Raw genomic sequence first — 56,874 nt, forward strand, 5'->3', positions numbered from 1 at the left:
ATGTGGGGCGTTATGCGGGGCGGGGCGGCCGCCGTAGCGGGGGGCCCGCCCCGCGCCCACCCCCCACTCCCGTGCACCCCCTGAATCCGTGAACCCGTGACCCGGACGAAAGGCATTCGCACGCCATGGCACTCTCCCGCAGACACGCGGCGGCGTCGCTCGCCGCCGTCCCGCTCGCCCTCGCCGCGACCGGCACCGCCCAGGCCCGCACCGCCCAGGACCGCTCCGGTGGGCGCGGCAGACCCCGCGCCGAGGTGACCGTCTACCTCGCGGGCGACTCCACCGCCGCCACGAAGGCCGCCTCGGCGGCCCCGGAGACCGGCTGGGGGATGGCCCTGCCCTTCTTCCTCGCCGACCGGCTGCGGGTCGCCAACCACGCCGTCAACGGCCGCAGTTCGAAGAGCTACTACGACGAGGGGCGGCTCGCGGCGATCCTGACCGCCATCCGGCCCGGCGACTTCCTGTTCATCCAGTTCGGCCACAACGACGAGAAGACCGACGACCCGGCCCGGGGCACCGATCCGGCCACCACCTATCCGCAGTATCTGCGGCTGTACGTGGGCGGGGCGCGCGACCGGGGCGCCCGCCCGGTGCTGCTGACCTCCGTCGAGCGCCGTAAGTTCGACGCGGCGGGCACCGCCCAGCGCACGCACGGCGCCTACCCCGACGCGGTGCGCTCCCTGGCCCGGGCCGAAGGGGTGCCGCTGATCGACGTACAGGCGTCGAGCATCGCCCTGTGGCAGCGGCTCGGGCCCGAGGGCACCAAGGGCTGCTTCAACTGGCTCGACCCGGGGGAGTCGCCCAACTACCCGGACGGCAAGCAGGACAACACCCACTTCCAGCCGCACGGCGCGATCGAGGTGGCCCGCCTCGTGGCGCGCGAGCTCAGGGCCAAGGGCGTGCTGGCCCCGTCCGACGTACGCCGCTTGGACGAGGCGATCCCGGACAGCTGGATCACCTGGTAGCGCCCCGGGCCCCGCGCCCCCGCCACCGTCCCTTCCCCGTATGCCCGTATGCCCCGCACGCCTCCACACGTTCGCAAGGAGCCGGACCATGCGCACTCCCAAATGTCATGCCCGCGTCGCCTCGCTCGCCTCGGTGCTCTGCTGCGCCGCCCTCGTACTCGCCGCCGCCCCCGCCACGGCAGTCCCCTCCGTGCCCGTACGCGGCACCCTCCCGGCGGGCGACGGCTGGGCCTCCGCCGACGGCGGTACGACCGGCGGCGCCAAGGCCGACAAGGCCCACACCTTCACCGTCACCAACCGGGCCCAGCTCGCCAAGGCACTCGACGGCTCCGACGGCAGCCCGCGCACCATCTACGTCAAGGGCACCATCGACGCCAACACCGACGCCGCGGGCAAGCCGCTGAGCTGCGCCGACTACGCCACCGACGGCTACGGCCTGGACGCCTACCTCGCCGCGTACGACCCGGCCACCTGGGGCGACGCCCAGCCGTCAGGACCCCAGGAGGACGCCCGGGCCGCCTCCGCCGCGCTCCAGGCGAAGCGCGTCAAGCTGGCCGTCCCCTCCCACACCACCATCGTCGGCGTCGGCCGCGACGCCCGGCTGCTGGGCGCCAGCCTCCAGGTCACCGGCGCGGACAACGTCATCGTCCGCAACCTCACCTTCGAGGACGCCTTCGACTGCTTCCCCGCCTGGGACCCGACCGACGGCGCGGACGGCGCCTGGAACTCCGAGTACGACAACCTCGTCGTCTACGGCTCCACCCATGTCTGGGTCGACCACAACACCTTCACCGACGGCCGCCGCCCCGACAGCGCCCAGCCCCGCTACTACGGCCAGCTCTACCAGCAGCACGACGGCGAACTGGACGTGGTGCGCGGCGCCGACCTCGTCACCGCCTCCTGGAACCTCTTCGCCGACCACGACAAGACGCTGATGATCGGCAACAGCGACAGCGCGGGCGCCACCGACCGCGGCAAGCTCCGCGTCACCCTCCACCACAACGTCTTCAAGAACATCGTCGAGCGCGCCCCGCGGGTCCGCTTCGGCAAGGTCGACGTCTACAACAACCACTACATCGCGCCCGCCGACGGCTACTCCTACAGCTGGGGTGTCGGGGTCGAGTCCCAGCTGTACGCCGAGGCCAACGCCTTCACCCTGCCCGGTGCGGTCGACCCCGCCAAGGTCATCAAGAAGTGGAAGGGCACGGCGCTCACCGAGAAGAACAACTACGTGGGCGGCAAGCCCGCCGGTCTCCTCGCCGCCCACAACGCGGGCGTCCCCGACGAACAGTTGGGCGATGACGCGGGCTGGACGCCGACGCTGCGCACCCGCGTCGACGCGCCGGGCGCGGTGCCCGGCATCGTCGACGGACGCGCTGGCGCGGGCCGCCTCTGACAGCCGCCACCCCCCAAGCGGGGAGGCCGGGCGATACCTGGCCCCGCCCGGCCTCCCCTCGGCCGCCGGCGTGCCGGCGGCCCCTGCCCGAGCGATCGGCCACGCGGCCAGGGGCTCTTCCGGCCACCGCGGGAGGTGTCCGGCGGCAGCCGGGGCGGGCCGGCCCGGCGTCGGGGGCCCGGGAAGAGTGCTCGGACAGGTCCTAACCGGTGGTCGCGACGCGGAGGACGTGTGCCGTCGAGCGGCGTTCGCCCTCGGCCGGGGCTCGGCCGGCGCTCCCGTTGGCGCGCTCGCCGGCGTAACGGGCCAGGAGCCGGATCGCGTCCAGGTCCTCCACCGCCGCGAAGCCCGCCTCCCGCAGGTCCGCCGCCAGTTGCTCGGGCGCGAAGTAGCTCAGGAAGGGCTCGCCGAGCGCGGCCACGCGCTCCGCGCGGGCGCGGTGGGCGGCGCGGACGCGCGGTGTCATGGCGCTCGGCGGCTCGCTGTAGTCGAAGACGGCCTCCGCGCCGCCGGGCAGGCCCGCGAGGTGGCCGAGCGTGCCGAACACCGCCTCGCGGGTCAGATACGGCACCACGCCCAGCCAGCTGAAGAACGCCGGTCGCGCCGGGTCGAATCCGGCCGCCGCCAGGCCGTCGCCCAGGCTCTCCCGTTCGAAGTCGACCGGTGCGAAGGTCAGCGACGGCGGCAGCGGGATGCCGGCGCCGGACAGGCGCTCGCGCTTCCACTCCTGGGTGGCCGGGTGGTCCACCTCGAAGACCGCGAGACCGGCGGCCTCGTGCGGATTGCGGTAGGCGAAGGTGTCCAGACCGGCGCCCAGGACCACGAGTTGGCGTACGCCGCGCGCGACGGCGGCGGCCAGATGGTCCTCGGCGAAGCGCGAGCGCGCGGCGATGAACAGCCGGAAGCGCCGGCGTCCGGGCGCGGTGCGGGCCGCGTCGAACTTGCCGAGCAGGTCGTCGGCATCCGCTCCGAGCATGCGGACGGCCAGCGGATCGTGGAACAGGCGGCCGTGGTCCAGCGTCTGGTGGGCCGCGCGGAGCACGGCGACCCGCTCGGCGGTGCGGCTGGGGCTGCGCGGCTGCATCTCGGGCCTCCTGGGCCTCGATCGGACAGGTGGTTGCCTGAAGCTACTATAGCTGGGGTTCTGTATGCAGCCTGACCGCCTTTGATCAGCGAGGAGGCTTCTCCGGCCACGAAATGATCAAGGTTTGCCCCAGCCTCTCGTGCGACCATCCCGATTTCGTAATCTAAGAATTCGCGAGTGCGCGGCAACCTAAGCTGGGGTTGGCGGCAACTACAGCTTGGAATGGGCCGGACCAGGATCCCCCGGCCCGTTCCCTCGACGCAGAACAGGAGTTGCCATGGGGCTGAGGCGCAAGCGCGGTCGCCACCGCCGCCGGAAGGACCGTACGCTGCCGCTGGGCAGCGCCGTCATCGTGGCATCGGCCGTGGCGGGCGTCTATCTGACGGCGGCGCCCGAAGGCGCGAGCGCGGTGGCGTCGACCGTGTATGTGTCCCCGCAGGGTGACGACGGCGCCTCGGGTTCGCTCGAATCCCCGTACCGCACGCTGGAGAAGGCATTCTCGGTCGCGAAGGCGGGCACCGTCATCGAGGTGCGCGGCGGCACCTACTACCCCGCCCGGACGCTCAGCAGCTCCGTCGACGGCACCGCCCGGGACCGCGTCGAGTTGCGGCCGTACCGCGCCGAGCAGGTTCGGGTCGACGGCTCGCGGCTCTCCACCGGCTCCTCACTGCTCTCGCTCCGCGCCGATTTCTGGACCGTCTCGGGCATGGAATTCCGCAACGCCCCCGGCGGCGGCCTGGTCTGCACCTCCTGTGCGCGCACCGTCTTCGACAACCTCTCCACCCACGGCAACGGCGACACCGGGCTCACGCTGCGCGGCAAGGGCAGCGACAACAACGTCATCCGCAATCTGGACTCGTACGACAACCACGACGACGCCACCGGCGGTAAGCAGGCGGACGGCATAGCCGTCACCCACGGCTCCGGCAGCGGCAATGTGATCACCGGAGTCCGGGCGTTCAACAACAGCGACGACGGCGTGGACCTGTGGAGATGGGCCAGCCCGGTCACCATCGAGCACACCTGGGCCTTCGGAAACGGCGAGAACCGCTGGCGCATCCGCGACTTCCGGGGCGACGGCAGCGGCTTCCAACTCGGCGGCGACGCCCCGGCCCCCTCGCCCGCCCACGTCGTACGGAACTCCGCCGCCTGGGACAACACCCAGTTCGGCTTCTCGGCCAACGGCAACACCGGCGCGATCCGCCTCCGGCGCACCACGGCGTACGGCAACCAGGCCGCCGGCTACTCCTTCGCCGGCTCCCGCGCCCGGCTCGAGCGCAACCTCTCCGTCTCCAACGGCGACACCAACGCCGACGCCGGCCCGGAGGCCGTCTCCCAGGGCAACAACTGGAGCCCCGGGCGGGGCAGCGGCTGGAGCGCCGGAGGCGCGGCCACCCCGCCCTTCGTCACCACCGACCCCGTCACGGCCCTCGGCGCCCGGCGGCAGGACGGCTCGCTGCCCGTCACCAGCTTCCTGGTCGTGGCCGACGGCTCGGAGATCGGCTCGACGATGGAGTGACGCCCGTCGCGGCGCCCACCGCACCGCGCCGCGCGGCCAGTTGATCTCGGAGCACGGCTTGATCTCGTAACACGGCGAAAACCTGAGCGGTCCGCGTAGTGGGCACAATCCAGTCACCCCGCACGCGTTTGATTCACGCTTAAAGGAGCGCCACGACATGGCAAGACAGGTGACCGACAAGGCACCGGCCCCAACCGCCCCATCCGGCAGCCCACTTGACCGGTTCTTCCGGATATCCGAGCGGGGTTCGACCCTCGGCCGGGAGGTCCGGGGCGGGTTCGCCACCTTCTTCACGATGGCCTACATCCTCGTGCTGAACCCGATCATCCTGGGGAAGGCGGAGGACAAGTTCCACGCTCATCTCGATGGCGCGCAGCTGGTCACCGCGACCGCCCTGGTCGCCTGTGTGATGACGATCCTCATGGGCGTCGGCGGCAATCTGCCGCTGGCGCTCGCCGCCGGCCTCGGGCTCAACGCGGTCGTCGCGTACCAGATCGCCCCGCAGATGAGCTGGCCCGACGCCATGGGTCTGGTGGTCCTGGAGGGCCTGATCATCTGTGTGCTGGTGGGCACCGGGCTGCGCGAGGCGGTGATGAACGCGATCCCGCAGCCGCTGAAGCAGGCGATCAGCGTGGGCATCGGCCTGTTCATCGCCTTCATCGGCTTTATCGACGCGGGCTTCGCCACCCGCATCCCGGGCATGGAGGGTTCGGTTCCGGTCCAGCTCGGCGCGACCGGGCGGCTGACCGGCTGGCCGGTGCTGGTCTTCTGCCTCGGGGTGCTGCTGACCATCGCCCTGATGGTGCGCAAGGTCAAGGGCGCGATCCTGATCAGCATCGTCGCCTCGACCGTGGTCGCGGTGATCATCAATGAGATCGCCGACATCAAGCCGCAGGCGTGGGGGCTGACCGTGCCCTCCCTCCCGGACAAGGTCGTCGACACCCCGGACTTCGGCCTGATCGGCTCCTTCAGCCTGTTCGGGGCGTTCGAGCAGGTCGGCGTGGTCACCATCGTCCTGCTGATCTTCACCCTGATCCTGTCCGACTTCTTCGACACCATGGGCACGGTCGTCGGCGTGAGCAACGAGGCCGGGCTGCTGGACAAGGACGGCAACGTGCCCAACCTGGGCCGGGTGCTGCTGATCGACGGGGTGGCGGCGGCCGCGGGCGGCGCGGCGTCCGCCTCGTCCAACACCAGCTATATCGAGTCGGCGGCCGGGGTCGGCGAGGGGGCGCGCACCGGCTTCGCCAGCGTGGTCACCGGCGCGCTGTTCGGGCTCGCCCTCTTCCTGACCCCGCTGGCGACCATGGTGCCCGCCCAGGCCGCCACCCCGGCGCTGATCGCGGTGGGATTCCTGCTGATGAGCCAGGTGCGGCATATCGAGTGGGAGCGCTACGACATCGCCATCCCGGCGTTCCTCACCATCGTCGTCATGCCGTTCACCTACTCCATCACCAACGGGATCGGCGCCGGGTTCATCGCCTATGTGCTGATCAAGGCGGTCCTGGGCAAGGCGCGCGAGGTGCACTGGCTGCTGTGGGGGACGGCGGCGCTGTTCGTCCTCTACTTCGGGATCGACCCGATCGAGCAGCTGCTCACCTGAGCCCGCGACCGGACCGCTCGCGTCCCATCAGCCGTCCCGTCAGCTGTGACCCATGATGGGGCGCGGGCGGTACGGCGCCTCCAGACGGGCCACTTCCTGCTCGTCGAGCCGCAACTCGACCGCGGCGACCGCGTCCTCCAGATGACCGACCTTGGTGGCCCCCACGATCGGCGCGGTCACCGCGGCCCTGCCGAGCAGCCAGGCGAGCGCGATCTGCGCCGGGCTCACCCCGCGCTCCTCGGCCACGGCACGGGTGGCGTCCACGATGTCGAACTCGGCGTCCGCGTACCACCGCTCGACCAGCGTGTCGTCGCCCGCCCGGACCGAGGTCCCGGCGCCGTCCCGGCCGCGGGTCCCCGTGAGCAGGCCGCGTGCCAGCGGGCTCCACGGGATCACCCCGACGCCCTGGTCCAGGCAGAACGGGTTCATCTCCCGCTCCTCCTCCCGGTACAGCAGGTTGTAGTGGTTCTGCATCGAGATGAACCGGGTCCAGCCCGCCGCGGCTGCCGTGTACTGGGCCTTGGCGAACTGCCAGGCGAACATGGACGACGCGCCGATATAGCGCGCCTTGCCAGCCCGTACGACGTCGTGCAGCGCCTCCATGGTCTCCTCGATGGGCGTCTCGGGGTCCCACCGGTGGATCTGGTAGAGGTCGACATGGTCGGTGCCAAGACGCCGCAGCGAGGCGTCGATGCTCGCCATGATGTGCTTCCGGGACAGCCCGCGGTCGTTGGGGCCCGGGCCCATCGGCATATAGACCTTGGTGGCCAGCACGTAGTCGTCCCGGCTGGCGAAGAGCTCACGCAGCAGCTCGCCCGTGACCTCCTCGCTTCTGCCGTTGGAGTACATATCGGCGGTGTCGAAGAACGTCACGCCGCTCTCGACCGCCCGCCGCACGATCGGCCGTGACGCGTCGATGTCCAACTGCCACGGGCGGTGCTCGGGGTCGCCGAAGCTCATCATCCCCAGGCAGATCCGCGACACCTTGATCCCGGACTGTCCCAGGCGGGCGTACTCCATGCGTCTCACCTTCCACTTCCGCTTGATCCGTCACAGCAGATCACTTGGGCGCCCGCGTGTCAGCCCGGTTTGACGAAACCGCACTCGTATGCCGCGATGACCGCCTGGGTGCGGTCCCGTACGCCGAGCTTGGCGAGCACCGTGGCCACATGGGTCTTGACCGTGGCCGGGGCGACGGTCAGCCGGTCGGCGATCTCGGCGTTGGACAGCCCGGCGGTCATCAGCCGCAGCACTTCGGCCTCCCGCTCGGAGAGCCGGTCGCGCAGCGCCCGCGCCCGGCCGTCGCGCCCGGTGGCATACGCGGCGGCCAGCGCCCGCACCGCGGCGGGGAACAGGAGTGAGTCGCTGCGCGCCACGAGCCGTACCGCCTGCACCAACTCGTCCGCGCGGGCCCGTTTGAGCAGGAAGCCGCTGGCTCCCGCGCGCAGCGCGTCGTACACATAGCTGTCGTTCTCGAAGGTCGTCACGACGATCACGCGCGGCGGTTCGGGCACGGTCGCAAGGATCCGCTCGGTGGCGCGGATGCCGTCGATCTCGGGCATCCGGACGTCCATCAGCACGATGTCCGGGCGGAGTTCGTGGACCAGCGGGATGGCCTCGGCGCCGGTGCCCGCCTCGCCGACGACCTCCAGGTCCGGCTCGCTGGACAGGATCGCGCGCAGCGCGGTGCGCACCATTCGCTCGTCGTCGGCGAGCACGATACGCAGGGGAGGCAGCGCCGGGGTGGATGCTGCGGGGGCATCTGGTACGAGGGCGCTCACCGGGGCGTCCCCAGGGGGATCCGGACCGTCAGCCGCCAGCCGTCCTCGGAGTCGCCCTCAGAGCCGTCCCCGGTCGGGCCCCAGGCGCAGCTGCCGCGCAGCAGTTCCGTGCGCTCGGCGATCCCGCGCAGGCCACGGCCGCCGCCGGTGCGCTGCCGCCGGGCGGCCCCGCTCACCCGCTCCACCGGGTTCTCCATCGTGATCTCCAACTCCCCGTCTTTTGTGCTGCATTCGGCGATCCGCAGCCTGACCGGCACCCGGCCCGCATGGCGCAGCGCGTTGCTGAGCCCTTCCTGCACGATGCGGTACGCCTCGCGGGACACGGCGGGCGGCAGCCGGTCGAGCGGGCCGGGGGCGGACAGTACGACGGTGACGCCCGCCGCCCGGGTCCGGGCCAGCAGCCCGTCCAGGTCGGCGAGGGTGGGGGTGGGCGCCGTACGGTCGCCGCCGTTCCCGTTCTCGTTCTCCCGCAGCAGGCCCAGCACGCTGTCGAGTTCCCCCACCGCGTCGCGCGTGGTCTCCTCGATCGCCGCCAGCGCCTGCCGGGCGAACTCCGGGTCCGCGTCGAGGACTTTGCGCGCCGCGCTCGCCTGCAAGGTCACCGCGCTCAGGGCATGCCCGACGGAGTCGTGCAGCTCGCGGGCGAGGCGGTTGCGGGAGGCGAGGCGGGCGGCCCGCTCCTCGGCGGCGGCGAGCCGGTCGGCGGGCGTGGGCCCGAGCAGCGCGGGCGCACAGCGGGCCAGCAGCGCCCCCGCGCCGGCGGCCACCGCGGCCACGGCCGCCAGCAGCAGGATCCCGGCGGCGGGGGCGAGCGCGCGGGCGGAGTCGAAGGCGGTCGGCCAGACCAGGCTCCTGGCGTACGACTTGTCGGTGAACGGCAGCGCGACCAGCAGCGCCGCGGCGGGCGGCAGCGCGAGGGTGACCGCGCTGACCAGGCCGCCGACCGCCAGGTGCAGCCCGTACCACAGGGCGGCGCGGCTGCGCGCGTCCCAGGACGTGGCGGGCCCGGCCGCGAGTTCGGCGGGCTCGGTGAGCCCGCACAGCGAGCGCGCGGCCGTGGCCTCCAGGGGGCGTACGAGCGGGAAGAGCGCCGTCAGTACGGCCGGCGGCAGGGCCAGGGCGTACGAGGCGAGCTGCCACCCCAGCGAGTCGAGGGGCCGGGCGCCCGGGACGAGCGCCACCAGGACGACACCGGTCAGCAGGAAGTACGGCATCAACAGGGCCCCGCCGAGCACCAGATGCACCCAGCGCAGCCGGGCCCGCCGCCCCAGCGCGGCCCGGGCGCACCGCCGCCACCACACCACGGGCGTCATGCCTCCCGGCGCGCCGCGGCGCGCTCGCTGAAGAAGTAGGCGCCGGCCACCAGGACGAGGAACCCGACGATCATCTGCACAGAGTAGGTCACGTTCATCAGCCCAGTGGGCGCCCTGTCGTCGTCCTTCCCGGCGGTCAGCCCGGCCAGGGTGAGCCAGCCGCCCCAGCAGGCCAGCGCCCCCGACCCGACCCAGGCCAGGGCCAGCGGCAGGCTCAGCGGGACCCGGCGCCCGGCGCGGAAGGCGAGCATGAGCACGCCCGCGGCGGTGGCGAGCGCGAACAGCACGTAGACGGCCTCGACGAGGTAGAAGTCGCTGCCCCGCTCCGCGGCCCTGGCCTCGCTCAGCCCGGCGGCCGAGCCGCCGGCCCACAGCAGATGCACCACGGTGGGCGGCAGGACGAGCACGGTGGCGACCACGGCGGTCAGACGCTGCGCCGGGCCGGTGGGGCCGTCGGCGGGCAGATCGGCGAGGCGGCCGCGCCACAGCCCGCCCCAGCGGTCGCGGGCGTACAGCACGAACAGGGCGCCCAGGGCCAGCCCTTGGACGATGAAGCCGCCGTAGACGACGCCGAAGACCCAGTCGGCCAGGAACGCGCCGTGCTCATCGTCCTGTTGGGCTGCCTTCGTGAACCCGAGCGCCCCGGCCGCCAGTTGGGCCGGGAAGCCGGTCATGATCGGCGTGAGCAGGCCACAGGCGCACCAGACGGGCAGCGCCGGCAGCCAGGCCGGGACGCGTCTGCCCCAGGGGCGGGTGAGCAGCAGGGCGAGGACGACGACGGCGGCGTCCATGACGACCGACACGGCGTTGACGGCGATCATCGCGGTCCGCTCGCCCGGCTCGCGCAGCTCACTGCCCTCGGGGATGCCGAGGTGACTCCCCGCGATCCAGGCGGCCTTGAGGCCGATGTAGGGGAGGCAGGCGGCGATGGCAATGGCGCGCAGGGCTTTTCTCATGCCCATCAGCCTTCCGGCGGGCCGCCGGCCACGCTTCCTCCCGTGCGACGATCCGCCTCCGCCGCACGGGTGAGGCGTCTCGTCCCCGTACAGGGGGCTCAGAGGCGGCGGGTCGCGAGGGTGAGGCGGTCGCGGGCGTCGAAGAGCGCGTCCTTGATCATCTGCTCATGGGCCGGGGTGAGCCTGGCCACCGGCACCGAGCAACTGATCGCGTCCCGCGAGGGCGTGCGGTAGGGGATCGCGATGCCGAAGCAGCGCAGCCCCAGCGTGTTCTCCTCGCGGTCCACCGCGTACCCCTGCTCGCGGATGAGGTGCAGCTCCTCGATGAGCTTCTCGCGGTCGGTGATGGTGTGCTCGGTGAGCGCGCCAAGCGTCTCCGGCAGCATCTTGCGCACCTGCTCATCGGCGTAGGTGGCCAGCAGCGCCTTGCCCAGCGAGGTGGAGTGGGCGGGCAGCCGGCGGCCGACGCGGGTGAAGGGGCGCAGATAGTGCTGGGACTGGCGGGTGGCGAGGTAGACCACGTTGGTGCCGTCGAGCCGGGCGAGGTGGATGGTCTCGGTGGTGTCGTCCGAGAGCCGGTCCAGGGTCGGCCGGGCGGCGGCCACGACCTCGTCGCCGTCGATGTACGAGGTGCCGACCAGCAGGGCGCGTACGCCGATGCCGTAGCGGGTGCCGGTCGCGTCGGTCTCCACCCAGCCGAGCTCCACCAGTGTGCGCAGCAGCATGTAGAGGGAGGACTTGGGGTAGCCCACGGCTTCCTGGACGGCGGCCAGGCTGTGCATACCTGGTCGGCCGGCGAAGAATTCCAGCAGCTCGACCGTACGGACCGCCGACTTGACCTGGGCCCCACCCGTCTCGGCAGTTGACATCGCCTTGACCCCTTTGTTCGACCAGCCATAGAGTCCCGACAGAGTTCACTATCAGGGACAGCGTTCAGCATATCGAACAACAGCCGAGGTGCGGGACGCAAGCAGCGGCAACACAGCAGGAGGATTCCGCGGTGTCAGCACCAGTGTGGAGCGTCGACCCCCGAACCGGGAAGCAGCGGGAGCAGGTCGCGATCGAAGCCACCGCCGAGGAGATCGACCGCGTGGTGCGTGCGGCCCACGAGGCTCGCGGCTCCCTGGCCGACCGTACGGTGCGCGCCGCATTCCTGCGCACCGCCGCCGACCGCCTCGACGAGGCGAAGGACCAGATCGTCGAGGCGGCCGACGCCGAGACCGCGCTGGGCCCCGTCCGGCTCACGGGCGAGCTCGCCCGCACCACCTACCAGCTGCGGGCCTTCGCCGACATCGTGGACGAGGGCGGCTTCCTCGACGTACGCGTCGACCACGCCGACGCCACCCAGACCCCGCCCTGGCCCGATCTGCGCCGTTACAAGGTGCCGCTCGGCGTCGTCGCCGTCTACGCCGCCAGCAACTTCCCGCTCGCCTTCTCCGTGCCCGGCGGCGACACCGCCAGCGCGCTCGCCGCGGGCTGCCCGGTCGTCGTCAAGGCGCACCCCGACCACCCCGCCACCTCCGAGGTGACCGCGGCCGCGCTGCGCCGCGCCGCCGAGGAGTCCGGGCTGCCCGTGGACGTGGTCTCGGTGGTGCACGGCTTCCAGGCGGGCATCGAACTGGTCAAGCACCCGCTGATCGCCGCCGCCGGCTTCACCGGCTCGATCCGCGGCGGCCGAGCCCTGTTCGACGCCGCCGCGGCCCGGCCGGTGCCGATCCCCTTCCACGGCGAGCTGGGCAGCCTCAACCCCGTCGTGATCACCGAGGCCGCGGCAGCCGAGCGCGCCGAGCAGATCGGCGCGGGCCTGGGCGGATCGATGACGCTGGGCATGGGCCAGTTCTGCACCAAGCCCGGCTTTGTACTGGCCCCGGCGGGCGAGGCGGGCGACCGGCTGGTCAAGTCCCTCACCGACGCGGTCAGCAACAGCGAGGCCGGTGTGCTGCTGGACCACCGGATGCGCGACAACTTCGTCGCCGGGGTCAAGGAGCGGGCCGAGCTCCCCGAGGTGGACGCCCCGGTCACCCCCGGCTCCGGCGGTGAGCACACGGTCAGCGCCGGCTTCCTGACCGTCCCGGCGCGGCTGCTCGCCGAGGAGGGGCAGCACGATGTGCTGCTGGAGGAGTGCTTCGGCCCGGTGACCGTGCTCGCCCGCTACGAGAGCGACGCCGACATCGCGGCCGTGCTCGGACGGCTGCCGGGCAACCTCACCGCCACCGTCCACCTCTCCGAGGCCGAGGGCGAAGGCAGCGAGGGCCGGGCCTCCGAGCTGCTGGCCGAGCTCACCCCGCTCGCCGGCCGCGTCCTGGTCAACGGCTGGCCGACCGGCGTCGCCGTCGCCCCGGCCCAGCACCACGGCGGCCCGTACCCGGCCACCACCTCCACCTCCACCTCGGTCGGCGGCACCGCCATCGAGCGCTGGCTGCGGCCGGTCACCTACCAGGACACCCCGGCCGCGCTGCTGCCGCCGGAGCTGCGCGACGAGAACCCGCTGGGGCTGCCCCGCCGGGTGAACGGGCGCCGGGAGGCCTGACGACACCTGGGCGCGACACCGCGGGCGGGACCGGTCGGTCCCGCCCGCGGTGTTTGTGTTTACGGGAGCAGCGGGCTCAGCCGTCGGCCGTCCCGTTCCCCGCTCCGTCCGCTGTTCCATCCGCATCCGTACCTGCCTCCGCATCCGCCTCCGCCGCGCCCTCTGACGTCCAGGCGCGCAGGGCGCGGGCGATGTGCCGCAGCGGAACCCCCGGGCCCGCGATATCGCGCATCAGCGCCAGCACCTCGGAGCCCTTGACGTCCTGGGCGACGGACAGGCCGTTTATCGTCAGCACCGCCCGGGTCGCGGCCCATGCGGCGTCGGCCTGGGAGTGTTCGAGCCAGGGGTGGCGCAGCAGCGTGTCGAGGACGGCGGCCGCCTTGAGATGGGCGCCCCAGTACACGTCCTGATTCAGCATGTTCGCGCCGTGCCGGTGGATGGCCGCCAGCGGCACCCCGTAGTCGTCTATCGCGGGCGAACCGGGGATGTCCGCGGTCGCCTGGAGCAGGGCGGGGAAGTCGATGGCAAGCCCTGGAGAATGGGGCGACCGGGCCGACCGGGTCAACAGGCGTCCTTCAGGCGCGTGGCCGGGTCGAACCCCATCTCCCTGCTCGTGCTGCGCGGGCGCGCCGCAAGCTCCTCGTTGAGCTCCTTGAACTCGCCCCGCCAGCGCTGCAGCGAATCCCGGAACGCGGCCAGGAACGCCTCCCGCGTCTCGTCCCGGTCCAGCGCGAGCTGAGCCCGCCCGTACGCCTGGAGCGTCATGCCGACGGCCGCCGCACGGCGCCGGATCTCCTCGTGTTCTTCTTCGGTGAGCCGGAGGATGAGGTTGGCCATGCGGGGAGACAATCACCCCGAATCAGGTGATCGCAATCCCCGTGGGGAATGAACCGGGGCGCCTCGTGGTTGACTCCCTGACCCTGCGACTGATCGGAAAAAGCGAGCCCCATGCGTGTAGAGATCTGGTCCGACATCGTCTGTCCCTGGTGCTACATCGGAAAGGCCCGCTTCGAACAGGGCCTGGCCGCCTTCGACCACCGCGACCAGGTCGAGGTGGTGCACCGCTCCTTCGAGCTCGACCCCGACCACCCCAAGGGCGACACCGTGCCGGTGCTCGACATGCTCGCGACCAAGTACCGCGTCCCGCGCGAACAGGCCCAGGCCATGGAGGCCCGGGTCGCGGAGGCCGCCGCCGACGCCGGGCTCGGCTACCGCTCCGACCGCGACCACGGCAACACCTTCGACGTCCACCGGCTGCTGCACCTCGCCAAGGCCCGCGGGCGCCAGAGCGAACTGCTCGACCGGCTCTACGCCGCGAACTTCGCCGAAGAGCGGTCCCTCTTCGACCCCGAGACGCTGCTCTCCGCCGCCGCCGAGGCCGGGCTCGACCCCGCCGAGGCCCGTACGGTGCTCGACGACGAGACCGCGTACGCCGAGGACGTACGGGCCGACGAGAGCGAGGCCGCCGCGCTGGGCGCCAGCGCCGTGCCCTTCTTCGTCCTCGACCGCCGCTTCGGCGTCTCTGGCGGCCAACCGGCTGAGATCTTCACCCAGGCGCTGCGCCAGGCATGGGAAGCGTCGCAGGTCAGCGGGGGCAAGTAAGGACTGCATGGGGGTACGCGTCAGATGTTGGCGATGGACGCGGGGGTGGTCGCCTCTCATAGTGGGTGGACATGGAGCCCCTGGGAGGCGCGGAATTCGCGCCGCAGACGACGTATCTCAACACCTCCTCCACAGGTCTGATCCCCGCCCGGACCGTGGCCGCCATGAAGCAGGCCCTTGACGCCGCCGCGGGCGGAGGGCCCGACGCCGACCTGGCCTGGGAAGCGGTGGAGGAGGCGCGCGCCGCCTTCGCCCGGCTGACCGGGGTGCCGGCCCGGCGGGTCGCGGCGGGCGCCTCGGTCGCCGTGTACGCGGGGCTGGTGGCGGCCTCACTGCCGCCCGGCGCCGAAGTCCTCGTCGCCGAGGGCGACTTCAGCTCACTGGTGAACCCCTTCACCATGCGCCGCGACGTCAAGTCGCGTGCCGTCCCGCTGGAGGCCCTGGCGGACGCGGTACGCCCCGGCACCGCCCTGGTCGCCGTCAGCGCCGTGCAGTCGGCGGACGGCCGGATCGCCGACCTCGACGCCATCCGGGCGGCGGCCCGCGCGCACGGCGCCCGGCTCCTGGTCGACAGCAGCCAGAGCCTCGGCTGGCTGCCGCTGAACGCCGACGACGTGGACTACACCGTATGCGTCGGCTTCAAATGGCTCATGTGTCCGCGCGGCGTCACCTTCCTGACCGTGCCCGAGGACTTCGGCGGGCTGACCCCGGTCTTCGCCGGCTGGGCGGCCGGTGAGAAGCCCTGGGACAGCTGCTACGGACCGGTCGGGGAACTGGCGCACTCCGCCCGCCGCTTCGACCAGAGCCCCAGCCTCCTGTCGTACGTGGGCGCCGCGCGCTCCCTCGCGCTCGTCGAGGAACTGGGCACCGCGGCCATCGGCGCCCACGACCGCGCCCTCGCCGACCGCTTCCGGGCCGGGCTCACCGCGCTGGGGCACGGATGCGCTGCCGCGCCCGGGTCGGCGATCGTGTCCGTGCCGGGGCTCGGCCACGCTGCGGCTCGCCTTGCGGAGGCGGGTGTCTCGGTCGCGGCGCGCGCCGGAAATCTGCGTGCCTCGTTCCACCTCTACAACACCGAGGCCGATGTGGACCGGCTGCTGGAGGTGGTCGCGGACGTGGTGGCGGGGGCGTAGCGGCTCCGCCGCGGGGGCCCGGCGCAGGCGTCTCGGGCCCCCGCCCGGGGTCAGCGCACGGGCGTGAAGTCCCGCGCTCCGATGAACTCCGGCCGCCGGACCGGTGCTGCGAAGGGCTCGACCGCCGCGTTCTCCACGCTGTTGAAGACGATGAAGACATTGCTGCGCGGGTACGGGGTGATGTTGTCGCCCGACCCGTGCATGGCGTTGCAGTCGAACCAGGTCGCCGACCCGGCCTTGCCGGTGAACAGCCTGATCCCATGCGCGTCGGCGAGCTTCGTCAGTGACTCGTCCGACGGGGTGCCCGCGTCCTGCATCTGCAGCGACTTCTTGTAGTTGTCCTTCGGGGTCGCCCCCGCGCAGCCGAGGAAGGTGCGGTGCGAGCCCGGCATGATCATCAGGCCGCCGTTGGTGTCGTGGTTCTCGGTCAGCGCGATGGACACCGACACCGTGCGCATATTCGGCAGCCCGTCCTCGGCGTGCCAGGTCTCGAAGTCGGAGTGCCAGTAGAAGCCCGAGGCGCCGAAGCCCGGCTTGACGTTGATCCGGCTCTGGTGGACGTACACATCCGAACCGAGGATCTGGCGGGCCCGGCCCACGACACGCGGGTCGCGGACCAGGCTCGCGAAGACCTCGCTGATCCGGTGCACCTCGAACACCGACCGTACGTCCTGCGACGTGGGCTCGATGATCGAGCGCTCGTCGGCCCGCACCTTCGGGTCGGCGATCAGCCGGTCGAGTTCGGCGCGGTAGACCGCGACCTCGTCCGGGGCGATCAGCTTCTCGATCGCCAGGAAGCCGTCGCGTTCGAAGCCGCCCAGCTCGGCAGGGCGCAGCGGCCCTGGGGTCCCGGGATCGGACCACACCACCGGGTCCACGCGTGGGGTGACCGTCTCGGAGCTTCCGCGGGTCGGGTACAGGTCAGCGACCGTGGTCATCTGGATCAGGCCTCCTCCGGCTCGGTGATCAGGGGGTATACGCCGTTCTCGTCGTGGTCCTCCCGTCCGGTGATCGGCGGGTTGAAGACGCAGACACAGCGGAAATCGGTCTTGGGACGCAGGGTGTGCTTCTCATGCCCGTCCAGCAGATACATGGTGCCGGGGACGATCCAGTGCTTCTCGCCGGTTTCGTCGTTGGTGAGCTCGGCCTCGCCCTCGACGCACAGCACGGCCTCGATGTGGTGGGCGTACCACATCGATGTCTCCGTGCCGGCGTAGAGCGTGGTCTCGTGCAGTGAGAAGCCCACCCGCTCCCTCGCCAGGACGATGCGCTTGCTCTCCCAGGTACCCGAAGCGGACTTCACATGCCGTTCGGTGCCCTCGATGTCCTTGAAGGATCGGACGATCACGGTGGATTGCGCCTTTCTGTTGGTGATCTGACGTGTTCTGGTGTGGCGTCAGGCGGTTTCACGGACGGCTCGGGCCAGCGTCCGCAGGCCCTCGTCCAGCTCCTCGGGGGAGACGGTCAGCGGCGGCAGCAGCTTGACGACCTCGCTCTGCGGGCCCGACGTCTCCACCAGCAGGCCGAGCTCGAAGGCGCGAGCGCACACCGCCGAGGCACGCGAGGGGTCGGTGAACTCCAGGCCCCAGACCAGGCCCCGGCCGCGGTACTGGGCGCCCAGCCTGACGTGTTCCTCGCAGATCTCGCGCAGCGCCTGCTCGACCTGCTCGCCGCGGGCGAGGGTCTGCTTCTCCATCTGGCCGTCGGCCCAGTAGGTGTCCAGGGCCGCGGCGGCGGTGACGAAGGCCGGGTTGTTGCCGCGGAAGGTGCCGTTGTGCTCGCCCGGCTCCCAGATGTCCAGCTCGGGCCGGAAGAGCGCCAGCGACATGGGCAGGCCGTAGCCGCCGATGGACTTGGAGAGCGTGACGATGTCCGGGGTGATGCCCGCCTCCTCGAAGGAGAAGAACGGGCCGGTGCGGCCGCAGCCCATCTGGATGTCGTCGACGATCAGCAGCATGTCGCGGCGCTTGCACAGGTCGGCCAGGCCGCGCAGCCACTCGGCGCGCGCCACGTTGATACCGCCCTCGCCCTGCACCGTCTCGACGATGACCGCGGCGGGCTGGTTGAGCCCGGAGCCCTGGTCCTCCAGCAGCCGCTCGAACCACAGGAAGTCGGGCACCCGGCCGTCCAGGTAGTTGTCGAACGGCATCGGTGTGCCGTGGACCAGCGGGATACCGGCGCCGGCCCGCTTGAAGGCGTTGCCGGTGACGGCGAGCGCGCCGAGCGACATCCCGTGGAAGGCGTTGGTGAAGGACACGATGGCCTCGCGCCCCTTGACCTTGCGGGCCAGCTTGAGGGCGGCCTCGACGGCGTTGGTGCCGGTCGGGCCAGGGAACATGACCTTGTACGGCAGGTCGCGCGGGCGCAGCACGGTGTTCTGGAAGGTCTCCAGGAAGGCGCGCTTGGCGGTGGTGCCCATGTCCAGGCCGTGGGTGACGCCGTCGCGCTCGATGTAGTCCAGCAGGGCGCGTTTGAGGACCGGGTTGTTGTGACCGTAGTTGAGCGCTCCGGCCCCGGCGAAGAAGTCGAGGTAGGTGTGGCCGTCCTCGTCGTACATGTAGCTGCCCTGCGCGCGGTCGAAGACGGCGGGCCAGCCGCGGCAGTAGCTGCGTACCTCCGACTCCAGGGCCTCGAAGACGCTCAGCGCGGGCGGGGTGATGGTCACAGCATTCTCCTGGGAGATGAGTGTGAGGGGGGTGAGAGCTCGGTGCGGGGGTGCGGTGTGGGGGGTGTGCTGCTCAGGTGGCGCGTCAGGTGTGGAAGACGAGGGGGCCGATGCGGTACAGCACCTCGGGCTCATGGCCGCCGTCGGGGAACAGACCGCCGTCGAACAGCACCTCGCGCTCCACGGCCGCCCCGTGCCGCTCGGCGAAGGAGGTGAACAGCCTGTTGGAGGCGGTGTTGTCCGGCGTGATCGTGGTCTCGATGCCATGGATGTCCGACTGCTCGGCGACGCGTGCGGTCAGCCCGTCCAGCAGGGCGGCGGCCAGCCCTCTGCCGCGCCACGCCTGGTCCACGGCGACCTGCCAGATCACCAGGGTCCTGGGGCGCTTGGGGCGGATGTAACCCGTGACGAAGCCGACCGGCTCCCCCTGTGCGTCCCGGGCCACGACCGACGTGGCGGCGAAGTCGCGGCACCACAGCAGATAGCTGTAGGAGGAGTTCAGGTCCAAGGTCCCGGAGTCGCGGGCGATGCGCCAGATCGCGGCTCCGTCCTCGACGCGTGGGGCCTCGAGCGTCAGTCCTTTCGGAATTTCTCTTCGGGCACGTGCAAGGTCTGCTTGTGCGGCGGTCATGCGGCTTGAATTTACCGAGCACAATCTTAAATTGCATTGCGGTGAGGGGTTACCCGAAGGGGGGTCGGTGTGTTATCGCGCGGGGACGCGCGTGCGCAGGAGGTGATGGATGAAAAGTGCTGATTTGTCGGGGAGTTACTGGGACGAAACACCCTCCGTGTGGAGTGCGTCACATCTGTGTAACGGTCGGGTGATGCACTCGAATTACAGCGTTTCCGGGTTACGAAATTTTAGCGTTTAGGGGTCCGGAAAGCGGGCAGAAGACGATGGGAGCCTGTATTCATAAAGGTGCTCCCTTTATATCTCCACCGGCCACCCAGAATTCACCTGGATTCGCGGAATGCGCCTCTGACGGCGAACGCGCCCGAGGGCCCGTTGCCGGAGGCCGAGTAGCTGTCCTCGGCGATGTCGCGGTCGCCCTCGGCGTGGTTGTACTGCCCGGCGAAGACATGCCGGCCCGCGGGCACCGTGGCCCCGTCCTTCAGCGTCCAGCGGTACACCAGCGCGTTCTTCTCGCTGCGCACCGAGACCTTCATATCGTCGGTGGGCAGCGTGCTCCAGGAGCCGGTGGTGAGCACCCCACCGGTGTGCGCGACCCGCAGCTCGACGGTCAGCGAGGTCAGCGGCTTGCCGGTCTTGAGGATCACATCGCTCTGCGCCCAGTACGGGTTCGACCCCGGGTCGATCTCGCCGTTCGAGCGAACCACAGGGTCGGCGAGGTGGTTTGGACCGACCGCGGTGGGGGAGGCGGTCGGGGTGTGCCGCTGCGACCCGTCGTCCGTTCCCCCTCCGCTCCCGGTGTCCCGCCCCGCGTCGGCGGGCGGGACCGCGGGCTCGCTCGACGTCCGTACGGTCTGCGGCCGCTGGGTCGGCTCCGTGGCCAGCACCACGATCCCCGCGGCGGCGACCGCCGCCGCGAGCCCGGCGACCGGGCCCGCCACGCGGGTCCACGGCCGCCCGGCCCTGCCCCCGCGCTCGGTGTGGCGCCGCTCGTCCCCGGCCATGCCCGCGGTCACCCGGGCCAGCATCCGGGCCCGGTCCGGCCGGTGGGACTCGGCGGCCGTGTGCAGTTCGGCGGCGACATCGATCCGGCCGTGCCGCTCGCGGTGGTCGATCATCGACCGTTCCCTCCCGCATGACCAGGGTGGAGTTTCCGTACGGTCTCCTGCGTGCCCGGCACCGGCTGCTGCCCGCCGCCGTGCGCCGAGCCGAGCAGCCGCTCCAGCTCCGCGATGCCGCGCGAGGTCTGGCTCTTGACCGTGCCCACCGAGATGCCGAGCGTACGCGCCGTCTCCCGCTCCGACAGGTCGAAGGCGTGCCGCAACACCACACAGGCGCGCTTACGGAACGGCAGCCTCACCAGGGCGGCCTGGACGTCCACCACGGCGGAGATGTCCGGGTCGTCGACGTGGTCGGCGCGCTGGGACGAGAAGAGCGCCACCCGGCGGCGCTCGCGCACCAGACTGCGGATCCGGGAGCGCGCCAGATTGGCGACGACACCCCGGGCGTACGCGGCCGGGTGGTCGGCGACCCGTACCCGCTCCCACTGGTGCCAGACGGCGACCAGCGCGTCGGCGGCGAGGTCGTCCGCGCCGTCGGAGCTGCCGAGCAGCAGGTGGGCGAGGCGGGCCAGTTCGGTGTGGTGCCGCTCGAAGAAGTCCCGGAACTCCTCCTGGACATCCGGTGGCCCGGCGGGCGGGAGATCGGCTGGCGGAATGGACGCCGGAACGGGTGCCGGCGCGGACGCCGGGGCGGGTGGCGGGTCCGACAGAGTGGCCGCCGGTAAGTCCGGCAGGGGGCTTCTCCCAGCGGTAGCCGGGGGCGCGTTCTCCGGTGACTCCGGCAATGCCGCCGGTGCGGGGCGTACGGCGGCCGGATCATCGGTGGGAGCGCTCACGCGGGCCTCCTCACTTCCCCTCATCCGGTGGGTTGCGTGAGCGTAGCAGCGCTCCTCGTGTTGTACGAGTGGCGCCGTCCAGCCCCCTGGGAACTGGCCGGTCAGCGCGTCGGCGAAGTCTCGTACAGTGCGAGGCATGAGGGATAGCGCGGTGCTGCACATCAAGGGCAGGGTGCTCGTCGGGCCGGAGGCCGAGGGCTCCGCCTGGGACGTCAGGGACGAACTGTGGGTCGTCGACGGGAAGATCACTTACGACCGGCCGACCGCCGCCCGGGACGTGCGGACCATCGAGGGATGGGTGCTGCCCGGGCTCGTGGACGCGCACTGCCACGTGGGACTCGACACGCATGGCGCCGTCGACGAGTCGACCAGCGAGAAGCAGGCGCTGGCCGAGCGGGAGGTCGGGGCGCTGCTGCTGCGGGACGCCGGCTCGCCCGCCGACACCCGCTGGATCGACGAACGCGACGACCTGCCCCGCATCATTCGCGCGGGCCGCCACATCGCCCGGACCAAGCGCTACATCCGCAACTACGCCCATGAGATCGAGCCCGAGGAGCTGGTGGCGTATATCGCGCTGGAGGCGCGGCGCGGGGACGGCTGGGTCAAGCTGGTCGGCGACTGGATCGACCGGGAGGCCGGGGACCTGGCGGCCTGCTGGCCGCGCGCGGAGGTCGAGGCGGCCATCGCCGAGGCACACCGGCTGGGCGCGCGGGTCACCGCGCACTGCTTCGCGGAGGAGACCCTGGCCCCCCTGGTCGAGGCGGGGATCGACTGCGTCGAGCACGCCACGGGGCTGACCGAGGACACCATCCCGCTCTTCGCGGAGCGCGGTGTCGCGATCGTCCCGACCCTGGTCAACATTGCCACCTTCCCCAAGCTGGCGACGGCCGGGGAGGGGAAGTTCCCGCGCTGGGCGGACCATATGCGGCGGCTGCACGAGCGCCGCTACGACACCGTGCGCGCGGCCTACGACGCGGGCGTGCCCATCTACACCGGCACCGACGCGGGCGGTTCACTTCCGCACGGCCTGGTCGGCCAGGAGGTCGCCGAGCTGGTCAAGGCCGGCCTTCCGACGACCGCCGCGCTGTCGGCCGCCACCTGGGGCGCGCGGGCCTGGCTCGGCCGCCCCGGGCTCACCGAGGGCGCATCGGCGGACCTGGTGGTGTACGAATCGGATCCGCGGGCCGATGTGCGGGTGCTGACGGCGCCGCGGCGGGTGGTGCTGCGCGGGCGGGTGGTCGGCTGAGGGCGGTTTGGCCGGCGGGGCGGGCGCAGCGGACTCGGCGGCCTCAGGGCACCCGATACCCCCAGGGCACCCGATACCCCAGGGGTTCGAACGCGCCGTCGAGTCACACTCGTTGGGATGAACTGACCCCAGTTGGCTGCCGGTTGGCCTTGCGCGCCGCAAATATTGCGGGGTCGATGCCGTCGGCGCCCGTGGTGTCCCCCCGTGGCGAGTCGCCGACGGCTCCATGTCTCCTGTGGGGGTCAACTCACGTGTCCTGTTCCACCAACAACTACTCAGGCATGCCCGCCCGCCGGCTGGCAGCCGCCACGGCAGCTGCCGCCGTCTCCGTACTGGGCCTGCTGCCCGCGGGCGCGGCGCACGCCACCGATGGCGACAGCAAGGCGGGCGAGTCCGCGAAGACGAGCACGCACACGACGGGCGGAGCCGGCGCGGCCGTACTCCGCGCCGATCTGAACGTCGCGTTGCTCAACAAGACCGTCAAGGCGCCGCTGGCGCTCGCCCTGAACGAGGTGCGCGCGCCGGCTTCCGCCAACAAGACCGCGCTCAGCGCGACGCTGGACGGCGTCGAGGGGGGCAAGCCGTTCAACGTTCTGCGCGCGGACGTGGCCACCGCACGTGGCACCGTCGAGAAGTCGCGTGCCGAGGGGTACGCCAACCTCGCACACGCCACAGTGCACCTCCCGGGGCTGCCGGCGGTGCCGCTGATCGAGGTCCAGCAGGTCACCTCGAAGGCGGTGTGCGTGGCCGGAAAGCGGCCGACCGCCAAGTCCAATGTGCTGGGCAGCGTGGTCGTGCTCGGCAAGAAGGCCAACCTCACCACCAGCGGCACGACCACGGTCGATGTGCCCGGCGTCGGCACGGTGCGGCTCGACCTGTCGCGCACCTCGACCACCTCCCGCACCGCCGCGGCCACGGCGCTCGAACTGAAGGTCTCGGTCAACCCGCTCAAGCTGAACGTCTCCGAGGTCGAGGGGACGGTCACCCTGGCCGACGCGACCTGTGAGGCCCCGGCCGCCCCGGGCGCGGGCTCCGAAATCGGCTCCCAGGCCACCTCGGGCCCGAAGCCGGAACACCTCGCCGAGACAGGCGGCAGCTCCACCACGCCATACCTCGTGGCCGGCGGCGCCGCCCTCCTCGGCCTGGGCGCCGGTGCCGTTGTCCTGGCCCGCCGCCGCCGCGCCGCGGCACCAGGCGACGGGGTCTGACGGACCCCGGTCCGGGGCCGGCCAGGGCGCCGGGCGGCGGGCTTCCGCCCGCCCGGCGCCCTGCCGCGGCTGACCCCCGTCCGGTCGGCCCCGGGTCAGCCTTCGGCGAGTGCCTTCGCCAGGGCGGTGACGAAGCGGTCGGTCGTGGCCGGGTCGCGGACCGCGAGGCGCAGCCAGTCCGGGCCGAGGCCCGGGAAGGTGTCGCCGCGCCGCACCGCGAAACCGAGCTCGCGCAGGCGGGCGCGGGTCGCGGTGGCGTTCGGCAGCCGGATCAGCAGGAAGGGTCCGGCCGCCGGGGCGCACACTCGGATCTCCTCGAACTCGGCCAGCCGCGCAACCAGATGGGCCCGGTCGACGGAGATCGTCTCCGCCGCCCGCGCCGCCTCGGCGAGCGCCGGAGCCGCACAGCACGCCTCCGCCGCCGCCAGGGCAAGGGAGGACACCGGCCACAGCGGCTGCGCCCGCTCCAGGGCCGCGACCGTATCCGGCTCCGCCAGCGCATAGCCGATCCGCAGCCCCGCGAGCCCCCAGGTCTTGGTGAGGCTGCGCAGCACGACCAGCCCCGGCACATCGGCGCGGCCGGCGAGCGATTCCCGCTCGCCGGGCACCGCGTCCATGAACGCCTCGTCCACCACCAGGGTCCGCCCCGGGCGGGCCAGGGCGGCCACCGCATCCGCGGGGTGCAGCACGGACGTCGGGTTGGTGGGGTTGCCCACCACCACCAGGTCCGCTTCCTCCGACACCGCGCCCGGGTCGAGCCGGAAACCGTCGCGCTCGTCCAGCACCACCCGCTCCACCTGGTGCCCGGCGTCCCGCAGCGCGGCCTCCGGCTCCGTGAACTGCGGGTGCACCACGACCGGGCGCCGCACCGGGAGGGCGCGGGCGAGCAGGACGAACGCCTCCGCAGCACCCGCCGTCAACAGCACCCGCGCCGACGGCGCACCATGCCGCGCGGCGACCGCACACCGCGCCGCGCGGCCGTCCGGATAGGCGGCGAGGCCGTCGAGCGCGGCGGCCATGCGAGCCTTGAGCCAGCCGGGAGGGGTGTCGGCCCGGACGTTGACCGCGAGGTCCGTCAGCTCGGCGCCGGAGCCCCGCACCTCCGCGTCACCGTGGTGACGCAGATGGTGCGGGTCGAACCCGGCGGACGGACCGACGGAGACGTCAGCGAGCTGATCAGCGGACATGCTCGGGGGAGTCGGACTGCCGACCCTGCTGCGCGGGCACGGCCACCGAGCCGCCCGTCTCATCCCCCGCCGCTACCTCGGCCGCATCCTCAGCCGCGTCCCCGGCCTTGTGGTCGGCTTCGTCCCCAGCCGCCTCCCGGTAGCGCTCCATGACGAGCTCCATCAGCTCCTCCGAGGGGCCGGGTACATCGGCGGTCACCACCTCGATCTCCGGGTACGCCAGCGCCCAGCCCTCCGCCTGCTGCTGCGCCCGGTCCGCCGCCGTCCCCGCGAACAGGAAGTACGGCAGCACCACGATGCGCCGCGCCCCCAGCCGCGCGCAGCGGTCGAGGCCCGAGGCCACGTCCGGCGCGGCCATCGAGACAAAGGCGGTCTCCACACCGCCGAAGCCGCGGCCCTCCCACAGCAGCCTGGCGGCCCGGTGCACCTCGGCGTTGGACTCGGGGGCCACCGACCCGGGGCCCACCAGCAGGACGGTGGTCTCCGCCCGGTCGGAGGGGGAGCGGCGCGGGCCGTCGCCCAGCGCCTCGTTCAGACGGCGCTCCAGTATGGCCAGCAGCCGGGGGTGCGGGCCCAGCGGGCGGGCGCGGACGAAGGACGTGTCGGGGCGCAGTTCGCATTCGCCGGCCAGCGCGGCGGTGAGGTCCTGCTCGGCGCGCTCGGAGGGGATCAGCGTCAGCGGTACGACGGCGAAGCGGGTCACTCCCTCGTCGGCGAGTCCGGCCACCGCGTCACCGAGCGGCAAAGGGCTTTGGCCGGTGAAGCCTCCCGCGACGGGGAGGCCGGGATTGCGGGTGCCCAACTCCCGTACGAAGTCGCGGAAGGCGTCGGCGCGCCTCTCGTCTCGGGTGCCGATGCCTGCGATGAGCAGCGCGGGCGGGGTCGTCACGAGGTCTCCTTGGTGCTGATGGTGCGGGTGGCACAGTGCGATGCGGGAGCTGGGATCCCGCCCCGAGACGTTACTGATTTCTGCGGGCCGATGTGCAGGCAGGTCATCTCTACCCGTCCTGCCCGTGTTTGCCCCGGCGCGCGAGACGGCGCGCGATGGCGCAGGTGGCCCGCGCGGGACGGCCACGCGGCTCCGATTTCCGCTTGGCCACGAGCAGTTCGCCCCCGGGCGTGGCGGCGAACAGGGCCGCCGCCTCGGCGACACTGGGCGTCCCCACGGCACTCAGCGCGGCCCCGGACGGACTCGGTACCGCGACGGAGGCCAGCGCCGCGGCCCCATAACCCCGCAGTGGCACGCCGAACCGGGCCGCCGCCGCGACCAGCCCCGGCTCGTCGGCCTTCCCCTCGACCGTGGCCAACTCCACGACCTCGCACACCGAGAGCCCCGCCTCGTCGAGCGTCCGCCGGATGAGCCCGGTCACTTCTCCGACGGACACACCACGCCCGGCACCGACCCCGACGACCAGCCCCGGGCACGGCAAGGAGGGCATCGGTGCTTTCGGCGCCACCGGAGCCGACGCGGACCCCACCGGAGGCTCCGGGAGCGCCCCCGCCCGTGTCACGCTCTCCACTCACCGTCCCCTCCCGTTCCGTTCCGTTCCGCCGTCCACTTCGCCCTCTCATCCACCCCGCCGCGCGCAACCGGCCACGAACCGGACCGCCGCGTCCGGCACCGCCGCCCAGTGCACATGCAGATACGACGCATGCACACCGCCCTGGACGAACCCCTCCGCGCGGCGCTCCGGACGGACCAGCCCCCACGCGGGCTCCGGCCCCGCGCCCGGCTCCACGGCGGTGCGGTGGAACTCATGCCCGCGCACCCGGGTCCCCGCGGCCGCGAGTGAGCTGTCGCCGATCGCCACCGCCTCGCGGTACCCCAGTGTCAGCCGCTCCGACATACGCGCCTCGGCGGGCAGCACTCCGCACATCGGCTCGCCGTCCAGCGAGCGCGCCAAGTACAGCAGTCCCGCGCACTCGGCAGCTATCGGCGCGCCGACCGCCGCGAGCCGGGCCACCTCCGCGCGCAGCGGCTCGTTCGCGGACAGCTCCGGCGCGAACACCTCCGGGAAGCCGCCTCCGATCACCAGGCCCGCGGTGCCCTGCGGCAGGCGCTCGTCCCGCAGCGGGTCGAAGGGAACCACCTCCGCGCCCGCGGCGGTGAGCAGTTCGGCGTGCTCCGCGTACGAGAAGGTGAACGCCGCCCCACCCGCCATCGCGACAACCGGCCGCCCTCCGCCCTCGGCCGCCTCCACTCCACCCCGCGCGGAGGCGGTCTCCCGCTCCGGGTCCCAGGGCGGGTCCGCCAGCGGCGGTGCGCTGCGCGCCAGGGCCAGTAGGCCCTCCAAGTCGCAGCCCTCGCGTACCTGTTCGGCCAGCGCGGCCACGGATTCGACCGCCTCCGCCCGCCGCTCGGCCACCGGTACCAGACCGAGATGGCGGCTCGGGGCGTGCACCGCGCGCATCCGACGCAGCGCCCCGAGGACCGGCACCCCCGACTCGTCCAGCGCCTCCCGCAGCAGTTCCTCATGCCGGTCCGAACCGACCTTGTTGAGGATCACCCCGGCCAACCGCACCTCGGGGTCCCAGGACGCGAAGCCGTGGACCAGCGCCGCCACCGAGCGGGACTGCGACGAGGCGTCCACCACCAGCACCACCGGCGCGCGCAGCAGCTTCGCCACATGCGCCGTCGACGCCAACTCGCCCTGCCCGGCCGCCCCGTCGTACAGCCCCATCACGCCTTCGACGACCGCCAGATCACAGCCGGCCGCCCCGCGCAGAAACAGCGGGCGTATCCGCTCCGGCCCGCACAGATAGGCGTCCAGATTGCGGCCCGGGCGGGCCGCCGGCCCGGAGCGGGCCGGGGACGAGACGGCCAGCGCGTGATAGCCGGGGTCGATGTAGTCCGGGCCGACCTTGTGGGGCGACACATCGAGACCGCGCTCCGCGAAGGCGGCCATCAGACCCGTGGCCACCATGGTCTTGCCGCTGCCGGAGGCGGGCGCGGCGATGACCAGGCGCGGCACGCTCACCACTGAACTCTCACCACCACTGAACTCTCACCATCGCTGAACTCTCACCGAACACCCACCATCACCGAACACTCCCCCCTGCCGAACACTCACCACTCGATGCCCCGCTGCCCCTTCTGACCGGTGTCCATCGGGTGCTTGACCTTTGACATATCGGTGACCAGATCCGCGAAGTCCAGCAGCTTCTGAGGCGCGTTACGCCCCGTGATGACCACATGCTGGGTCCCGGGCCGGTCGCGCAGCACCGACACCACCTCGTCGGTGTCCACCCAGCCCCAGTGCATGGGGTATGCGAACTCGTCCAGCACATACAGCCGATATGTCTCCGCCGCGAGGTCCCGCTTGACCTGCTCCCACCCCTCGCGCGCCGCCTCCTCGCTGGAGATGGCGTCCTGCTGAGAGCGCTGGAGCCATGACCAGCCCTCGCCCATCTTGTGCCATGCGACGGTCCCCCCTTCGCCCGACTCGCCGAGGACGCGCAGCGCACGCTCCTCGCCGACCCGCCACTTCGCGGACTTTACAAATTGGAATACACCGACCGGCCAACTTTGGTTCCACGCCCGCAGCGCCAGCCCGAACGCGGCCGTCGACTTGCCCTTGCCGACGCCCGTGTGCACGAGCACCAGCGGCCGGTTGCGGCGCTGCCGGGTGGTCAGCCCGTCGTCGGGTACGACGGTCGGTTGTCCTTGCGGCATCAGGCGGCCCTCCGGGTCCCTCGTACGGAAACGGTCCGTGTCTGTCGTACGGTCCGTGCGGTGTTTGTCCCGCGCGCGTCGCGCACCAGCGCGGTCATGCTGTCCGCGCGCAGTTCGTCGAGCGTCACCGGTGTCCCGCGCAGTTCGTGTGCCAGCGCGCCCGCCAAGCCCAGCCGGACGGGCCCCGCCTCGCAGTCCACCACCACCGAGGCGACCCCGTCGTCCGCCAGCAGCCGGGCCGCGCGCCCGGCCCGGGCGACCGGGTCCGGGCCGCCCGTGGCGCGCCCGTCCGTCACCACGACCAGCAGCGGCCGGCGCGACGGATCCCGCAGCCGCTCGATCCGCAGCACCTCGCGGGCCTTCAACAGCCCGGCGGCCAGCGGGGTGCGCCCGCCGGTGGGCAGCTTCTCCAGCCGGGCGGCGCCCGCGTCCACCGACGAGGTGGGCGGCAGCGCCAGGGCGGCCTCGGCGCCCCGGAAGGTGATCAGGCCGACCTTGTCCCGCCGCTGATAGGCGTCCAGCAGCAGCGACAGCACGGCGCCCTTGACGGCGCCCATGCGCTTCCGCGCGGCCATCGACCCCGACGCGTCCACCACGAACAGCACGAGGTTGCCCTCGCGGCCCTCGCGCACCGCCTCACGCAGGTCGTCACGGCGCACCACGAGCCCGGGGCCCTGCCGGCCGCGCGAGCGCTGATGCGGTGCGGCGGCCCGTACGGTCGCCGACAGATGCAGCTTGGACAGGGTGGAGCGGGGGCGGCGCGCGCCGGTGGTGCGGCCGTGGGCCGTACGGGCGCGCGACCGCCGCCCCGCCGCGCCCTCGCCGAGCCCTGGTACGTCGAGCCGCCGGGTCCGGAACGGCTCGGCGGCGCCCACGGCCGCGCGTTCGCCGCCGGGCCCGCCCGCCGCGGCCCCGCCCACACCCCCGTCTGCGGCATCAGGGACCTGGCTGTCCGAGCTGTTGGACCCGTCGGGGCCGTTGGATTCGTCGGGGCCCGTGCGCTGCTCGGGTACGGACGATCCGGCCGACGGCGGCGCCTGCTCCGGCGCGCCCTGCGGCGGCTGTCCGCCGCCCGGCCCGTCGGGACCCCCTGGACCGTCAGGCCCGCCCGGTCCCTCAGGTCCCTCCGGCCCATCCTGCTCGTCCCGACCCTCCGGCCCCGGGTCCGGGTCGTCGTCCCCGCCGCCGGACTCGCGCAGCACCTCGTCGAGCTTGTCCTCGTCCAGCCCCGGCGCGTCGAACGGAGCCCGCCGCCGCCGGTGCGGCAGCGACAGCAGCGCGGCCTGCCGTACGTCCTCGGTGGTCACCTCCGTACGCCCCGCCCACGCCGCCAGCGCCGTCGCCGTACGGGCCGTCACGATGTCCGCGCGCATCCCGTCCACCTCGAACGCCGCACACACCGCCGCGATCTGCCGCAGCGCGCCATCGCCCAGCCGCACTTGCCGCAGCAGGGCGCGCGCCGCCGCCACGCGCTCCCGCACCGCACCCTCCTCGTCCGCCCAGCGCGCCGCGAACCCGGCCGGGTCCTCGTCGTACGCCAGCCGCCGCCGCACCACCTCGACCCGCTCGTCGGTGTCCCGCGACGCCGCGACCTCCACCGTCAGGCCGAAGCGGTCCAGCAACTGCGGCCGCAGCTCGCCCTCTTCGGGGTTCATGGTGCCCACCAGCAGAAAGCGCGCCGCGTGCCGTACGGACACGCCCTCGCGCTCCACATAGGAGGCGCCCATGGCGGCCGCGTCGAGCAGCAGGTCGATCAAGTGGTCGTGCAGCAGGTTGACCTCATCGACGTACAGCACGCCGCGGTGCGCGTCGGCCAGCAGGCCCGGCTCGAACGCCTTCACCCCGTCGGACAGCGCCCGCTCGATGTCCAGCGCCCCGACCAGCCGGTCCTCGGAGGCGCCGACCGGCAGCTCGACCATCCGGGCGGGCCGTACGGTGCCGGTGCCCGGCTCGTGCGGACCGTCCGGGCAGCCCGGGTCGGGCGCGGCGGGGTCGCAGGAGAACCGGCAGCCGGCGACCACGTCGATGCCGGGCAGCAGGGCGGCGAGCGCCCGCACCGCCGTCGACTTCGCGGTGCCCTTCTCGCCGCGCACCAGCACCCCGCCGACGGCCGGTGATACGGCGTTGAGCAGGAGCGCCAGCCGCAGGTCGGCCATCCCGACGAGCGCGGTGAACGGGTAGGGGGTGGCGGTCATGCCTGGGTACCTCCAGCGGTGTGGTGGGCGCGGTGGTGGTGGTCTGGGCGAGGCGGAGGGAACGACGCCTTCGTAGCCGCTGCCTCCGAAGACGTCGTCTCCGTTGCCGCTGCGGGAGAGGGCAGCGACGGCCCGGGAGGCTGGGGCGGCGCCCCCGGCGGGACGAAGGGCAGTCCGTCCGGTACGCCGTTCTCGATCAGCCGCAGCAGCGCGTCCGTGTCCGCGTGCTCCTCGATGAGGTCGCCCAGCCGGTCCAGCTGCTCCTCGCGCAGCTCCCCGAAGCTGGTGTCGGGCGCCGGGACGAATGCCCGGCCCGCCGCGTCCGCGACCCGCCGCAGGAAGGCGCGCCGGAAGCCGTCGCTCTCCAGCGAGCCGTGCCAGTGCGTGCCCCACACCGAGCCGACCCGACAGCCGTCCAGGAAGGGTTCGTCCGCGCCATCCAGCAGCTCGGCGACCCCGTGGTGGATCTCGTAGCCCTCCACCGGCTCGCCCAACGCTTCGCCGACCGGCCGGGCCAGGGTCTTGTGCACCGCGAACCGCACTCGCACCGGCAGCAGCCCGAGCCCTTCGACGGTCCCGGCCCGCGACTCGACCTCGTCCTCGATGCGTTCGCCGAGCATCTGGAAGCCACCGCAGATGCCCAGCACCGGTCGGCCCTCCGCCGCCCGCCGCGCGATCGCCGCGGCCAGACCGCGTTCGCGCAGCCACGCCAGCGCCCGTACGGTGCCGCGGGTGCCCGGCACCACCACCAGATCGGCGTCGGCCAGCTCCTCCGGCCGGTCCACGAACCGCACGACCACGCCCGGCTCGGCGGCCAGCGCGTCCACGTCCGTGAAGTTCGACATGAGCGGCACGGCGGCGACCGCGACCCGCAGGATGTCCGCGCCGTGCGGCGGCGCGACGACGCTCTCGCGCACCGCCCCGCGCAGCGACACCCGCAGCCCGTCCTCCTCGTCGATGCCGAGCCCGTGCGCGTACGGCAGCACGCCCATGGCCGGGCGGCCCGTCAGGCCGCGCAGCATCTGAAGGCCCGGCTCCAGCAGGGTCACATCGCCGCGGAACTTGTTCACCAGATAGCCCGCGACCAGTCGCTGGTCGGCCTCGGAGAGCAGCGCGGTCGTGCCGAAGAACGACGCGAAGACGCCGCCGCGGTCGATGTCCCCGACCACGACGACCGGCAGCCGGGCGGCCCGCGCGAGCCCCAGGTTGACGATGTCGGTGCGGCGCAGATTGATCTCGGCGGGGCTGCCCGCGCCCTCGCAGATCACCGCGTCGTGCGTACGCCGCAGCTCGGCCAGGCACTCGGTGACGGTCCCCAGCAGCGACTCCTGCCGCCCCGCGTGGTAGCCGCGTGCGCTCAACTCGCCCACTGGTTTGCCCAGCAGCACCACTTGGCTGCTGCGGTCGCTGCCGGGTTTGAGCAGGACGGGGTTCATCAGCGCGCTCGGCTCGACGCGTGCGGCGGCGGCCTGCATGGCCTGGGCGCGGCCGATCTCCGCCCCGTCGCGGGTCACGAAGGAGTTGAGCGACATGTTCTGCGCCTTGAAGGGCGCGACGCTGACGCCCTTACGGCTGAGCCAGCGGCAGATTCCGGCCGTGACGACGCTCTTGCCCGCGTCCGAGGTCGTACCCGCGACGAGCAGCCCGCCGCCCGGCGCGCCCCCGCCCTGTGTCCCGCTCATCCTCAGTCCCTCCCCGCGGCCGTCGGCCGCACCGTCGCCGGACCGCCCGACCGGCCCGCGCCGGGTGCCTCGTATGAGCGTGTCTTGGCGCGCTGCGCGGGCTGGACTGAGGAGCCGCGCAGCGACGAGGGAAGCTCGCGCGTTGGAGCGCGCCGGGACTGAGCGGGAAGGAGGGGCATGGACCGTGCCCAGCGGGCGAGCGCGCCATGTGGGGCCCGCGCGGCGGGTACGGGTGCGGCACCGGGCCGCGCGGCCGTACGGGCCGGCCTCGGCGCCACGCCTGCCGCGAGCCGTGTCCCCGCCGCCAGTCGGGCCGCGACGGACACGCCGAGCGCCAGGGCACCGACGCGCCGCGAAAGCCGTACGGCGCGCTCGATGTCGGCCGCCTCGACCGGCCGCCCGCCGGGGTTGAGCACCGGACGGTGCTCGACGCGGCCGCCGTACGCGAGGGTGCCGCCCAGCCGTACGCCGAGCGCGCCCGCGAACGCGGCCTCCACGGGGCCCGCGTTGGGGCTCGGATGGCGGTGGCCGTCGCGCCGCCAGGCGCGCCATGCGCCGCGCGGATCGGGCCCGGCCAGGGCGGCCAGCGCCGCGGTGAGCCGTGCGCCGGGCCAGCCGGCGAGGTCGTCCAGCCGGGCCGAGGCCCAACCGAACCGCCGATAGCGCGGCGACTTGTGGCCCACCATCGCGTCCAGGGTGTTGACGGCCCGGAAGCCGACCAGGCCCGGCACCCCGCCGACTGCCCCCCACACCAGCGCGCCCACAACGGCGTCCGAGGTGTTCTCGGCGACCGACTCGACGACCGCGCGCGCGATCTGCGACTCGTCCAGCGCCTGCGGATCGCGCCCGCACAGGTGCGGCAGCCGGCGCCGGGCGGCGTCCAGGTCACCGGCCGTCAGCGCGCCGCCGACAGCCCGCGCCTCCCGGCCCAGCGTCGTGCCGCCGAGCACCGCCCAGGTGGCGGCGGCGGTCAGCATGGTCTGCGCGGCGGGGGAGCGGCGCCCCAGGGCGGAGGTTTCCGCGGCGCGGTGCCCCAAGACGCGGTGCCCCAAGACGGGACGTCCCGAGGGTTTCAGGACAGCGCTGCCCAGAGCGGAGCCTCCCGGCGCGGGGCGTCCCAAGGCCCGTACGGCGCGCCCCGACAGCACGGCGCCCGCGGCCGCGCCGCCCGCGCACAGCGCGGTGTAGAGGGCCCCGGATCCGCGGTGGTCGCGCCACAGCAGCCGCTCGACAGCCAGGGCGGCGCGCCCGAACGCGGCCACAGGATGGCCGCGGCGCGGATCGCCCATGGCGAGGTCGCCGAGAAAGCCGAGGGCGGCGCCGCACGCGTACGAGGCGTGATCGGCACGCATCGTCAGTCCGCCGTCTTGCCTCGGTACATGGGGAACGTCAGGAACATCAGGGGTGTCGGAGGCGCCGGGACGTGGCGGAGGTGCCGCGGGCGGGTCGGCGGCATGGCGGTGCCGGGCATGGCGGTATGTCCTCACTCAGGGTCCGCGCCCTGGTTCGACGTGACCGGCGGTGAGAGTCTCCTGGCTCCCGGATCCGCGCTTCTCCCCGTCTTCCAGCCGTCGTGTGGACGGCCGTGACTCGTACGGGCGATGGGAGAGCGCTCCCCGGTGACAGTGGCGGGACCGCGCCGGATTCTCACCGGCTTCCTCTCCTGCCGCCGTTTGGCTCCGGAAGTCCACCATGGGCCGCGAATGGCCGTCAACTCGCGAATGCCCCACCCTGTGTGAGTGTGCCGAGAAGCACATGCCACGGCCGCCGGGCTGGAACGCGCTGGTCGGCACGTTCCAGCCCGGCGGCCGTGAGTGGGGTCGAACGGGGTCAGGCCACGATCAGGTTGATGCCGTACGCCACGGTCGCCGCGCACAGCGCGAAGCAGAGGTACGCGCCGGCGCGCGCGGGGCCGAAGGCGCCGCCGGCCGGGGCCGGGGCGGCGGACGCGGTGGCGGCCGTGTCGGTGCCCGCCTCCGCCTGCCGCGGCTTACGGGAGGTGCCGAGGATGCCGAGGGTGAAGACGCCCACGAAGCCGACGGTCACCACGAGGCTGATGCCGAAGACCTGGCCGAGGGCCGCCCAGTCGATGCTCATCGCGTTACTTCCTTAGCTGGTGCTGCCGGTGGCCGCGGAGGCGCCGGCCGGGGTGGCGGAGGAGGGGGCGGTAGCGGCACGGGCGGGCGGCGGGGCCACGGACTGGAGGGCCGCCGTGACGACGCCCACCGGCTCGGCCGGCAGCGCCGCGGCCTCGTCGATGTCATTGACGTTGGTGTGGTCGACGGGCTTGCGGCGCGAGGCCGCCCAGATCCCGGCGCAGGCGGCGACCGCGAGCACGGCGACCGCCGTGACGCCCCAGTCGCCCTGGTCCGCCAGCAGCGCGGCGCCGCCCGCGACGAGGCCCGCGGCGGGCAGGGTGAGTACCCAGGCGAGGACCATGCGGCCCGCGGTGGACCACCGCACCACAGCGCCCTTGCGGCCGACCCCCGCGCCCATCACGGAGCCGGAGCAGACCTGGGTGGTGGAGAGCGCGAAGCCGATGTGCGACGAGGCGAGGATGACGGTCGCGGCGCCGGTCTGGGCGGCGAAGCCCTGCGGCGGCTGGATGTCGGTGATGCCCTTGCCCATGGTGCGGATGATGCGCCAGCCGCCCAGGTACGTACCGAGGGCGATGGCCAGGCCCGCGGAGACGATGACCCACATCGGCGGGTCGGAGTCGGGCGCGATCACACCGCCGGTGATCAGCGCGAGGGTGATGACCCCCATGGTCTTCTGGGCGTCGTTGGTGCCGTGGGCGAGGGAGACCAGCGCGGCCGAGGCGATCTGCCCGGCGCGGTAGCCCTTCGAGGTGTCCTGGGGGTCGCGGCCGCGGGCCAGCCGGTAGGTGAGCCGGGTCGCGACCAGGGCGGCGACACCGGCCACGATCGGCGCGGCGACGGCCGGGATCAGGACCTTCATGACGATCTTGTCGCTGTTGACCCCGTCCATGCCAACGGAGACCAGGGTGGCGCCGATGAGGCCGCCGAAGAGGGCGTGCGAGGAGCTGGAGGGCAGCCCGGCCAGCCAGGTCAGCAGGTTCCACAGGATCGCGCCGACCAGACCCGCGAAGATCACTTCGGGGCGGACTCCGGCGTCCTCGTCGATGATTCCCCCGGAGATCGTCTTGGCGACCTCCACGGAGAGGAACGCGCCGACGAGATTGAGGACCGCGGACATCGCCACCGCGATCCGGGGACCGAGAGCCCCCGTGGAGATGGTGGTCGCCATGGCATTGGCCGTGTCGTGGAAGCCGTTCGTGAAGTCGAACACCAAGGCCGTAACGATCACGATCCCAATGAGAAGCGTGATGTGTTCCATCGAACTCCTTCGTGGGGGAATGCGATCCCCGAACTTGGCGACACGGAGCGCCGCCGCGTGACTACGGTACGTAGTGCCATGTGGCCACCGTGAGGCCACCGGGATGGCCGCACGAGAAGCCCCTCCTGTGGGAGGGGGAGGATTCGCGCACCCTTGGGCAATCGGTGCGACAACCAAAGGGTGCAGCCACGACCGTAAGGACATGGGGTGAACGGAAGGTGAACTGGGGTGGGCTCGGGGGTGACGCACCTGCGGGAAGGCGGCACCGATGATCCACTCGCCCCCGCAGTGATGCGTACACGACGGCTCGCCTGCCATGATCGGCGCCCGGAGGTGAGGGATCGTGACGAAGCCGGATGCCGCACGACCGAACGGACTTGGGGAGCGACCGGACCTGAGGGAAGGCTGGGAGCGGGTGGTGGAGACGGCCCGCAGGACGGTCGCCGACGGCCTGGTCGTCGGCACCTCGGGCAACGTCTCGGCCAGGGTCGGCGACATCGTCCTGGTGACCCCGAGCGGCGTCCCGTACGACCGGCTCGGCCCGGGTGACACGGTCGGCGTCGACCTGGACGGGCGCCAGGTGATCGGCGAGCTGGCCCCCACCAGCGAACTGCCGATGCACCTCGCGATCTACCGCGACACCGACGCCGCGGCCGTCGTCCACACCCACGCCGTACACGCCACGGCCGTCTCCACCCTGGTCGACGAGGTCCCCGCGATCCACTACATGACCTGCGCCCTCGGCGGCCCGGTGCGCGTCGCGGGCTACGCCCTGTACGGCACCGACGAGTTGGCCCACAACATGCTCGACGCGCTGCGCGACCGCACCGGCTGTCTGCTGCGCAACCACGGCACCGTCGTCCACGGCACCACGCTCGACCAGGCGTACGACCGGACGGCCCAGCTGGAGTGGATGTGCCGGGTCTGGCTCACCGCGGCCGCCGTCCCCGGGTACACCCCGGCCCTGCTGCCACCCGAAGAGCTGCGCCGCGCCGCGGACAAGCTCAGCGGCTACGGCCAGCCCCGCTGAGCCGGGCGGATCGCGGGTCGATCACCCGGCCGGTCAGCGCCCGCTGGCCCGCGGCGGCTTCCCCGCCCACACTGGGAGAGATGCAGCTGCGGACGAAGGCGGTTGTGGCCGCCACCACGATGCTCAGTGTCGGCGCCGGCGCGGTGGCGGCCGGGCGGTACGCCAGCGGCGCCGCCCTGAAGCCCGGCCCCGGCCGGCCGTTCCCGCACGACCCGCGGCTCACCGTGCACGCCGCCGAGGCCGACCGGATCACCCTCACCCGCAGTCTCGCCTCGCTGCGCCCCGGCACGTACGGCCTCGCCGGCTCGGGCTGCCACGCCGTCGTCGGGCCCGTGGTCGAGGACGTCCCGCACCCCCCGGACTCCGTGGTCCGCCGCCTGGAACGGGTGACGTACGGCACCCTGGCCCCAGGCACCCGCGTCCGCTTCACCCCGCAGGTGCACACCGGCAATCCACGGGACACGCTCGGGATCGACCACGCCGACGTCGACGTACCCGGTGAACTGGGCCGGCTGCCCGCCTGGTTCATACCCGGCGACCGCCCCGCCTGGATGATCACCGTGCACGGCCTCGGCACCACCCGTGAGCACCCCATGGTGCTGATGCCGTTCCTGCACAAGCGGCGGTTCCCGCTGCTCGACATCGCCTACCGCGGCGATGCGGGCGCCCCACGCCCCGAGGACGGCATCGGACACCTCGGCGAGACCGAGTGGCGCGATCTCGACGCAGCCATCCGCTACGCGGTGCACTACGGCGCGGAGAGCGTCATCCTGTACGGCTGGTCCATCGGCGCCACCATGGCCCTGCGCGCCGCCGCGGGCTCCGCGCTGCGGGACCGGATCAGCGGGCTCGTCCTGGACTCTCCGGTGCTGGACTGGCAGGCCACCCTGCGGGCGCTCGCCTCGGCCCGGCGCATCCCCTCCGCGCTGCTGCCGCTGGCGATACGGGCCGCCGAGGGGCGGGCGGGCCTGCACGGAGACCGACTGATGGAGCAGGCCGCGATGGCCGAGCTGGACGGGCCGAAGGTGCCGACGCTGATCATCCACGGTCCGGACGACACCATCGCCCCCTGGGGCGCCTCGCGTGAACTCGCCGAGCGCCACTCGGAACTGGTCACCCTTCACCCGGTGCGCAACGCCCCGCACGCCGCGATGTGGAACGCCGACCCCGAAGGGTACGAAGACATGCTGGGCCGCTTTCTGATGCCGTTGATGTGACCCTCACCACCGGCGCACAGAGGGGATCCGGAAGCGCCGTCGGCGACCTTTGTGACCAGCGCGGGCAACCGCCGTACGGGTGCCGATTGGGCTTTCGGGCCGTCACGGGCGAGACTGCTCCCGTGACGTCCCGTACTCCGCGCGACTCCCGGCTCCGACTCGTCCGCCAGCGGCCGATGGCCACAGCCCGCCGGGTTGTGCCGAACCGCGGCTCCCGACCGACGCCCCGCCCGCCCGAGGGCACTCCGCCGCCCTCGGAGCTCGCCCGGCAGGCCAGGTCGGGACTTGCCGGGGCCGTACAGATCGCCCGCTGGGCCGCGAGCCGGCACGCCGTCCCGGGCGTGCTCCCCGCCGAGGCCGTCGCCGAGGCCGCCACCGCCCTGGGAGTGCCCCCCGAACGGATCCGGGCGGACTGGGACCGGGCCCGCCTGGTCGGCCTGATCGAGCTGCACGGCGGCATCGCCCGCCCGGGCTGGCGGCTGCGCGCCTGGGACCGCGACGACAGCGCGGTGCTGCGCGGCTGGGTCGCGCTGCTCGACGCCTGGTCCCTGGACCGCCCGGCGCCGGTCACGGCCGAGCCCACGGCCGTCGCCGAGGTCGTGGAGGCGCTGCCGCAGCTGCTGTCCCTGCTTCAGCTGTCGGCCGGTCCGGTGCAGGTCGCGACGCTTCTGGACATGCTCCAGCAGCGCGTCGCCGAGCTGCGCACCGAGCGGTGCGAGGTGCCGTACGGCCCGGTGGCCGCCCCGGGCCCCGACGACACCCCGCCCGCCGGGACGCCGGACGCCGCCCACTCCCTGGACCACTCCCTGGAGACGCTGCTCGACTGGGCCCTGGACGCGCTCGCCTCCGTGGGCGCGCTCGTGGTGCTGGACGGGTCCTCGGCAGACGGCCCTCAGGAGGCGGCGGAGGCAGCGCGGGAGGCCGTGGAAGGGGCGCGGGAGGGCGCGCGGGAGGCCGTCCTCACCGCGCTCGGCAACTGGGCGGTGTGGGTCAAGCTGGAGCAGATCTGCGTCGCCGCCCAGAGCCCCGCCGGGAACATCGAGCAGCCCGCCGCGGACATGCTGCGCGGCTGCGCGGGCCTGACCCCCGGCCCGGCCCGCGCCGAGTACCGGGCCTGGCTCGCCGCCCGGCCCGTCGGCAGCGCCGTCACCGAGCTCATCGAGGCGGCCCGCGGCGACGACGCGCTGCTGCGCGGGCTCGCCTTCGAGGCGCTGCGCGTCGTCGGGGCGCCCGCCGAGCCGACCGTACGGGCCGTGGTCGACGAGTCCGCGCTGCGCCCGTACGCGCTGCTGTGGCTGGCCGAGCACGAGGGGGTGGACCCGGAGGACGCGCTGGACGTGCTGACCCGCGAGGAGGCCACCTGGCTGTGGGTGGACACGGCCGCGGCCATCTCCGACCACGGCGAGAGCCCGCTGCTCGTGCGCCATCTGGAGTCCGCCGTGCAGGGCACGGTCCCGGCGCTGCTGGAGGAGGTACGGGCCGTGGGCCACCCCCGCACCGTGCAGGTCCTGGTCGCACTGGCCGCCGCCCACCCCGACCCGGCCCTCGCCAAGGCGGTCCGCCGCGCGGCCTTCCAGGTACACACGGGCGGCGCTTAGGCAGCCCGGACCCCGGCCCCGTACCTGGGAGGCCCGCCCGGGCCGGGAAAAAGCCCTTGCGGGCCCCGCTAAACTAATCGCATGGCAATTCTCCTCGTGCATTAGACGGCGTCGGCCTCTTTTCGCCCGTCCGTCCAGCCGTCCACCCCGCCCTGGAGTAATTCCCGTGATCACCGCCTCCGGCATCGAGTTGCGCGCCGGCGCCCGTGTCCTCATCGAGTCCGCCTCCTTCCGCGTCGCCAAGGGCGACCGCATCGGCCTCGTCGGGCGCAACGGCGCGGGCAAGACCACCCTCACCAAGTGCCTCGCCGGTGAGGGCATCCCGGCCGCCGGCACCATCACCCGCTCCGGCCAGGTCGGGTATCTGCCCCAGGACCCGCGCACCGGCGATCTCGACGTGCTCGCCCGCGACCGCATCCTCTCCGCCCGTGAGCTGGACTCCGTGCTCCGCAAGATGCGCGAGAACGAGGACCGGATGGCGAACGGCAAGGGCGCCACCCGCGAGCGCGCGATGAAGAAGTACGAGCGGCTGGAGACCGAGTTCCTCACCAAGGGCGGTTACGCCGCCGAGGCGGAGGCCGCGACCATCGCCGCCAGCCTCGGGCTGCCCGACCGCGTGCTCGGCCAGCCCCTGCATACGCTCTCCGGCGGTCAGCGCCGCCGGGTCGAGCTGGCCCGGATCCTCTTCTCGGACTCCGATGTCCTGCTCCTGGACGAGCCGACCAACCACCTCGACGCCGACTCCATCATCTGGCTGCGGGACTACCTGAAGACCTACCGCGGCGGCTTCATCGTCATCTCCCACGACGTGGACCTGGTCGAGACGGTCGTCAACAAGGTCTTCTACCTGGACGCCAACCGCTCGGTCATCGACATCTACAACATGGGCTGGAAGCTCTACCAGGCCCAGCGCGAGGCCGACGAGAAGCGCCGCAAGCGGGAGCGGGCCAACGCGGAGAAGAAGGCCGCGGCCCTCAACTCCCAGGCGGACAAGATGCGGGCCAAGGCCACCAAGACGGTGGCCGCGCAGAACATGGCCCGCCGCGCCGAGAAACTGCTGTCCGGCCTCGAAGCGGTGCGGCAGTCCGACAAGGTCGCCAAGCTCCGCTTCCCGGACCCGGCCCCGTGCGGCAAGACGCCCCTGGCGGCCGAGGGCCTGTCCAAGTCGTACGGCTCGCTGGAGATCTTCACCGACGTCGGCCTGGCCGTCGACCGGGGCTCGCGGGTGGTCATCCTCGGGCTCAACGGCGCGGGCAAGACGACCTTGCTCCGGCTGCTGGCCGGGGTCGAGAAGCCGGACACCGGGCAGGTCACCCCCGGCCACGGTCTCAAGCTCGGCTACTACGCGCAGGAGCACGAGACGCTGGACCCGGACCGCACGGTCCTGGAGAACATGCGCTCGGCCGCCCCCGATCTCGACCTCGTGGACATCCGCAAGACGCTGGGGTCCTTCCTCTTCTCCGGCGACGACGTCGACAAGCCGGCGGGTGTGCTGTCCGGCGGTGAGAAGACCCGGCTCGCGCTGGCCACGCTCGTGGTCTCCTCGGCCAACGTCCTGCTGCTCGACGAGCCCACCAACAACCTCGACCCGGCCAGCCGCGAGGAGATCCTCGGCGCGCTGCGCACCTTCACGGGCGCGGTGGTGCTGGTCACCCACGACGAGGGCGCGGTCGACGCGCTGCAGCCGGAGCGGATCATTCTGCTGCCGGACGGCGTCGAGGACCTGTGGGGCGAGGACTACGCGGACCTCGTCGCGCTCGCCTGAGCCGCCACGGATCTGCTCCGGATCCGCTACGGATCCGCCCTCTCGTAGATCATGCGCCATAGATCATTCGGCCTAGGCGTGATCCTTCATCTGAGTGAGAACGGCTGGTACCGCGGCGCGTCGTCAGTGACCGGCGCATAAAGCGTGCCGCGCGCCGGCGTGCGGTGGTGCGATCGCGACCACCGACGGCCTGACCTGCCGGTTCGTCCATCATGTGGACCGTTTCTGAGCGCGACTGCCTGCGGAATCTTCAATTCCGGGGGCGATCACCCCATCAATTCGGGAAAGCCTTCCTCCAGAGACCTTGCCGAATGGGTGGCCAGGAAGCCGCCTAGGGGTGATCATGAGAGTCCAGAGCGCACTTCCCATGAGGAGGCACGGGTGGCCGAGACTCTGAAGAAGGGCAGCCGGGTGACCGGCGCCGCGCGCGAAAAGCTCGCGGCAGACCTGAAAAAGAAGTACGACTCCGGTGCGAGCATCCGGGCGCTGGCCGAGGAGACCGGCCGCTCCTACGGATTCGTCCACCGGATGCTCAGTGAGTCCGGCGTGGCCCTGCGTGGTCGCGGTGGAGCGACACGGGGCAAGAAGGCCGCAACAACGGCCTGACACCCCAGACATGTCGTACCGGTGGGTATGAGCGGTGCCACCCGGTTGATCGGACCGTCGGCCGGGTGGTTACTGTGCAGTCACTTAAGTGTGTGACCGCACCCACCGGAGGCTTCCGTGACCCTGCTGGACAAGGACGGCGTTCACCTCACCGCTGACGATGCGATCGCCACGGTGACCCTGACCAACCCCGACAAGCGGAACGCCCAGTCGCCCGCGACCTGGCGGGCGCTGGCCGAGGCCGGACGGGCGCTGCCGGGCAGCGTCCGGGTGGTCGTGCTGCGCGCCGAGGGCAAGTCCTTTTCTGCGGGGCTCGACCGGCAGATGCTCACGCCCGAGGGGTTCGACGGCGAGCCGTCCTTCCCCGAGCTGGCCCGCCGCTCCGACTCGGAGCTGGACGCCGTCATCGCCGAGTGCCAGGAGGCGTTCACCTGGTGGCGGCGGCATGACATCGTCTCCGTCGCTGCCGTCCAGGGGCATGCCATCGGCGCGGGCTTTCAGCTGGCCCTCGCCTGTGACCTGCGGGTCTGCGCCGACGACGCGCAGTTCGCGATGCGCGAGACCAGCCTCGGGCTGGTCCCCGACCTCACCGGCACCCATCCGCTGGTCTCCCTCGTGGGCTACGCCCGGGCGCTGGAGATCTGCCTGACCGGCCGCTTCGTCCACGCCGAGGAGGCCGAGCGCATCGGCCTGGCCAACCTGGTCGTGCCCGCCGCGGAGCTGGACGCCGCGGTCCGGGACCTGACGGCGGCGCTGCTCGCCGCGGACCGCGACGCCGTGATCGAGACCAAGGCGCTGCTGCGTGGGGCGGGGGAGCGGACGTACGAGGAGCAGCGCGCCGCCGAGCGCGCCGCGCAGGCCCGGCGGCTGCGCGACCTGGCGGGGCTGGGCGAGTAGCGCCGTCCACGGCGGCGCCACCGCGCCGGCACCTCGCCGCACCGTCTACGGCTGGGCCATCCGCACCGGCAGCGGCCGTACCGGCACCGCTTCGAGTACGAGCACCGCGAGGTCGTCGTCGATCGGCTCGGGGCCGAAGTCATGGGCGGCGCGCCGGACCCGTTCCGCCACCGCCTTGGCGCCCAGGCCCGCGCACCCCCGCAGGATGTCGGCGAGGCCGTCGTCGTCGTCCAGCTGCCGGTTGCCGCTGCGCCGCTCGGTCACCCCGTCGGTGACGCACAGCAGCGTCTCGCCGAGCGCCAGGTCGAAGTTGTCGGCGTGGAACTCGGCGCCCTCGTCGATGCCCAGCAGCATCTGGGAGCTGCCCGTGGTGACCACCGAGCCCTCGGCGGTCAGCCGTAGCGGCAGCGGGTGTCCGGCGCTGGCCAGTGTGCAGTGGGCGCTGCCTGTGGCCGGGTCGGGCTCCAGCTCGCCGTACAGCAGGCTCAGGAAGCGCGGCCGGGCCTGTTCGCCGCCGACGGCCACGGCTTCGGCGCCCTCCTCCACCAGCGCCTGGTTCAGCCGGGAGAGCACGGACTCGACGCCGTGGCCCTCGCGGGCCAGCAGCCGGACCAGATGGCGGGCCAGACCGGTCACCGACATCGCCTCCGGGTCGCTGCCGCACACATCGCCGAGCAGGAAGCACCAGCGGCGGCCGCCCATCGGGAACAGGTCGTAGAAGTCACCGCCGACGGTCTGTTCCTCGCCGTGCGGCTCGTACACGATCGCCGTGTCGACGCCCGGGATATGGGCGAGGGAGGTGGGCAGCTGCCGGCGCTGGAGCGCCCGGCTGATGGTCGCCTGCCGGGTGTAGCGCCGGGCGGTGGCCACGGCCTGGGCCACCCGCCGGGCCACATCGCCCGACAGCCGCGCCACGCCCTCGGTCAGCTGGGTCACGCCCGCCCGCCCCAGCAGCAGTACGCCGTGGTTGCGGCCCTGGGCGAGCAGCGGGAACGCCAGTGCGGCCCCGCCCGCGCCACGGCCGTCCGCGGGCTCGGGCCAGGGCCAGGGGGTGCCTGAGGGGTCGAGTCCGGTGGGCGGCGGGTGGCTCTCGAGCGCCAGCCGGAGCGCGTCGTTGCGGCGCTCGTCGCTGTGCCATACGCGGCGCAGCCGCAGCCTCTGGCCTTCGGTGCTCAGCCATACCGCGCACCAGTCGGCGAGCCGGGGCACCAGGAGCTGCCCGGCGAGGGCGGCGACCATGTTCTCGTCCAGCTGTCCGGCGAGGAGGTCGCTGGCCTCCGCGAGGAACGACGGCCCGCCGCGGTCCACCCACCCACCGGAGCCTTCCCGGTGCCGCGGCGGCGCGGCCGGGGCGAGGGCCTTGGCGAAGCGCACTTCGCTGCCCACCGCGTCGACCGGGAGGGCATCGCCCCCGGACCCCTCCGGCGCGGCGTCCAGCCGGAACCACACCGCCTTGCGGGTGCGGTGGTACGTCACGCCCCAGGACTCCGCGAGCGCGCCCATCAGCTGGAGGCCGCGGCCGCGGCGCCGGGTGTCCTGGCCGCCGTACACCGCGCTGGCGGGGTGGAGGTCGCTCACCTCGACGACGACGCCCGGGGGTGTGGTCTGCAGCCGGCAGACGACCTCGATCTCGGTGCCCGCGTGCAGCACGGCGTTGGTGACCAGCTCGCTGACCAGGAGCACGGCGTCCTCGGTCAGCCGGTCGCCGAGCGGGCGCGGCCCGAGGACCGCCGGCGCGCCCGCTCCCGTCAGCGTGGTGCGCACAAACGCGCGCGCCGCGGCGGGCGCCCCCACGGTCCCGGGCAGCATGGTCCGCGATACGGACTCCCGCGAGAGAGGAAGCAAAGCTCCCACCAGCTGCTCCTGGCGCTTCGGGGCGATTAGGTCATTTCGGTGCCATATTATGACAGGCACAGGAGTGCGAATCGATCCATAAGAGACGATGTCATGGCAAATGACCCGACCCCCATGGACATACGTTCCGACGTCCTCCCCGAATCCCCGGGCCTCGCGCCCGGCGAGGAGCGGGTGAGCGCGGCAGGCCTGCGGTCCCTGCTGGGTGCGATGCAGGCGTTGTGTGACGGGGACTTCTCCGTGCGCGCCAACAGCGCGGAAGAGGGCACGCTCGGCGAGATGGCCGGGGCGTTCAACCAACTCGTGGTGCGGAACGCCCATCTGGCCTCGGAGCTGCAGCGGGTGCGCCGCGAAGTGGTACGGCAGGGCAGACTCGACGAGCGGATCACGGCAAGCCCCGGCCAAGGGGCCTGGACGACCAGTGTGGACGCGGCGAATCAGCTGGTGGACGCGCTCGTCGGCCCCGTCTCGAACGCCACGCAGGTGCTGGACGCGGTCGCCGCGGGCGATCTGACCAAACGCGTCGACCTGCACGACGGCAATCGTCAGCTGCGCGGCGATCTGAGCCGGCTCGGGCGCGGCGTCAACCGCACGGTGGACCAGCTGTCGCTGTTCACCGGTGAGCTCACCCGCGTCGCCCGCGAGGTCGGCACCGAGGGCCGGCTCGGCGGCCGGGCCAAGGTCCAGGGGCTGTCCGGCGACTGGCGCGAGGTCACCGAGGCCGTCAACACCATGGCCTCCCGGCTGACGGCGCAGGTGCGGGACATCGCCGTGGTGACCACGGCGGTCGCGCGCGGCGACCTCACCCGGCAGGTGACCGTCGAGGCCACCGGGGAGCTGCTGGAGCTGAAGCTGACCGTGAACACGATGGTCGACCAGCTGTCGGCGTTCGCGGACGAGGTCACGCGGGTGGCCCGTGAGGTGGGCACCGAGGGTGAGCTGGGCGGCCGGGCCCAGGTCCGCGGGGTCTCCGGGGTGTGGAAGGACCTGACGGACAACGTCAACTTCATGGCGTCCAACCTGACCTCGCAGGTGCGCAACATCGCCCAGGTGACCACGGCGGTGGCCAACGGCGATCTCTCGCAGAAGATCACCGTGGACGCCCGGGGCGAGATCCTTCAGCTGAAGCTGACCGTGAACACGATGGTCGACCAGCTGTCGGCGTTCGCGGACGAGGTCACGCGGGTGGCCCGCGAGGTCGGTACGGAGGGTGAGCTGGGCGGCCGGGCCCAGGTCCGGGGCGTATCGGGCGTGTGGAAGGACCTGACCGAGAACGTCAACTTCATGGCGGACAACCTGACCTCCCAGGTCCGCAACATCGCCCAGGTCGCCACCGCGGTGGCGGAGGGAGACCTCAGCAAGACGATCACGGTGGAGGCCAAGGGCGAGATCCTGGAGCTCAAGTCGACGATCAACACGATGGTCGACCGGCTCTCCGCGTTCGGCGACGAGGTCACGCGGGTGGCCCGTGAGGTGGGCACCGAGGGCAACCTGGGCGGTCAGGCGCAGGTCCGCGGGGTCTCCGGGGTGTGGAAGGAACTCACCGACAACGTCAACTTCATGGCGCTGAACCTGACCTCGCAGGTGCGGAACATCGCCCAGGTGACCACGGCGGTGGCCAACGGCGACCTGTCGAAGAAGATCACGGTGGACGCCCGGGGCGAGATCCTGGAGCTGAAGGACACCGTGAACACCATGGTCGAGCAGCTTCGGGCGTTCGCCGACGAGGTCACGCGGGTGGCCCGCGACGTCGGGACCGAGGGGGAGCTGGGCGGCCGGGCTCAGGTGCCGGGCGTCTCCGGGGTGTGGAAGGACCTGACGGACAACGTCAACTTCATGGCGTCCAACCTGACCTCCCAGGTCCGCAACATCGCCCAGGTCGCCACCGCCGTCGCCCAGGGCGATCTGTCCAAGAAGATCGACGTGGACGCGCGCGGCGAGATCCTGGAGCTCAAGACCACCATCAACACGATGGTCGACACGCTCTCCTCGTTCTCCTCCGAGGTCACCCGGGTCGCCCGCGAGGTCGGCAGCGAGGGCCGGCTGGGCGGCCAGGCCCGGGTCGAGGCGGTCTACGGCACCTGGAAGCGGCTGACCACCAGCGTCAACGAGCTCGCCCTGAACCTGACCACCCAGGTGCGGGCCATCGCCGAGGTCGCCTCCGCGGTCGCCCAGGGCGATATGTCCGCGTCCGTCTCGGTCGAGGCCCAGGGCGAGGTCGCCGAGCTCAAGCACAACGTCAACGTCATGGTGGCCAATCTGCGCGAGACCACCAGGGCCAAGGACTGGCTGGAGTCCAACCTCGCCCGTATCGCCTCCCTGATGCAGGGCCACCGCGATCTGGTCGAGGTCGCCGATCTGATCCTGCGCGAGCTCACTCCGCTGGTCAACGCCCAGTTCGGGGCGTTCTTCCTCACCCAGGGCGGCGCCAAGCCGGGCGAGGGCCTCGAGTTCATCGCCGGCTACGGCATCAACCCGGAGAAGGGGCCGCTGCCGCGGAGCGGGTCGGCGGGCCGCGGACTGATCGCCCAGGCGGCCATCGAGAAGAAGCGCATCCTGATCACCGACGTCCCACCGAACTTCATCACCATCGACTCCGGGCTCGGGTCCGCGGTCCCGGCGAGCGTCGTCATCCTGCCGATCCAATACGAGGACCAGGTGCTCGGGGTGATCGAGCTGGCCTCCTTCAGCCGGTTCAGCGAGGTCCACCTGGCCTTCGTCGACCAGTTCGTCAACACCATCGGCGTATCGATCAACACCATCATCGCCAACGCCCGCACCGAGTCCCTGCTCTCGGAGTCCCAGCGGCTCACCACCGAGCTGCGCCAGCGCTCCAACGAGCTCCAGCGCTCCAACGCGGAGCTGGAGGAGAAGGCCGCGCTGCTGGCCACCGCCTCGCAGTACAAGTCCGAGTTCCTGGCCAACATGTCGCATGAGCTGCGCACCCCGCTCAACTCGCTGCTCATCCTGGCCAGGCTGCTCGCCGACAACCCCGACGGGCGGCTGTCCGAGCAGGAGGAGCAGTTCGCCACCACCATCCACCGCTCCGGCTCGGATCTGCTCCAGCTGATCAACGACATCCTCGACCTGTCGAAGATCGAGGCGGGCCGGATGGACGTACGCCCCAGGAAGCTGCCGGTGGTCAAGCTGCTCGACTACGTCAACGCGACCTTCCGGCCGCTGGCCGTCGACCGGGGCCTGTCCTTCGAGATCACCGTCGGCGAGGACGTTCCGCGCGAGATGTTCTCCGACGAGCAGCGGCTCCAGCAGATCCTGCGCAACCTGCTGTCCAACGCGCTCAAGTTCACCTCCTCGGGCGGGGTGAAGCTGCACGTCGAGCGGGCGCCCGGAGAGAAGTTCAGCGAGGAGACGCTGCGGAGCGCGGACGCCGTCGTGGCCTTCTCCGTCACCGACACCGGTATCGGCATCCCGCCCGAGAAGCTGTCCGTGATCTTCGAGGCGTTCCAGCAGTCCGACGGCACCACCAGCCGCAAGTACGGCGGCACCGGGCTCGGCCTGTCCATCAGCCGGGAGATCGCCGGAATGCTGGGCGGCCGGATCGTCGCCGAGAGCGAGGTGAACGTCGGCTCCCGCTTCACCCTCTACGTCCCCTCGCACTACGCCGGTATCGTCCCGGCGCCCGACCCGTCGGAACCCCGGGCCACCGGCTCCACCGTCCCGGCCGCGCCCCCCGCGCCGGACGAGCAGATGCCGGACGTCGCCGACCACGCGCCCAGCGGGGTGTTCGGTGACGAGACCAGCCTGACGGGCGTCTCACGCCGGTCGGGCGGCGACGGCCGCGACGAGTCCTGGCCGGAGACCACCCGGCTCAGCGAATGGCAGTCCGGCCGCCCCCACCGGGTGCTGAGCGGGCGGCGCATCCTCGTCGTCGACGACGACATCCGCAACGTCTTCGCGCTGACCCATGTGCTGGGCCGGGTCGGCATGACCGTGAAATACGCGGAGAACGGCCGTGAGGGCCTGGAGGTGTTGCACCGCAACCCCGACGTCTCCCTGGTCCTGATGGACGTGATGATGCCGGAGATGGACGGCTACGAGACGATCCGGGCCATCCGCGGCACCCCCCGCCTCGCCGATCTGCCGATCATCGCCCTCACCGCCAAGGCCATGCCGGGCGACCGGGAGAAGGCGATCGACAGCGGCGCCAACGACTACGTCCCCAAGCCCGTGGACGTCGACCGCTTGCTGTCGGCCGTCTGCGATCTGCTCGATCCGCTGGGCAGCCCGCCCGGCGGGACCGCCGCGGCCCGCGCGGGCGCCGCGGACACCGGACCGCCGGGGCGGGGGCGGACATGAGCGGCGGCGCACCCGAGAAGTCGGCGATTCTGATCGTCGACGACATGGAGGAGAACCTGATCGCGCTGGAAGCCGTCCTCGGCCCGCTCGATCTCCGGCTGGTCCGCGCCCACTCCGGGGAGGAGGCGCTGAAGGCCATGCTGCGGCAGGACTTCGCGGCCGTCCTGCTCGACATCCTGATGCCGGGCATGGACGGCTTCGAGACGGCCGCCACCATCAAGCGCCTCGACCAGACCAAAGACGTCCCGATCATCCTGCTGACCGGGGAGGACACCGACTCCGACTACGCCTACCGGGGCTATGCGATCGGCGCCGCCGACTTCGTGACCAAGCCCTTCGACCCCTGGCTGCTGCGCACCAAGGTCAATGTGTTCCTGGAGCTGCACCGCAAGAACCGCCGGCTCGCCGAACGGGTCGCCGAGCTCGAACGGACCGTCGACACCCTGCGCGCGGCGACCCCCGGCGAATGAGGGCCGGGTGACCCGGTCCGTACCGCCGGGCCCCCTTCCGTACGTATCGTCACTCAGGCCGTGCGGCTCAGAAGCCGTGCAGCGCGCCGCCGTCCACCGGCAGCATGACGCCGGTCAGATACGACGCGGCGGGCGAGAGCAGGAACGCCGTCGCCCGGCCGAACTCCTCCGGTGTGCCGTAGCGCCGCAGCGGGATCTGCTCGCTGTTGCGGGCCCGCGCCTCGTCCGCGTCGCCGAACAGCGAGTCCAGCTCGCGGACCCGGTCGGTGTCGATACGGGCCGGCAGCAGGCCGACGACCCGGATGCCCCGCGGGCCCACCTCCGAGGCGAGGGACTTCGCGAAGCCCGCAAGACCCGGCCGCAGCCCGTTGGACACCGTCAGACCGGGGATCGGCTCGTACACGGAGCCGGAGAGGACGAAGCCGATCACACCGCCGGAGGAGAGCTCCGCGGCGGCGGTGCGGGCCAGGCGGACCGCGCCCAGGAAGACGGAGTCGAAGGCCGCCCGCCACTGCTCGTCGGTGATGTTCGCCGTCAGGCCCGCCGGAGGGCCGCCGACGCTGATGAGTACGCCGTCGAAGCCGCCGAAGCGGTCACGGGCCGTGGCGATCAGGCGCTCGGCCACGGCCGGGTCGGCGTTGTCGGCCGCGACGCCGACGGCGTTCGGGCCCAGTTCGGCGGCGGCCTCCGCCGCCGTCTTTTCGTCGCGGCTGGTGATCACGACCTTCGCACCGTCGGCGACCAGCTCACGAGCGGCCGCGTGGCCCAGCCCGCGGCTGGCTCCGGTGAGGACGTACACCCGGTCTTTGAGTCCAAGATCCATGGGGTCAGTCTGCCGTGGGGCCCTCGGCGAGCGTAAGGGAGGTCGGCGCGGGACCGGCCGTGACCGGTCAGACCCCGGCGGGCTCGGGTTCGGGCGCGGGCTCGGCGTCCCGTGCGGCCGCCCGGTCGCGCAGCTCGCGCCGGACCAGGATCACCCAGCCGATGGGCACGCCCGCGGAGAACAGCCACCACTGGATCGCGTACGCCATATGCGGGCCGATGCCGCTGTGGTCCGGCTCCGGGACCACCTCGGGCTGGTCGCTGCCCTTGGGGGAGGACTTGGTCAGCTCGATGTAGCCGCCGAGGACCGGCTCGGACAGGGACTTCGCCAGCTGCCCGCTGTTGATCAGCATGACCTGGCGGGCGGGCAGCCCCTGCTTGTCCTTGATGCCGCTGTTCCCGGTCGTCTCGTCCCGCTTGAGGCGGCCGGTGACGGTGATCTCGCCGGAGGGGGCGGCGGGCACCTTGGGGAAGCGGGTGAGGTCGTTGCCCGCCGGGATCCAGCCGCGGTTGACCAGGACGGCCCGGCCGTCGTCCATGACGAGCGGGGTGAGCACGTAGTAGCCGATGGTCTGGTCGTCGGCGGCGGTCCGCTGGCGTACGACCACCTCGTGGCCGGTGTCGTACCGGCCCTTGGCGGTCACGGTGCGCCACATCTCGTCGTAGGCGACGGTGCGTCCGGGCCCGGTGAGCCGGTCCACGGGGACGGCCCGAGCGTCCAGGTTGTCGGCGATCAGCTGGTTCTGCGCGACCCGGTGCTCATGCCGGTGGAGCTGCCAGTAGCCCAGTCGGATCATGACCGGGATCAGGGCGAGCCCCACGAGCGTGAGGATCACCCACTGCCGGGACAACAGGAAGCGGTACACGACCTTGACAGTACTCGCCGGTCATTCTCGCCACGGACCGCCCCCCGGCCGTCGGAGACGGTGAGGGGACGACAGAGGGACGATCCGGGGCGTTTTCGGTCAGATGTGGTTCAGATGTCGTCCAGACGTGGTTCAGACGCGGTCGATGATCCCCACCTTCCCTTCCGCCCGGGAGCAGTGGGCTCCGCAGTAGAAGTGGCCGTCCACCTCCACGCCCTGGCCGATGATCTGGCACCGGCAGTGCTCGCAGATGGGCGCCATGCGGTGGATGGCGCAGGAGAAGCAGTCGAAGACGTGCACCGCGCCCTGCGCGTGCACCTCGAACGTCAGGTGGTAGTCGTTTCCGCAGACCTCGCAACGTGCCATGGGGCACAGGGTGCGGGGTGCGGGTCGGGGTGGGGGAGCGGCGGCCGGGCGTGTTGGGCCGACTTCACCTGTTTGCTGGCTTCACTTGTTTGTCGGCTTCACTTGTCGGGTGCCGGGGCGACGTCCCGCAGCAGCTGGGTGAAGGCCGCCTCGTCGATGACCGGGGTGTCGAAGGAGGCCGCCTTGGTGATCTTGGAGGTCGCGGCCTCCGGGTCGTTGGTGACCAGCAGGCTGGTGAGCCGGGAGACGCTGGTGGCCACGTGCAGCCCGGCCTCGATCGCCTGGTCCTCCAGCAGCTCGCGGTCGATCGAGGTGTCGCCGGAGAAGGCCACCCGCATGCCCTGGACCAGCCGGCCGCCCGGCTCGTAGCGCCCCGGGTTGGGGTAGGGGCAGGACGGGCGCTTGCGGCTGGGGCGCCAGCTGGTCGCGCGGTAGGACCGCTGGTAGCCGATCGGCCGGGGGGCGTCGGACCATTCGGTCAGCGGCTGGCAGGCGAGCAGGGGCAGCCGCAGCCCGCCCGCGGCGGCCGCGTGCAGACTCGGCCGGAAGGTCTCGGCGAGCACCCGTGCGTCGTCCAGGGCGTGGTGGGCGCGCTCCTGGACCACCCCGTAGTGCGCGGCCAGGGACTCCAGCTTGTGATTGGGCAGCGGCAGGCCCAGCTCTTTGGAGAGCGCGATCGTGCACAGCCGCTGCCGCACCGGCGCGGCGCTCCCCGCGCGCGCGTACTCCCGGGCGAGCATCGACCAGTCGAAGACCGCGTTGTGCGCGACCAGCACCCGGCCGTCCAGGCGCTGGGCCAACTCGTCGGCGACCTCCGCGAAGAGCGGCGCATCGGCCAGGGTGTCGCTGGTCAGGCCGTGGATCCACACCGGGCCCGGATCGCGCTGCGGATTGACCAGGGTGTACCAGTGGTCCTGCACGGCGCCGCGCGCGTCCAGTTGGTAGACCGCGGCGGACACGATCCGGTCGTCGCGGGCGAGCCCGGTCGTCTCCACGTCGACGACCGCGTATCCGTCGGGATAGGCGGCCGGCCACGGCGAGGGCGGCGATACGAGCCGCGGTGCGGCGGCCATGCGGTCTTCGAGCATGGTCCATGAGGATACGGGCCGCAGCCGACAGTCCGCTCCAGCAGGGCCCAACGCACGGCCCTCACGGCCGCCCTGACGCCCTGTGGCAACCTGTCCCAGGGCTCAGGCCGTCACCGGCAGCCGCCGCAGCCTGACCACGCGCTCCGGGTCCGAGTGCCGGTCGTGGCTCAGCTCCCAGCCCAGCCCGCGCGCCGCTTGGACGACATAGCCCGCGCCGACGCCTCGGAAGTCGCGCAGCCATACCTCGTACGGGCCGGGCGGCGGGGCCTTCCTGGCCGTCTGGGCCGCCTCTTCCTTACGGGTCCACGCGGTGAGCTTCTTGTCCACGCGCGCCCGGTAGAAGCCGGCGTCGCCCTCGTGCCGCAGCTCGGGGAGCGTCACACACCAGCGCGGCCAGATCTCCACACGGTCCCCGAACGAGTCGAGCAGCTTGGTGAAGCCCTTCTCGAAGCCGGGGATCAGCGACAGCACCTCCCCGACGAACGCGAACGCGAGGAAGACCAGGAAGACGGCCAGCAGCAGCACCCACCACACCGGCAGAACCACCACGGTGAGCAGGAACAGCGGGACCAGCAGGGCCCTGGAACGGTTGGGCAGCGGCCCCCAGGCGTCGTCGCGGTCCACGGGACGGTCCTCTCGCGGCATCGGAGCATACGTACGGGCCGCCGGGCGGAGCCCGCCCGGCGGCCCGTGCATTGTGTCAGTGCCTTACTTGGTGACCGCGTCCAGGGCGTCCGCGATCCCCGCCCCGTAGAAGCCGTTGTACGCGGGGCCGCCCTCGCACACCGCGTCGGCCTTGCCGTCCCCGTCGATGTCGTACGGGTCGGGGCAGGCGGTGTCGTCGGCCTGGGCCTTGAGCAGCGCCTTGACCTGCCCGGCGGAGGCGTGCGGGTGGGTGCTCTTGATGAGCGCCGCGACGCCGGCCACATGCGGGGAGGCCATGGAGGTGCCCGCCATGTAGCCGTACTTGCCGCCGGGGAGGGTGTTGTAGATGAGCCCGCTCTCCGCCGGGGGCGCCGGCTTCTGGTACACGGTGCTGTCGCCGCCGGGGGCCGCGATGTCGATCACGCCGAGGCCGTAGTTGGAGAACGAGGACTTGAGCCCCTTGGCCCCGGTCGAGGCCACGGTGACCACGCCCGGCAGCTGGGTCGGGATGTCCAGGCAGGTGCGCGGGTCGATCTCCCGGTCGCCGGGGGTGGTGTCGTTGGGGCTCGAGGGGTCGGTGATGGAGTCGGCGGCCAGGTCGTAGCTCTCGTTGCCCGCCGCGGCCACATTGACCACACCCTTGCGCTCCGCGTACCGCGAGGCCCGGGTGACGGCCTCGACCAGGGCCTTCTGGTCCGGGTCGGTGGTGCAGTTGAAGTACCAGGGGTCGGTGTAATAACTGTTGTTGGTGACGTCCACGCCGTGCTCGGCGGCCCAGACGAAGCCGCACACCACGGCCTCGGTATAGAAGAAGCCGTCGGTCGTGGACACCTTGATGCCGGAGACCTTGACCCCGGGGGCCACCCCGGTGACGCCGATGCCGTTCTTCGCGGCGGCGATCTCCCCGGCGACATGGGTGCCGTGCGGGCTCTCGGAGGCCGAGGGCCGCCAGGCGCCGTCGGCGGTGTTCGGCTTGCCGGTGACGCAGTTGACCGACGCCTTGCGGTCGAAGTTCGGGGCGAGGTCCGGGTGGGTGTCGTCCACGCCGGTGTCGATCACGCCCACGGTGACGTCCCGGCTGCCCAGGCTCTTCTCATGGGCCTTGTCCGCCTTGATCGCGGGCAGGTCCCACTGCAGCGGCTCCAGTGGGTCCTGCCCGGCGGCGGCCCGCGCGGCGACGGCCTTCTGCTGCGCCTCGGACAGCACCTGCGGCGCGCCGGTGTCGGTCGTGGACTGGGCGGGCAGCGGGGCGGTGCGGGTGGCGCCCGCGGAGGCGACGCCGCGCACCTGACGGATCGTCTTGGCGAAGTCGGGGTCGGCGGAGTGGACGACGATGACGCCGATCCGGTCGTACGCCATCACGACGCTGCCCCCGGCCTTGGCGATGGCCTTCTTCACCCGGGCCGCGTTCCCATGGCCGGGGCGGGTGTTGACGACGTAGCTCAGCGACGGGCCGTCGGCGGCGGCCCCGGAGGCCAGGGCCGAGCCGCCGACGGAGCTGTCGGAGCTGTCGGAGCCGCTGGAGCTGCCGACGGCGGTCGCGGCGGTCGTGGGCAGGAAGGCCAGGGCGGCGGTGAGCGCCAGGGCGGCGGGTATCGCGGCGGTACGCGGCGTCATGGGTACTCCGGTTCTGGTGGTTGGGCGGGCTTGGGCGTGCGGCGTCACGGGGCGAACTTTTGCGTAGTGATCGCTCACTTGGTGACCGCGTCCAAGGCGTCGACGATGCCGTAGCCGTAGAAGCTGTTGATGTGCTTGGTGCCGGTGCAGACGGCGTCCGTGTCGCCGTCACCGTCCGGGTCGTACGGCCCGGCGGGGCAGCCCGGGTTGTCCGCCTGGGCCTTCAGCAGCCACTGGATCTCCTGCGGGCTCGCCTTGGGGCGCGTGCTCTTGATCAGCGCCGCGACGCCCGCCACATGCGGGGAGGCCATCGAGGTGCCCTGCAGATAGCCGTAGTCGCCGCCGGGCATGGTGGACAGGATCCGGCCGTCCTTGGCGGGCAGCTCGGGCACCTGGTACTTGTCGCCGCCCGGGCCCGCCACATCGACCTGGCCCAGGCCGTAGCTGGAGTAGTACGACTTCAGGGAGGTGACGCCGGTCGCGGAGACCGTGACGACGCCCGGCAACTGGGTGGGCACGTCCGGGCAGACCGACGGGTCGACCGTGCGCTCCACGGGGGTGGTGTCGTTGGGGCTGGTGGCGTCGGTGAGCGAGCCGGCCGCGAGGTCGTCGTTGGAGTTGCCCGCCGAGGCGACGTTGACCACGCCCTTGCGCTGCGCGTACGCCGTGGCCCGGCCGACCGCGTCGGTGATCGCCTTCTGGTCCGGGTCGGCGGCGCAGTTGTACTTCCACGGGTCGACGAAGTAGCTGTTGTTCGTCACCTCGACGCCGTGGTCGGCCGCGAAGACGAAGGCGCACACCACGCTCTCCGCGTAGAACAGGCTCGTCGTCGGCTCGCTGACCTTGATGGCGGAGACCTTCACCCCGGGCGCGACGCCGGCCACCCCCACGCCGTTGCGCGCGGCGGCGATCTCCCCGGCCACATGCGTGCCGTGGTAGTCCTCGGCCGGGTTCCACGGGCGCCAGGCGCCCGGGCTGGTGTCGGCGACGCCGCCGACGCAACTGGCCGACTGGGACCGGGAGAAGTTGGGGGCCAGATCGGGGTGGGTGTCGTCCACGCCGGTGTCGATGACGCCGACGGTGACCTTACGGCTGCCCGGGTTGACCTTGGCGGCCTGATCGGCCTTGATGGCGGGGATGTCCCACTGCAGGGACTCCAGCGGCTCCTGCCCGGCGGCCAGCGCCTTCGCCGCGGTCGTCGCCGAGGTCCGGGGCGCCGGCACCTTCTCGGGCCTGCCGACCTCGGTGGTGGCGGCCGGGGTCAGCGGCGCGGTGCGGGTCGCGCCCGCCGACTGGACGCCGCGCACCTGACGGATCGTCTTGGCGAAAGCGGGGTCCTTCGAATGGGCGATGATGACTCCTATTCGTTCATAGGCGGTCACCACCGTGCCGTGTGAGGCCGTGATCGCCTTCTTCACCTCGCCGACGGTGCCGTGGTCGGCGGCGGTGTTGACCACGTACGACAGCGACGGGCCGTCAGCCGCGGCCGTAGAGGTGAGGGCCGAAGAGGTCGGCGCGCCCCGGGGGATGGCCGAGGCCGCCTGGGGGAGCAGGACGAGGGACGCGGTGAGCGCCAACCCGGCCGGCACCGCCGCCAGGGCGCGCCGTCGTCTGATGCCCGGTTGTGCTGCCGGTCTGTGATGAGCCATGGGGTCTCCACATCATCCGTACAGACCGCCCTGCGCGAGTCGCGCCTGGGCGGGTACATGACGAGCGAAACTATCGTCGATCAAGGGCCCCCATCAAGGCATTCCGGAGGAAAACGCGCCACAGTACCCGGAGTCAATCACTCCGTCGACTTATTCCCTCCTTTCAACTACCAGCCTCTGTTGGACGGCCCGGCGTCGCCCTACCATGCGTGATCTGGATCACTGGAAATGCCGTATCACGTCCCGTCAGAAGCCATCCACCAGGAGAGACCGTGGACACCGCGCCGGCCAGCGATCGCCCTGGCGATCAGCGACAGCAAGAACATCCCCCGTACGCCGAGGTGCAAGCGAGTGCGGAGTTCGGCGAACTGCGCCGCGCCCACCGCTCGTTCGCCTTCCCGCTCACCATCGCGTTCGTCAGCTGGTACCTGCTGTACGTCCTGC

Annotated in this window: 50 protein-coding genes and 1 riboswitch (1 of these 51 cut by a window edge); of the genes, 18 read left to right on the forward strand and 32 right to left on the reverse strand. The window is 72.4% G+C overall.

Annotation, left to right across the window (positions count from 1 at the left end):
- Positions 1-125 precede the first annotated feature (125 nt).
- Together ACFV2X_RS13490 and ACFV2X_RS13495 are read left to right on the forward strand one after the other, a co-directional pair.
- Positions 126-965 carry a rhamnogalacturonan acetylesterase gene (locus tag ACFV2X_RS13490; RefSeq protein ID WP_385615389.1) on the forward strand — a complete coding sequence of 280 codons (840 nt, stop codon included), beginning with the start codon at positions 126-128 and terminating at the stop codon, positions 963-965.
- A gap of 88 nt (positions 966-1,053) precedes the next feature.
- Positions 1,054-2,361 carry a polysaccharide lyase family 1 protein gene (locus tag ACFV2X_RS13495; protein WP_385615392.1) on the forward strand — a complete coding sequence of 436 codons (1,308 nt, stop codon included), beginning with the start codon at positions 1,054-1,056 and terminating at the stop codon, positions 2,359-2,361.
- A gap of 202 nt (positions 2,362-2,563) precedes the next feature.
- Here the strand turns inward: ACFV2X_RS13495 and ACFV2X_RS13500 are convergent, their stop codons facing one another.
- Complete coding sequence (locus ACFV2X_RS13500; RefSeq protein WP_385615395.1) at positions 2,564-3,445, reverse strand: class I SAM-dependent methyltransferase; 882 nt, start codon at positions 3,443-3,445, stop codon at positions 2,564-2,566.
- 277 nt (positions 3,446-3,722) lie between these two features.
- Between ACFV2X_RS13500 and ACFV2X_RS13505 the strand changes: the two genes are divergently transcribed.
- Positions 3,723-4,964: a right-handed parallel beta-helix repeat-containing protein gene (locus tag ACFV2X_RS13505; protein WP_385615397.1), complete on the forward strand. Its 1,242-nt coding sequence runs from the start codon at positions 3,723-3,725 to the stop codon at positions 4,962-4,964.
- A gap of 157 nt (positions 4,965-5,121) precedes the next feature.
- Positions 5,122-6,567, forward strand: coding sequence for an NCS2 family permease (locus tag ACFV2X_RS13510; protein ID WP_385615399.1), 1,446 nt, complete (start codon positions 5,122-5,124; stop codon positions 6,565-6,567).
- 39 nt (positions 6,568-6,606) lie between these two features.
- Here the strand turns inward: ACFV2X_RS13510 and ACFV2X_RS13515 are convergent, their stop codons facing one another.
- The 5 genes from ACFV2X_RS13515 to ACFV2X_RS13535 all read right to left on the reverse strand — a co-directional run bounded on the left by ACFV2X_RS13515 (position 6,607) and on the right by ACFV2X_RS13535 (position 11,486).
- Positions 6,607-7,587, reverse strand: a complete 981-nt coding sequence (locus tag ACFV2X_RS13515; RefSeq protein WP_385615402.1) for an aldo/keto reductase — start codon at positions 7,585-7,587, stop codon at positions 6,607-6,609.
- A gap of 59 nt (positions 7,588-7,646) precedes the next feature.
- The gene (locus ACFV2X_RS13520) at positions 7,647-8,348 is read right to left on the reverse strand and encodes a response regulator (protein ID WP_385615405.1); all 702 of its coding nucleotides are present in this window, start codon (positions 8,346-8,348) and stop codon (positions 7,647-7,649) included.
- Complete coding sequence (locus ACFV2X_RS13525; RefSeq protein WP_385615407.1) at positions 8,345-9,661, reverse strand: sensor histidine kinase; 1,317 nt, start codon at positions 9,659-9,661, stop codon at positions 8,345-8,347. The genes ACFV2X_RS13520 and ACFV2X_RS13525 overlap by 4 nt, the downstream gene beginning before the upstream one ends.
- A complete protein-coding gene (locus ACFV2X_RS13530; RefSeq protein ID WP_385615409.1) occupies positions 9,658-10,617 on the reverse strand; it encodes a hypothetical protein in 960 nt (319 codons plus the stop codon). Before ACFV2X_RS13530 ends, ACFV2X_RS13525 begins: the two co-directional genes overlap by 4 nt.
- Positions 10,618-10,715: 98 nt before the next feature.
- Positions 10,716-11,486, reverse strand: a complete 771-nt coding sequence (locus tag ACFV2X_RS13535) for an IclR family transcriptional regulator (protein WP_385615412.1) — start codon at positions 11,484-11,486, stop codon at positions 10,716-10,718.
- 131 nt (positions 11,487-11,617) lie between these two features.
- Between ACFV2X_RS13535 and ACFV2X_RS13540 the strand changes: the two genes are divergently transcribed.
- Positions 11,618-13,147, forward strand: a complete 1,530-nt coding sequence (locus ACFV2X_RS13540; RefSeq protein WP_385615414.1) for an aldehyde dehydrogenase (NADP(+)) — start codon at positions 11,618-11,620, stop codon at positions 13,145-13,147.
- A gap of 76 nt (positions 13,148-13,223) precedes the next feature.
- Here ACFV2X_RS13540 and ACFV2X_RS13545 read toward each other — a convergent pair whose 3' ends face one another.
- On the reverse strand, positions 13,224-13,712 hold the full coding sequence (locus tag ACFV2X_RS13545) for a fic family toxin-antitoxin system, toxin component (protein ID WP_385615417.1): 489 nt from the start codon (positions 13,710-13,712) through the stop codon (positions 13,224-13,226).
- Entirely contained in the window at positions 13,709-13,984 is a 276-nt protein-coding gene (locus ACFV2X_RS13550) for a plasmid mobilization protein (protein ID WP_014180695.1), read from the reverse strand. The genes ACFV2X_RS13545 and ACFV2X_RS13550 overlap by 4 nt, the downstream gene beginning before the upstream one ends.
- Before the next feature lie 111 nt (positions 13,985-14,095).
- On the opposite strand from ACFV2X_RS13550, the gene ACFV2X_RS13555 reads away from it, so the two are divergent.
- Positions 14,096-14,749 (forward strand): DsbA family oxidoreductase, encoded by a 654-nt coding sequence (locus tag ACFV2X_RS13555; protein WP_385615421.1) that lies wholly within the window; start codon positions 14,096-14,098, stop codon positions 14,747-14,749.
- Between the two features lie 71 nt (positions 14,750-14,820).
- Entirely contained in the window at positions 14,821-15,882 is a 1,062-nt protein-coding gene (locus ACFV2X_RS13560; protein ID WP_385615424.1) for an aminotransferase class V-fold PLP-dependent enzyme, read from the forward strand.
- A gap of 50 nt (positions 15,883-15,932) precedes the next feature.
- On the opposite strand, the gene thpD is transcribed toward ACFV2X_RS13560, so the two are convergent.
- The 6 genes from thpD to ACFV2X_RS13590 form a co-directional block, all read right to left on the reverse strand.
- Positions 15,933-16,820, reverse strand: a complete 888-nt coding sequence (thpD, locus tag ACFV2X_RS13565; protein ID WP_385615426.1) for an ectoine hydroxylase — start codon at positions 16,818-16,820, stop codon at positions 15,933-15,935.
- Positions 16,821-16,825: 5 nt separating this feature from the next.
- Entirely contained in the window at positions 16,826-17,230 is a 405-nt protein-coding gene (locus ACFV2X_RS13570) for an ectoine synthase (RefSeq protein ID WP_385615429.1), read from the reverse strand.
- A gap of 48 nt (positions 17,231-17,278) precedes the next feature.
- A complete protein-coding gene (gene ectB / locus ACFV2X_RS13575; protein WP_385615431.1) occupies positions 17,279-18,547 on the reverse strand; it encodes a diaminobutyrate--2-oxoglutarate transaminase in 1,269 nt (422 codons plus the stop codon).
- A gap of 85 nt (positions 18,548-18,632) precedes the next feature.
- Positions 18,633-19,178 (reverse strand): diaminobutyrate acetyltransferase, encoded by a 546-nt coding sequence (gene ectA, locus ACFV2X_RS13580; protein WP_385615434.1) that lies wholly within the window; start codon positions 19,176-19,178, stop codon positions 18,633-18,635.
- A 323-nt stretch (positions 19,179-19,501) separates the two neighbouring features.
- Positions 19,502-20,296 (reverse strand): hypothetical protein, encoded by a 795-nt coding sequence (locus tag ACFV2X_RS13585; RefSeq protein ID WP_385615436.1) that lies wholly within the window; start codon positions 20,294-20,296, stop codon positions 19,502-19,504.
- Complete coding sequence (locus tag ACFV2X_RS13590; protein ID WP_256982359.1) at positions 20,293-20,811, reverse strand: SigE family RNA polymerase sigma factor; 519 nt, start codon at positions 20,809-20,811, stop codon at positions 20,293-20,295. The genes ACFV2X_RS13585 and ACFV2X_RS13590 overlap by 4 nt, the downstream gene beginning before the upstream one ends.
- 400 nt (positions 20,812-21,211) lie before the next feature.
- Between ACFV2X_RS13590 and ACFV2X_RS13595 the strand changes: the two genes are divergently transcribed.
- Positions 21,212-22,321 carry an amidohydrolase family protein gene (locus ACFV2X_RS13595; protein WP_385615439.1) on the forward strand — a complete coding sequence of 370 codons (1,110 nt, stop codon included), beginning with the start codon at positions 21,212-21,214 and terminating at the stop codon, positions 22,319-22,321.
- Positions 22,322-22,602: 281 nt separating this feature from the next.
- Complete coding sequence (locus ACFV2X_RS13600; RefSeq protein ID WP_385615559.1) at positions 22,603-23,529, forward strand: SCO1860 family LAETG-anchored protein; 927 nt, start codon at positions 22,603-22,605, stop codon at positions 23,527-23,529.
- A 95-nt stretch (positions 23,530-23,624) separates the two neighbouring features.
- Here ACFV2X_RS13600 and cobC read toward each other — a convergent pair whose 3' ends face one another.
- The 10 genes from cobC to ACFV2X_RS13650 all read right to left on the reverse strand — a co-directional run bounded on the left by cobC (position 23,625) and on the right by ACFV2X_RS13650 (position 35,623).
- Positions 23,625-24,716, reverse strand: coding sequence for an Rv2231c family pyridoxal phosphate-dependent protein CobC (gene cobC / locus ACFV2X_RS13605; protein ID WP_385615441.1), 1,092 nt, complete (start codon positions 24,714-24,716; stop codon positions 23,625-23,627).
- Complete coding sequence (locus ACFV2X_RS13610) at positions 24,706-25,605, reverse strand: sirohydrochlorin chelatase (RefSeq protein WP_385615444.1); 900 nt, start codon at positions 25,603-25,605, stop codon at positions 24,706-24,708. The genes cobC and ACFV2X_RS13610 overlap by 11 nt, the downstream gene beginning before the upstream one ends.
- A 109-nt stretch (positions 25,606-25,714) precedes the next feature.
- On the reverse strand, positions 25,715-26,155 hold the full coding sequence (locus tag ACFV2X_RS13615) for a cobalamin biosynthesis protein (protein WP_385615447.1): 441 nt from the start codon (positions 26,153-26,155) through the stop codon (positions 25,715-25,717).
- Positions 26,156-26,284: 129 nt separating this feature from the next.
- Entirely contained in the window at positions 26,285-27,697 is a 1,413-nt protein-coding gene (locus ACFV2X_RS13620; protein ID WP_385615449.1) for a cobyrinate a,c-diamide synthase, read from the reverse strand.
- A gap of 86 nt (positions 27,698-27,783) precedes the next feature.
- Entirely contained in the window at positions 27,784-28,389 is a 606-nt protein-coding gene (gene cobO, locus ACFV2X_RS13625; protein WP_089511242.1) for a cob(I)yrinic acid a,c-diamide adenosyltransferase, read from the reverse strand.
- Positions 28,389-30,584 carry a putative cobaltochelatase gene (locus tag ACFV2X_RS13630; RefSeq protein ID WP_385615453.1) on the reverse strand — a complete coding sequence of 732 codons (2,196 nt, stop codon included), beginning with the start codon at positions 30,582-30,584 and terminating at the stop codon, positions 28,389-28,391. Before ACFV2X_RS13630 ends, cobO begins: the two co-directional genes overlap by 1 nt.
- Positions 30,581-32,266, reverse strand: a complete 1,686-nt coding sequence (locus tag ACFV2X_RS13635; RefSeq protein WP_385615456.1) for a cobyric acid synthase — start codon at positions 32,264-32,266, stop codon at positions 30,581-30,583. The genes ACFV2X_RS13630 and ACFV2X_RS13635 overlap by 4 nt, the downstream gene beginning before the upstream one ends.
- Before the next feature lie 2 nt (positions 32,267-32,268).
- Entirely contained in the window at positions 32,269-33,618 is a 1,350-nt protein-coding gene (locus ACFV2X_RS13640; protein WP_385615459.1) for a cobalamin biosynthesis protein, read from the reverse strand.
- 173 nt (positions 33,619-33,791) lie between these two features.
- Positions 33,792-33,928, reverse strand: a riboswitch (cobalamin riboswitch).
- 168 nt (positions 33,929-34,096) lie between these two features.
- Entirely contained in the window at positions 34,097-34,363 is a 267-nt protein-coding gene (locus tag ACFV2X_RS13645) for a hypothetical protein (protein ID WP_385615461.1), read from the reverse strand.
- Between the two features lie 12 nt (positions 34,364-34,375).
- Entirely contained in the window at positions 34,376-35,623 is a 1,248-nt protein-coding gene (locus ACFV2X_RS13650; RefSeq protein WP_385615463.1) for an anion permease, read from the reverse strand.
- Between the two features lie 394 nt (positions 35,624-36,017).
- Between ACFV2X_RS13650 and ACFV2X_RS13655 the strand changes: the two genes are divergently transcribed.
- The 6 genes from ACFV2X_RS13655 (at position 36,018) to ACFV2X_RS13680 (ending at position 42,736) form a co-directional block, all read left to right on the forward strand.
- On the forward strand, positions 36,018-36,653 hold the full coding sequence (locus ACFV2X_RS13655; RefSeq protein WP_385615561.1) for a class II aldolase/adducin family protein: 636 nt from the start codon (positions 36,018-36,020) through the stop codon (positions 36,651-36,653).
- A gap of 80 nt (positions 36,654-36,733) precedes the next feature.
- Positions 36,734-37,870 carry an alpha/beta hydrolase gene (locus tag ACFV2X_RS13660; protein WP_385615466.1) on the forward strand — a complete coding sequence of 379 codons (1,137 nt, stop codon included), beginning with the start codon at positions 36,734-36,736 and terminating at the stop codon, positions 37,868-37,870.
- Positions 37,871-37,992: 122 nt separating this feature from the next.
- A complete protein-coding gene (locus ACFV2X_RS13665; protein WP_385615470.1) occupies positions 37,993-39,468 on the forward strand; it encodes a hypothetical protein in 1,476 nt (491 codons plus the stop codon).
- Positions 39,469-39,634: 166 nt separating this feature from the next.
- Positions 39,635-41,233, forward strand: a complete 1,599-nt coding sequence (abc-f, locus tag ACFV2X_RS13670; RefSeq protein ID WP_385615473.1) for a ribosomal protection-like ABC-F family protein — start codon at positions 39,635-39,637, stop codon at positions 41,231-41,233.
- 381 nt (positions 41,234-41,614) lie between these two features.
- Complete coding sequence (locus ACFV2X_RS13675) at positions 41,615-41,839, forward strand: helix-turn-helix domain-containing protein (RefSeq protein ID WP_179285460.1); 225 nt, start codon at positions 41,615-41,617, stop codon at positions 41,837-41,839.
- A gap of 117 nt (positions 41,840-41,956) precedes the next feature.
- Entirely contained in the window at positions 41,957-42,736 is a 780-nt protein-coding gene (locus tag ACFV2X_RS13680; RefSeq protein ID WP_385615476.1) for an enoyl-CoA hydratase/isomerase family protein, read from the forward strand.
- 45 nt (positions 42,737-42,781) lie between these two features.
- On the opposite strand, the gene ACFV2X_RS13685 is transcribed toward ACFV2X_RS13680, so the two are convergent.
- Positions 42,782-44,545, reverse strand: coding sequence for a SpoIIE family protein phosphatase (locus ACFV2X_RS13685; RefSeq protein WP_385615564.1), 1,764 nt, complete (start codon positions 44,543-44,545; stop codon positions 42,782-42,784).
- Positions 44,546-44,704: 159 nt separating this feature from the next.
- Here ACFV2X_RS13685 and ACFV2X_RS13690 point away from each other — a divergent pair, with 159 nt between their 5' ends.
- Together ACFV2X_RS13690 and ACFV2X_RS13695 are read left to right on the forward strand one after the other, a co-directional pair.
- Complete coding sequence (locus tag ACFV2X_RS13690; protein ID WP_385615478.1) at positions 44,705-48,907, forward strand: HAMP domain-containing protein; 4,203 nt, start codon at positions 44,705-44,707, stop codon at positions 48,905-48,907.
- A complete protein-coding gene (locus ACFV2X_RS13695; RefSeq protein WP_385615481.1) occupies positions 48,904-49,377 on the forward strand; it encodes a two-component system response regulator in 474 nt (157 codons plus the stop codon). Before ACFV2X_RS13690 ends, ACFV2X_RS13695 begins: the two co-directional genes overlap by 4 nt.
- Before the next feature lie 67 nt (positions 49,378-49,444).
- Here the strand turns inward: ACFV2X_RS13695 and ACFV2X_RS13700 are convergent, their stop codons facing one another.
- From ACFV2X_RS13700 to ACFV2X_RS13730, 7 genes are all read right to left on the reverse strand, one after another.
- Positions 49,445-50,200 carry an SDR family oxidoreductase gene (locus tag ACFV2X_RS13700; protein WP_385615484.1) on the reverse strand — a complete coding sequence of 252 codons (756 nt, stop codon included), beginning with the start codon at positions 50,198-50,200 and terminating at the stop codon, positions 49,445-49,447.
- A gap of 67 nt (positions 50,201-50,267) precedes the next feature.
- A complete protein-coding gene (locus tag ACFV2X_RS13705) occupies positions 50,268-51,065 on the reverse strand; it encodes an SURF1 family protein (protein WP_385615487.1) in 798 nt (265 codons plus the stop codon).
- A 132-nt stretch (positions 51,066-51,197) separates the two neighbouring features.
- Positions 51,198-51,431 carry a hypothetical protein gene (locus ACFV2X_RS13710; protein WP_353595123.1) on the reverse strand — a complete coding sequence of 78 codons (234 nt, stop codon included), beginning with the start codon at positions 51,429-51,431 and terminating at the stop codon, positions 51,198-51,200.
- A gap of 98 nt (positions 51,432-51,529) precedes the next feature.
- Positions 51,530-52,519, reverse strand: coding sequence for a DEDDh family exonuclease (locus ACFV2X_RS13715; protein WP_385615490.1), 990 nt, complete (start codon positions 52,517-52,519; stop codon positions 51,530-51,532).
- 102 nt (positions 52,520-52,621) lie between these two features.
- A complete protein-coding gene (locus ACFV2X_RS13720; RefSeq protein ID WP_385615492.1) occupies positions 52,622-53,143 on the reverse strand; it encodes a hypothetical protein in 522 nt (173 codons plus the stop codon).
- Between the two features lie 84 nt (positions 53,144-53,227).
- Positions 53,228-54,781, reverse strand: a complete 1,554-nt coding sequence (locus ACFV2X_RS13725) for a S8 family serine peptidase (protein ID WP_385615494.1) — start codon at positions 54,779-54,781, stop codon at positions 53,228-53,230.
- 74 nt (positions 54,782-54,855) lie between these two features.
- Positions 54,856-56,430 carry a S8 family serine peptidase gene (locus ACFV2X_RS13730; RefSeq protein WP_385615496.1) on the reverse strand — a complete coding sequence of 525 codons (1,575 nt, stop codon included), beginning with the start codon at positions 56,428-56,430 and terminating at the stop codon, positions 54,856-54,858.
- A 272-nt stretch (positions 56,431-56,702) separates the two neighbouring features.
- Between ACFV2X_RS13730 and ACFV2X_RS13735 the strand changes: the two genes are divergently transcribed.
- Positions 56,703-56,874, forward strand: partial view of a DUF485 domain-containing protein gene (locus ACFV2X_RS13735; RefSeq protein ID WP_014180733.1) — the start only. The gene runs 185 nt beyond the window's last position; the window shows 172 of its 357 coding nt (coding positions 1-172); the start codon lies at positions 56,703-56,705; its stop codon lies off the right edge, out of view.

The organism is Streptomyces sp. NPDC059679, assembly GCF_042734105.1.
Lineage (GTDB): Bacteria > Actinomycetota > Actinomycetes > Streptomycetales > Streptomycetaceae > Streptomyces.

Excerpts from the sequence above, each read along its gene's own strand:
- ACFV2X_RS13650 (WP_385615463.1), bottom strand. The coding sequence starts at position 35,623 with ATGGAACACATCACGCTTCTCATTGGGATCGTGATCGTTACGGCCTTG.
- ACFV2X_RS13490 (WP_385615389.1), top strand. The coding sequence starts at position 126 with ATGGCACTCTCCCGCAGACACGCGGCGGCGTCGCTCGCCGCCGTCCCG.
- ACFV2X_RS13710 (WP_353595123.1), bottom strand. The coding sequence starts at position 51,431 with ATGGCACGTTGCGAGGTCTGCGGAAACGACTACCACCTGACGTTCGAG.
- ACFV2X_RS13615 (WP_385615447.1), bottom strand. The coding sequence starts at position 26,155 with ATGCCCTCCTTGCCGTGCCCGGGGCTGGTCGTCGGGGTCGGTGCCGGG.
- ACFV2X_RS13630 (WP_385615453.1), bottom strand. The coding sequence starts at position 30,584 with ATGACCGCCACCCCCTACCCGTTCACCGCGCTCGTCGGGATGGCCGAC.
- ACFV2X_RS13685 (WP_385615564.1), bottom strand. The coding sequence starts at position 44,545 with ATGCTGCCCGGGACCGTGGGGGCGCCCGCCGCGGCGCGCGCGTTTGTG.
- ACFV2X_RS13645 (WP_385615461.1), bottom strand. The coding sequence starts at position 34,363 with ATGAGCATCGACTGGGCGGCCCTCGGCCAGGTCTTCGGCATCAGCCTC.
- ACFV2X_RS13495 (WP_385615392.1), top strand. The coding sequence starts at position 1,054 with ATGCGCACTCCCAAATGTCATGCCCGCGTCGCCTCGCTCGCCTCGGTG.
- ACFV2X_RS13660 (WP_385615466.1), top strand. The coding sequence starts at position 36,734 with ATGCAGCTGCGGACGAAGGCGGTTGTGGCCGCCACCACGATGCTCAGT.
- thpD (WP_385615426.1), bottom strand. The coding sequence starts at position 16,820 with ATGACCACGGTCGCTGACCTGTACCCGACCCGCGGAAGCTCCGAGACG.
- ACFV2X_RS13595 (WP_385615439.1), top strand. The coding sequence starts at position 21,212 with ATGAGGGATAGCGCGGTGCTGCACATCAAGGGCAGGGTGCTCGTCGGG.
- ACFV2X_RS13525 (WP_385615407.1), bottom strand. The coding sequence starts at position 9,661 with ATGACGCCCGTGGTGTGGTGGCGGCGGTGCGCCCGGGCCGCGCTGGGG.
- ACFV2X_RS13700 (WP_385615484.1), bottom strand. The coding sequence starts at position 50,200 with ATGGATCTTGGACTCAAAGACCGGGTGTACGTCCTCACCGGAGCCAGC.
- cobC (WP_385615441.1), bottom strand. The coding sequence starts at position 24,716 with ATGTCCGCTGATCAGCTCGCTGACGTCTCCGTCGGTCCGTCCGCCGGG.
- ACFV2X_RS13500 (WP_385615395.1), bottom strand. The coding sequence starts at position 3,445 with ATGCAGCCGCGCAGCCCCAGCCGCACCGCCGAGCGGGTCGCCGTGCTC.
- ACFV2X_RS13725 (WP_385615494.1), bottom strand. The coding sequence starts at position 54,781 with ATGACGCCGCGTACCGCCGCGATACCCGCCGCCCTGGCGCTCACCGCC.
- ectA (WP_385615434.1), bottom strand. The coding sequence starts at position 19,178 with ATGACCGCCGCACAAGCAGACCTTGCACGTGCCCGAAGAGAAATTCCG.
- ACFV2X_RS13640 (WP_385615459.1), bottom strand. The coding sequence starts at position 33,618 with ATGCGTGCCGATCACGCCTCGTACGCGTGCGGCGCCGCCCTCGGCTTT.
- ACFV2X_RS13730 (WP_385615496.1), bottom strand. The coding sequence starts at position 56,430 with ATGGCTCATCACAGACCGGCAGCACAACCGGGCATCAGACGACGGCGC.
- ACFV2X_RS13510 (WP_385615399.1), top strand. The coding sequence starts at position 5,122 with ATGGCAAGACAGGTGACCGACAAGGCACCGGCCCCAACCGCCCCATCC.
- ACFV2X_RS13535 (WP_385615412.1), bottom strand. The coding sequence starts at position 11,486 with ATGTCAACTGCCGAGACGGGTGGGGCCCAGGTCAAGTCGGCGGTCCGT.
- ACFV2X_RS13635 (WP_385615456.1), bottom strand. The coding sequence starts at position 32,266 with ATGAGCGGGACACAGGGCGGGGGCGCGCCGGGCGGCGGGCTGCTCGTC.
- ACFV2X_RS13585 (WP_385615436.1), bottom strand. The coding sequence starts at position 20,296 with ATGATCGACCACCGCGAGCGGCACGGCCGGATCGATGTCGCCGCCGAA.
- ACFV2X_RS13600 (WP_385615559.1), top strand. The coding sequence starts at position 22,603 with ATGCCCGCCCGCCGGCTGGCAGCCGCCACGGCAGCTGCCGCCGTCTCC.
- ACFV2X_RS13560 (WP_385615424.1), top strand. The coding sequence starts at position 14,821 with ATGGAGCCCCTGGGAGGCGCGGAATTCGCGCCGCAGACGACGTATCTC.
- ACFV2X_RS13695 (WP_385615481.1), top strand. The coding sequence starts at position 48,904 with ATGAGCGGCGGCGCACCCGAGAAGTCGGCGATTCTGATCGTCGACGAC.
- ACFV2X_RS13515 (WP_385615402.1), bottom strand. The coding sequence starts at position 7,587 with ATGGAGTACGCCCGCCTGGGACAGTCCGGGATCAAGGTGTCGCGGATC.
- ACFV2X_RS13715 (WP_385615490.1), bottom strand. The coding sequence starts at position 52,519 with ATGCTCGAAGACCGCATGGCCGCCGCACCGCGGCTCGTATCGCCGCCC.
- ACFV2X_RS13505 (WP_385615397.1), top strand. The coding sequence starts at position 3,723 with ATGGGGCTGAGGCGCAAGCGCGGTCGCCACCGCCGCCGGAAGGACCGT.
- cobO (WP_089511242.1), bottom strand. The coding sequence starts at position 28,389 with ATGCCGCAAGGACAACCGACCGTCGTACCCGACGACGGGCTGACCACC.
- ACFV2X_RS13530 (WP_385615409.1), bottom strand. The coding sequence starts at position 10,617 with ATGAGAAAAGCCCTGCGCGCCATTGCCATCGCCGCCTGCCTCCCCTAC.
- ACFV2X_RS13550 (WP_014180695.1), bottom strand. The coding sequence starts at position 13,984 with ATGGCCAACCTCATCCTCCGGCTCACCGAAGAAGAACACGAGGAGATC.
- ACFV2X_RS13555 (WP_385615421.1), top strand. The coding sequence starts at position 14,096 with ATGCGTGTAGAGATCTGGTCCGACATCGTCTGTCCCTGGTGCTACATC.
- ACFV2X_RS13690 (WP_385615478.1), top strand. The coding sequence starts at position 44,705 with ATGGACATACGTTCCGACGTCCTCCCCGAATCCCCGGGCCTCGCGCCC.